Genomic DNA, 57,671 nt, shown 5'->3' with positions numbered 1-57,671 from the left:
GAGAATGCACGCAGCGCCATCCTGGCCGGACTCGGGGTGTCCGCGGGGGTGCTGGCCTGGGGCGTGCTCGCCGCCGTGGGACTGGGGGCCGTCCTTGCGGTCTCGGAAACGGCCTACAATCTGGTGCGGATCGCCGGAGCACTCTATCTGCTCTACCTCGGCGCCCTGCTGATCCGCACTGCCCTTCGGAAAGACTCACCGCGCTCGACGTTCCAGGACCAGACCTCCCCGTCAGCCGTCAGTGGGCGGCGATGGTTTATGCGCGGGGCCCTCACCAACCTGCTCAATCCCAAGGTCGGTGTCTTCTATGTCAGCTTCCTGCCACAGTTCCTCCCTGCCGACAGCAACGTGCTACTGTTCAGTGTGCTGCTGGCGGCCATCCATGCCGGCCTTGGAGTTCTCTGGTTTGCCTTCATCACGCTGGCAACCCGGCCGGCCGCCGGGTTCCTGCGCCGCGCGGTCGTGGCCCGAACCCTGGACGGCATCACCGGATCCGTGTTGATCGCCTTCGGGCTTCGGATCGCCTTTACAGCGCAGGGATAACCGGCGTATTCGTCCGGAAGATCAATTCGATCGCTTTCCAAGATCAATTGTCATGAGGGCATTATGTTCGGATTTCGCGATGTGGAAATTGTCCGCGAAGTGGTCCGCGCCGGCGGCTTTCGCGCCGCGGCCCAGCGCAGCGGCCTTTCCCAGTCCGCCATATCAGCCCGCGTTGCCGCACTGGAAAAACGTCTCGGCTTGACCCTCTTCGATCGGGTCGGACGACAGGTTCGGCTGTCCATGGCCGGACGGCGCTTCCTGGAAGAGGCCGAACGCCTGATCCAGAGCCGCGATCGCATTGTCCAGGAGCTGACCCAGAGCAGCGGCCTGAACGGCACAATCCGCATTGGTGTGGCCGAGACCATCGTCCACACCATCCTGATCTCTATGCTCAACAGCCTGCGCCGCGATCACGGGAATGTGCGCTTCGAACTCTCGGTGGACACTTCGGAGCAGCTGGCGCGCAAGCTGGTCGACGATGAACTGGACATCGCGATCCTCATGCCGGAGTACCAGCCGAGAGACTCCCTGGCGACCCCCCTCAAGCCGATCACACTCGACTGGTATGCCCGAGAAGGCATGGTCCCCACAGCACGGCCGCTCGCGATCTCGGAGTTGGCCGCCTATCCCGTGGTCACCTTTCCCAAAAGAACCACACCCTATCGACAACTGGAACAGCTCTTTGCCTCCTCGCAGGTCGCTGCACCCGTCCTGCATGGCTCCGCCTCGCTGTTCACCGTCCTGCACCTTGTGGGGGACGGTTTCGGTATCGGCCTGCTGCCCACCCGCATGGCCGAAGCGGTCGGACGGGCACGCGAACAGGAAAAACAGCTGGTTCGCCTGCCGGTGCAGGATGAAGCACGCGTTCCCGACCTCAATTTCGTGGTCTGCCACCTGCCGGCCCGCAACCGCGAGGCCGGAGAACTGATCACGGCCGCCGCTTGCGAGGCTGATCAGAATGATCCTATAATCAGATCATGATTCTTGCTTATCGATCGATTGACAGGATCGAATGGCTCTGGAATTCTTCTCACAATAAATTCCTGAGAATAATGGAAGGCTGAGCGGCAAGATGGATATGCCAAGCCAGCAGGAAGGCACCGTGGAAGACTTGGCTGCGTCGCTGGAAGGCTTGACACCGCAGGCCTTGCGCCAGCGCATTCGCACCCAGCAGCACACCACCCCGACAACAGGGCTGGCGCCGGGATACCTTCAAGGGAACCTTGCAATCCTGCCCAAGGCCCAGGCTTTCGACTTCCTGCTGTTCTGTCAGCGCAATCCAAAACCCTGCCCAATCATCGGCCTGGCCGAGTCCGGTTCTCCAAAAGTACCCGAATTGGGCAATGACATCGATATTCGCAGTGACCTGCCCGCCTATCGGGTCTTTCGTGAAGGCGTGCCCCAGGAAACGGTGAATGACCTGAGCTCTCTCTGGCGAGACGATATGGTCAGCTTTGTCATCGGATGCTCCTTCTCGTTCGAAGAAGCCCTCAAGGCCACCGGGATTCCCCTGCGTCATATCCAGGCTGGCCGTAACGTACCCATGTACCGCACCTCCATATCCACTGTGCCGGCCGGCGTCTTTTCCGGCCCGCTGGTGGTCTCCATGCGTGCCTTCCCGTCATGGGATGCCATAAATGCCATTGTCTTGTCGGACCGTTTTCGTCTGGCCCATGGGGCTCCGGTTCACATAGGCGACCCCTCCCAGATCGGCATAGAGAACATCGACAAGCCTGATTTCGGAGACCCGCCCTATATGGAAGAAGGCGACATTCCAGTCTTCTGGGCCTGCGGCGTCACGCCCCAACTGGCCCTGCGCAATTGCGGCGCGGATATCGCCTTCACCCACGCGCCGGGTCATATGCTGGTGACCGATATTCCCTCTTCGGCAGCGGAAAGCCGGCTATCGGGTCTTGGTCCCTTCCACCAGACAGCTTCATCCACCCCGTAGAACAATGAACAGTGAGGACAGACCCATGAAAAGATATCTTCGCACAAGCCTTTTGGCTGGATCGGCCTTCATGCTGGCCGGAACCCCGGCCCTGGCCGAAACGCTCTCCGTGGTCGGAAGCTGGAGCAGCCTCCCGCTCCATCAGGACTATGAGGAAAAGTACTGGACGGAGACCCTGCCCGAGGCCTCCGACGGTGAAATCCAGGTCGAAATGACCACCTTCGACCAGATGGGCATCGCCGGTTCGGACGTCTATCGCATGCTGGGAGACGGTGTTTTCGATGTGGGCATGACCATTGCCGACTATACCGTTGGCGATGCGCCGGAACTCGAGGGCCTGGACGTGCCGCTGGTCGCCACCACGGCCAGCGAAGCCAAGACCATGGTCGACGCCGCGCGCCCGATGGTCGAGGACATCATGCGCGAGCGCTTCAATTCCAAGGCATTGGCCATTGCCGCCTACCCGCCGCAGGTTGTGTTCTGTGACGCCGAAATCGCGTCCCTTGAAGACCTTGAAGGTCTTAAGATCCGTGGCTCGGGCCGCATGACCACCAAGTTCCTGGAGGCCCTTGGGGCCGAGGGTGTCAACGTTGATTTCGCCGAGGTGCCGGGCGCGCTCGAACGCGGCGTGATCGACTGCGGCGTCACCGGCGCCGGCTCGGGTTACAATGCGGGCTGGTGGGAAGTCACCACCCACTTCATGACCCTGCCACTGGGCGGTTGGGATTCCGTGGTGACGGCGATGAACCTGGACAAGTGGAACAGCCTGTCCGAGGAGCATCAGGAGCTGATCCAGACCACCATCAAGGAAGATTTCGAAGACAGGGCCTGGGCCGATGCCGAAGGCGCCTTCGAGGAGGACATCGCCTGCCTGACGGGCAACGGCGAATGCACCAGGGGTGATACGCGCGATTTGGTCCTGGTCGAGCCGACAGAGGAAGACAGCGAGACGGCCCATCGGGTTCTGACCGAAACGGTGCTGCCGGAATGGGTTGACCGCGCCGGCGAGGACTGGGCCAAGCGCTGGAACGAATCCGTTGGCAAGGCTGTCGGCGTCCAGATCCCGCTCTGAGACAAGAGTTGATTGAACGTCGGAGGAATGGCGGGTGATGCGATGATCTTCGAGCGGATCCTGACGCTCCTCCGGCGCATCAATCATGGAATAGCCTTGGCGGTCGGCGTCCTTCTGGCGCTGACCGTCGCCTTTATCCTGCTGGACATCACCCTGCGCCAACTGGGCGGATCCCTGGGTGGCTCCAGCGAGATTTCCGGATACGTGATGGCAGCCACGGCCAGCTGGGGGCTATCCTTCGCCCTGATCGAGCTGGCGCATGTTCGCATCGACTTCCTGCGGCTGCGTCTGCACACTTGGGGCCGGATCGTTATGGACCTGCTGGCGATCGGCAGTCTGGCCGCGACCACGGTTGTGGTTGCCGTGCAGACCTGGCCCGTGCTGGGCAAGAGCCTGGAAAGCAATGCGCGCGCCAATACCCCCCTGGAAACACCGCTTTGGATTCCCCAGACCATCTGGTTTTCCGGTTGGGTCTGGTTCGCCCTGACCGCAAGCCTGATGCTGCTCTGTGCTATCGGTCTGCTGGCCAGCGGACGGTTGCAAGCCTTCGATGACCAGTACGGCACGGTTTCCGAAGCCGGCGCAAAAGACAGCGAGCAAGAGGCGGCACAATGATCTGGTTCGTCAGCCTGGCGCTGCTGGCTCTGCTTGCGCTCTCGATACCCGTCGGCATCGTGCTCTTCCTGCTGGGCTTCGGCATTGACCAGTTCTTCTCGGGCTTTCCCCTCATGCGCGGCCTGGGCCAGGTGGTCTGGTCCTCGTCCAACAGCTCGACGCTGATTGCCATTCCCTTCTTCGTCTTGCTGGGCGAAATCCTGGTACGCGGCGGCATCGCCGAACGCACCTACGCCGCGCTCGACAAGTGGTTCTCCTGGCTGCCGGGTGGCCTGGTCCATGCCAATATCGGCACGGCCACCATGTTCTCGGCAACCTCGGGATCGTCTGTGGCCACAGCCGCCACCGTGGCCACCGTGGCCATGCCCCAGGCTGAGAAGCTGGGCTATGACCCGCGGCTCTTTTCCGGTGCGATTGCCGCCGGCGGCACCCTGGGCATCCTGATTCCGCCCTCGATCAACCTGATCGTCTACGGCTTCCTGACCGAGACCTCTATCCCGCAGCTTTTCGTGGCAGGGCTGGTCCCCGGCCTGCTGATGGCCGCCATCTTCGTGCTGGTGACAGCCGTCATCTGCTGGTTCCGGCCGGCCCTGGGCGGCCCTAGCCGCAGCTTTTCCTGGCACGACAAGCTGACCAGCCTGACTCAGTTGCTGCCCGTCCTGCTGCTGTTCGTCGTTGTCGTCGGCTCGATCTACGCCGGGTGGGCCACACCCACCGAATCGGCCGCCGTCGGCGTCGCCATGGCCCTGCTGATCGCCACCGGAAACCGTGGTGTGAGCCTGCAGATGCTGCGGTACTGCCTGCTGGGAACCGTGCGCATCACGGCCATGATCATGCTGGTGATCATCGGTGCCTATTTCCTGAACTTCACCCTGGCCTCGGCCGGCCTGGGCCGCGAACTCACCAGCCTGATCAATTCCTACAATCTCAGCCCCATGGGCACGCTGCTGCTGGTCATCTGCATCTACATCGTCCTCGGTTTCTTCATCGAGACGCTTTCGCTGATGGTTGCCACCATTCCCATCATCGTGCCGATCATGGCCCAGATGGGCTTCGACAAGCTGTGGCTGGGCATCCTGTTGATCGTGCTGATCGAGATGGCCCTGATCACGCCGCCGGTGGGCCTCAATCTCTACGTGGTCCAGGGCGCGCGGCAGAAGGGCAACCTCAGTGAGGTCATGGTCGGCGCCATACCCTATGTCCTGGTCATGCTGCTGATGGTGGCCCTGCTGGTCCTGATACCGGACCTGGCCCTCTGGCTGCCCTCCATCATCTGACACCGAAGAGGAACATCATGCACTTCACCTGCAACGGCACGGACCTGAATTTCGATATCGCGCATTGCACGGTTGCCGGTTGGACCGGGCGTGACCGCACGGCTATCGACCATCACATCAAGGAACTGGCCGCACTCGGTGTCACGCCGCCCTCGAGCGTGCCGCTGTACTACCGCGTCTCACCGGAGTTGCTGACCCAGCAGTCCGAAATCCAAGTGGTGGGCGACAATACCTCCGGCGAGGTGGAGCCGCTGCTGCTGTGTGCAGGCGGGCAGACCTATCTGGGTCTCGCCTCCGACCACACCGACCGCGATCTGGAAGCCCACTCCGTGGCACACTCCAAGCAGGTCTGCCCCAAACCCTGCGCCGGCGAGCTCTGGGAGTTCGCCCCCCTGGCAGCACGCCTGGACGAACTGCAGCTGCGCTCATGGATTCAGGAAAACGGCGAGAAGACGCTGTACCAGGAGGGCAGCCTGGCCTCGATCCGACCTCTGGACGAGCTGATGGATGGCGCAGGCTTTCTGGAAGCCGCCGCGGACGGGGCGGCCGCCATGCTCTGCGGCACCCTGGGCGTCCGGGGCGACGTGCGCCCGGCCGGGGAATTCTTCATGGAACTGCACGACCCGGTGGAGAACCGCAGCATCCGCCACAGCTATCGCATCAAGCCGCTGCCGGTCGTCGCCTGACAGCTAGCAAAATGTTGGTTTCCAGCGAGCCGAAGCTCTGGCTGACATTCGGTCTCATGTTATAGGAGATCGAACGTATTCTTGTGGACAAATTCTGGAAGTTCTTGGTCAAGTGGCTTGCTCTCGATCGATTACGACTACACGATACTCACCGCTAACCAACTCAGTGCCGGACACAGTAATGCGGCTGATGGACCGTGAGCGGCGATTACGCTTGCCAACACGGGTTGTAAATTACCCACACGCACGGTTCTTGAAGTCTTACCGCGCACATCTTAAAGAAATAATACACTCACAGTAACCCCAATTGGCTCAAAAGTCAGCGCCGTAACTGTCATCTGAGCGCATGGCATTCCGCCTCTTGGCAATTTCGACTTTGGGGTCAAGTAGGATCCATTGTCCCGCACTCACCGAATATTCCACATACAATGCTCCGCCCAGACCACTTGAAGGCGCAACTATCTGGGATAACCTGTCATAGCCATCACCAACATCATGATGCTCGGCGAGAAGAACCAATAACTCCTCCAAAATTGTAGCGTAGGTCTCGTGAGAAACCCCTTCCGGAAAAATGAACTTTATTGGCCGACCGTCTCGCGTACCTGATTGAATAGAGAAAATATGTGAACGATCGCTTGGCCTATCTTCAGGCTTCTTGCCGTAGATCTTCGCAAAAAGCCGTAGAAAGGCGCGCTTCAACACCACATAGTGCTCCTTTCCAGCCTCACCCAGAAATGCCTCAAAGTAGGGGCGCAAAATATAAACCACAATGATGGTTGGAACGGCCCATTCAACGTTTGCATAATAGCCAGGGGGTCGGCTCTCGCTCCGCACAATCACACTATCCCCACTAACTTCGTCTATGAACTCCTGGACGATCTGCTTAGGCAAACCTTCTTGGTAAGAGAAACCGATGTGAACATTTTCGCTCATGCTCCCACCTATTGTTCAATGGAGACTCGGAGAAGTGCGGCTAATATAGCATCCGAGAATTTGGCCGTGCCAAATGCTACTTAATATAGTTTCCAGAGATAGTAATGCAGCTCATTCCAGAAGGCCCGAACATACCTGAAGCGTTACTGAACGCCCATGCAGACGGCACCGTGGTGTTCTTCTGTGGAGCCGGTGTGTCATTGGATGCAGGGTATCCACTTTTTGGGGGATTGGTTAAGGAACTCGCGAAGAGGAATCCGATCACATGCACGCCAGAATTAAATGAAGCCATAACTCGGGAAGACTATGATTTTGCGTTGTCCATCATTCAAAAGAGACTTGCCAAGAATGCCATCAAGCTCAGGCACGACACGGCCAGCATCCTGTCCCGAAGACCTAAGACGCTAAAAAACCACACAGCGATTCTTCGCCTCTCTCATTTGAGGGATGATACATGCCGTCTTATTACAACCAACTTTGACAGGCTTTTCCTCAAAGCCGCAAAGAAGCAGTCATCGATTAATATTGACAGTGCACCTAAGCTCCCCATCCCGAAATCGGATCGCTGGAGTAGCGTTTTGCATCTGCACGGGCTGTTGCCTGCTAAGCCCAATGACTTAGAATTGGGCAATTTAATCCTCACGTCCGCCGACTTCGGCGAGGCTTACGTCACCGACGGCTATTGCAGTCGCTTCGTTGTGGAACTTCTAAGAAATTTCACAGTTGTTTTTATTGGATACAGCTTAAATGATCGCATTATGCGATATTTGCTTGATGCAATCTCATATTCAGAGAAATTTTTTGATGATTCAGAGAAGAATGGAAAATTCAATAAACCATATGCCTTTGTCGAGCATAACGAGAATAATAAAGAACAAGTAATAGGACGTTGGGAACTCAAGGAAGTTATTCCAATACCCTATTTTGTCGAAGAAAAACGCCTAAGTAATCGAGGAAGTCATTTCAGATTATATGAGACATTGAATTCTTGGGCAGACCTTGCGTCAGGCGGGCAAAATGCCCGTGTTACACTCGCGCTCAATGAAGCCACGAAGCCTTTCTTAGCAGAAGACACCTTCGGTCAAGAGCGCCTGCTGTGGGCGCTTCGTGATGGGGACGGCAAAGCCGCTAAAGCACTAGCGACCGTAGAAAAAAAAGAACAAACCGCCTCAATCGACTGGCTGCCTTTTTTTGCCCAGCACGGCTTACTCGATCAAATTTACTCGCCAACAGAACTTCGCGATCTTAGAGCCCAACAACAACGTGATACGGTTAAGGTTGAACCAGGGTATTTGGGATCAGTGACCAATGGGAGCGGGGTTTCTCGGCTGAAGCCTGTAACCGCGAATCTGATCCGATGGATGCAATGGCATCTGGATACCGTCGACTTAGTGAATTGGGTGCTTGAAAATGGTGCTGTGACACATCCTGAGTTTTCGCTGGAATATAACCGGCCCCAGAGGGCACCAAAACAAACTAGCCTTTCCAAAGACCAAACAAGGCTTTGGAACATTCTCACCAGTGATGCCTATGCCCGTTCCCACTTGCCGGCTAGCCATTGGTTTGATTCGCGCGAGAACCTGGATTTTAGAGACCCATTTGATGCCCTAGAGTTTCTGGCTCATATTGAGCAGAAATTGATCATACGCCCCTCGATTTTCAGAGACTCTCAGGGGCATAGCGAGACATATTTTGAGCAGTTCGAATTCGAACTCAAGTTTCGCAATCATGAAATGGATTACCAAGTAGGGCAGATTGTCAATAACCCCACACTTCATAAAGGTCTTGAAAGCCTGTGCGAACAACTAGGTCAAGTGGTTCTGTCGGGACTGGATTGGCTATCTCTCGTGGACAAAGCATCCAACGAACAAGACCTAACTGGCTATTCAATACCTTCTATTTCACCCCATACCCAGAACGATTTTGTTAATGACTTTGGGCAACTAGTTTTTCTGTTGCGAGTAGCATTTGATAGACGACTTTCCGCTGAGACCGAAGGAGCCATTAAGATCGCGCACCATTGGGCTCAGCAGGATTACCCTTTGTTCAAAAGATTATTCCTTTATGCCTCCAATCAAGTTGGCGCTGCTCTTGATCACGCCGTGCTTGACCTTCTGGTAAACGACGATGGTCGTTGGCTATGGGCAATGGACACTACTCACGAAGTCAACGTCTATCTTCGCGAACAAGTAAAACACTGGAAGCAAAGCGAAATTTCACGCCTCTGTCGGACTATTTTGAAAGGACCAAATCGTAGCAGCTATCGCGAAATGCCCAACAAAGAATGGCGCAACATTCGGGATCAAACTATCGCTCATTATCTCAAGAAGTTGGAGCAGGGCGGAGTGCAGCTACCACGCCGTACATCCAGCTCGCTTGCCAAACTCAAGACCAAGTTCCCGCATACACTCCCTGAAGATGGAAGCGACGAATTTATGATCTTCATCGGTACTGACAGGGAAATGGGGCGGGATGAGGGGATGGAGTCAGCTGCCCTTCATGAGTTTATGCAGATGACGGTTACTAAAAGGGTTGCTCAATGGAAACCGGATCAATCACGTATCCTGCAAAAACTAGCTTTTAGTAATCCTAGCGCTGCGTTGGATACTCTCGAAGAGGGCCTCACAAAAAATTTGGGGGATGAATGCTTCTGGAGCGAAGGCATTTCGGGTTTAGCTCGTGCCATAGAAGTTGAGGAACCAAACGCAAACGCGGCCGCGTCAGAAGTTGACGGAGAAGCACCAAACACCAGGATTCCGCTGGAGCATTTGGAACGAATGCTCCCTATTCTAGCGAAACTGCCAGAAGAAAGCCTTCAGAGCCGCAAGGTAGCCAATGCAATTGTCGAGTTTTGGCGAAAATCTCCAGTTATTTCCCTTACCAAAGATCGATACCTTAAGATTTGGGATCGTATCTGGGCAGCTTCCGCGAAAGATCCTTCCCAGGAACGTGATATAAACGATCCAGTCGGCTATGCCATCAATGACCCAGCTGGCAAACTTACAGAGGAGCTTTTAAAATACCTGTGGCCTAAAGACGCCAAAGTAGGTGGCGGCATACCGCAGGAGTTGGCCGACCGCCTCAAGAAGATCGTCGAACGGACCAACCATAGCGCAATCGATGCATCTTCAATAATTGTAGTATCGAGGACGGAAATTCTACATGCCGTTGCACCAGAATTTGCAAAGCAGAATATATTGCCTCTCTTAAAGTGGGAGAGCAATTCAAATGCCGCCTCGTACTGGAGTGCGTTCCTTTGGCCTGCTCGCATTAGCCCAGATCTGTTCAAACTGATTGAAACAGACTGCCTTACTGCGTTGAGTAAACCCGATCGGTTCGAAGCACGCGCCTATAAGACGCTATGTCAGATGTTTTTGCTTGCATCTATGGAGCTCAATGCGACTTCAAAGGAAACTATAAAAACTACCCTCGCCGAGATTGGCACTAAAGGACTGGAAAATATATCGAGCTTCATTCGAGATAGAGTTAGAAATGCCAAAGAGGACGCGCCAACCTATTGGAAAAAAACTGTGCTTCCTTGGCTAAGCGAATACTGGCCGCGCGATTATATGGCCCAAACCAAAAAAACCATGGAAGATTTTGCAATGGTTGCTGTGTACAGCGGCACAAGCTTCCCAAATACATTAAGTTGGCTGGAGGACAATGGGTTAATTGGCGAGATACCCACAGCTTCTACCATCTTGTTCTCGCTAAAAAAGCGAACTGAGCACACACACGAAGACTTCAAAGACAGTTCGACGCTACCAGAACAATTCCCATCAGAGGTCTTGCATCTGCTATGGCTCACACGGCCCTTCCAATGGGATCATGGATACGCCAAGCAAATCCTTGCCCGATTAACAGAAGCCAACCCAGCTCTTTTTCAAACTGAGGAATACCTGAGCATCTCTGAGAATCTGTCGTAGCGAACAAACCGATCCTATCGCATCCCAATACGGGAGCACTGTTTAATCTGCAAACTCCGGCCGCGCACGTCGGATTTCCCGGTTCAACAGAGCGGCCAGGACCGCCTTTAGGATGTCGCCGGGAATGAAGATCAGGACCACGCCGGCGGCCTGGAGCAGCGGCATCTGCGTGACCAGCGCCAAGCCGACAATCCCGCAGACGTACAACACCACAATGCCGCCCAGGACGGAGGCCAGCAGGCCGGCCAGGAAGACCCCCCGGCTGGCCATCACCTGATAGGCCCAGCCAATCACCAGTGTGGCAACGGCCCAGCCCAAGAGGAACCCAACCGTCGGGCCGACGAAGACCCCCAGGCCGCCGCGGCCGCCAGCCAGCACCGGTGCGCCCAGAGCCACCACGACAATCAGCAACAACACTGCCAGTGTCCCCCGCCAGGGGCCCAGGACCAAGCCGGCCAGCATGACACCCAAGGTCTGGGCCGTGATCGGCACACCGCCGGCAAAGGGCAGCATGATCTGGGGCACCAGCCCCAGAGCGGCGATCAGCGCCGCAAAGAGGGCGACACGGGCGACCGTTCTTTCCATGATCCATTCTCCAGTCTGAAAGCGCCCCGGGCGGCCAAAGCCGTGGCGGCATGATCGGCATCATCCAGGGCAGTAAGTATGAAGGGTGTCACCAGGCGCCAGGTTGGACGCCTTGGTGAGCGGGCATGCCAGGCACGTGAAAGCTCCTGCCAGCGTGCCGCCAGCAAGGGGATGAAACGCAGGGTCATGACGATGGCCACGGATACGGGCCGTGTCGACAGGCCCATCCAGCGCAAGGGCGCGAGCAGCCGGTCCAGGACAGTCAGCATCTCCGACAGGGCTGTCGAGGCCGTAACGATCGTTGCCAACAGCACAAGGCTTGCAATTCTCAGAACGACGACAAGACCGACGAGCCAGTCCCCCAGCAGCAGGTGCGCACCGAAGGCCAGCAGCAGCATGAATCCCACCGGGCGCAGGGTCCGTAGAAGGGACAGCGCGCGCAGCTCGGCAAGCAGCACCAGGGTGGCCAACAGGACGACGGCAAGTATCACAGGATCCTGAATCAGGAAAAGGGCGACGCTGATCAGCGCAAGCGCCGCCAACTTCACGCCGGCCGGGACGGCCCGGATCCAGGGACGATGGATCGACAGGCTTACCAAGCGTCCATTCCTTCTGCTTCCGAATTCATGGCTTCCAGGAAGCCGGGCAGCACCTGGTCCGGCGTGCCGTCGGCGTACAGCCGGCCCTCTTCCAGCCAGATCACCCGATCATACTGCCAGAGTGCATCGGGTTCGTGCGAGATTGTCACGACCTGCTGCGGCAGCCTCCCTATGAAGCTCTCCAGGCGACGGCGAGTGGGAATGTCCAGTCCCGTGAAGGGTTCATCCAGGATCAGGGCACGGGGTGTCATGACCAGGATGGCCAGCAGGCAAACCAGTCGGCGTTGCCCTTCGGACAGGCTGGCCACGGCACGCTCGCCCCAATCCCCGATGCCGTGGCGCCGCATCAGGTCCAGGCTTTCCTTTTCGGCCGCCGCACGCGACCAGCCGTTCTCACGCAGGCCGAAAGAGATTTCCTCGAGCACCGAAGGACAGAGGATCTGGTGATCGGAGTTCTGGAACAGGTAGCCGGCCACCGAAAGGGCCTCGAAACTGCGCGCGGCCGGATCCAGGCCATGGACGGACACCTGCCCGTTCTCTGGCCGGATCAGGCCCTTCATGACGCGGCCGAGCGTCGATTTGCCCGAACCGTTGCGCCCAACCAGGGCAACCCGAACCTGGGGAATCGACAGGTCGATCTCCTGAAGCACAACGCGCCCGCCAAGCTGAACGGATACGCCCTGCAGTTCTATGGCACCCTTTGCAGTCACCTGGCCTTCCATCCTGCCACCTTCAGCACTCGGTCCTTGTCGCCGACCTGGTGGCTCCCTAAGCTTGGAGGTCTGGATAGCGCAAAGGCGCCAGCAGGACAAAGAGGAAAGGCAAGGACGTGTCAGAAACTGCAAGGCCGCAGGCCGTACCGACGAAACTAATCGACAATGAACGCACCATTGTCACCGAATGGCACTTTGCCGAGGGCGCAGAGACCGGCTGGCACCGCCACGAACACGACTACGTCGTCCTGCCCATGGACGACGGGGCCCTGCAGTTGGAAAGCAGTGACGGCACGCACAAGTCCGAGCTGAAGAAGGGGCAGCCCTACTACAAGCAGGCCGGCGTCGAGCACAACGTCATCAACGCCAGCGGAAAGGAATTCAGCTTCATCGAGGTTGAGTACCGCTAAGCGGTCGAGACGGGTACAAGGCCTGCGAGTTCCAGCAGCGGCCCACGTCGTCACCCACGCGCCCCGGAATGCCGCCGCCGATTGAACCCCTCTGCCGGCAATGCTACGTTGTGAGCTTAGCGTGCCGATCAAGCGCGTTGCAATTTATGCGGGAGGCATGATGACCGAGAAAAAGCAATTGCGGTCGCGCGAATGGTTCGACAATCCAGCGAACCCGGACATGACGGCTCTCTACCTGGAGCGCTACCTGAATTACGGTTTGAGCCAGGAGGAACTGCAGTCGGGCAAGCCCATCATTGCCATCGCCCAAACCGGCTCGGATCTCAGCCCCTGCAATCGGCATCACATCGAGCTGGCCAAGCGCGTGCGCGACGGCATTCGTGAAACCGGCGGCATCCCGCTGGAGGTGCCGGTCCACCCGATCCAGGAAACCGGCAAGCGTCCCACCGCGGCCCTCGACCGCAACCTGGCCTATCTGGGACTGGTCGAGCTGCTCTACGGCTATCCCATCGACGGTGTGGTGCTGACCATCGGCTGCGACAAGACCACGCCCGCCTGCCTGATGGCGGCGGCCACGGTGAACATTCCCGCCATCGCGCTGTCGGTCGGTCCCATGCTGAACGGCTGGTTTCGTGGCGAACGGACGGGGTCGGGCACGATCGTCTGGAAGGCCCGCGAACTGATGGCCGCGGGCGAGATCGACTATGAGGGCTTCATCAAGCTGGTCGCTTCCTCGGCACCGTCGACCGGCTACTGCAACACCATGGGCACGGCCACCACCATGAACTCGCTCGCCGAGGCTCTGGGCATGCAACTGCCTGGCTCCGCGGCCATCCCGGCCCCCTATCGTGACCGGCAGGAAATTTCCTACTTCACCGGCCGGCGCATCGTCGAAATGGTGCACGAAGACCTGAAGCCCTCCGACATCATGACCCGCGAGGCCTTCCTGAACGCGATCCGGGTGAACTCGGCCATCGGCGGTTCGACCAACGCACCGATTCACCTCAATGGCATTGCCCGGCACATGGGCGTCGACCTGTCGCTCGACGAGTGGCAGGACTACGGCGAACACATCCCGCTGCTGGTCAACCTGCAGCCCGCCGGCGAATACCTGGGCGAGGACTACTATCATGCCGGCGGAGTTCCGGCCGTGGTCAACCAGCTGATCGGCCAGGGCCTGATCCACGAGGATGCACTGACGGTCAACGGCCGCACCCTGGGCGAGAACTGCCGCAAAGCCGAGATCGCCGACGAGAACGTGATCTATCCCTATGATCAACCCTTCCGTCGCGATGCCGGTTTCCGTGTACTCAGGGGCAATCTGTTCGACAGTGCGATCATGAAGATGTCGGTGATCTCCGACGATTTCCGCAAACGCTATCTATCGGCACCCGACGACCCCATGGCCTTGGAGGGCAAGGCCGTCGTCTTCGACGGCCCCGAGGATTACCACGCACGCATCGACGACCCGACACTGGAAATCGATGAGACCTCAATCCTCTTCATGCGTGGCGCCGGTCCTGTCGGCTATCCCGGTGGGGCCGAGGTGGTGAACATGCGTGCCCCGGACTACCTGATCCGCAAGGGAATCACCGAACTGCCCTGCGTCGGCGACGGCCGCCAGTCGGGCACTTCGGGTTCACCGTCCATTCTCAATGCCGCACCGGAGGCCGCCGTTGGCGGTGGACTGGCGCTGCTCCGCACGGGCGACCGTGTTCGGATCGACCTGGGCCAGGGCCGCGCCGACATGCTGGTGTCCGACGAGGAGTTGGCGGCGCGGCGACAGGCACTGGAGGCGGAAGGCGGCTATCCCTACCCGCCGCACCAGACCCCCTGGCAGGAGATGCAACGCGGCGTCGTCTCGCAATTCGACAGCGGCATGGTGCTGAAGCCGGCCACCTCCTACCAACGTCTCGCCCAGGGTGGTGCCGACGGCACGGCGCCGCGGGTGCCACGCGACAATCATTGACCGGACAACCATGAGAGAGGCGACATGCGACTGAAGGGCAAGACAGCGGTCTGTACGGCCGCCGGACAGGGTATTGGCCGCGCGGTGGCCGAAACGTTTCTGCGCGAAGGCGCCACGGTTCATGCATCGGACCTGGATGCCGGCAAGCTGACGGGACTGGAGGAGTTGGGTGAGGTGCATACGACGGCCCTGGATGTCACCGACGCCGACGCGGTTGCCTCCTATACCGAGTCCCTGCCCGCACCTCAGATCCTGTTCAACTGCGCCGGCTATGTGCACCACGGCACGGTCCTGGATTGCGATGATGACTCCTGGAACTTCTCGTTCGACCTGAACGTCAATGCCATGCACCACATGATCCGCGGCCTGCTGCCGAAGATGCGTGAGGCGGGCGGCGGCTCCATCATAAACATGTCCTCGGCCGCCTCCTCGATAAAGGCGGCGCCCAACCGCTACGTCTACATGGCAACCAAGGCCGCCGTGATCGGCATGACGCGCTCGGTGGCCATCGACTTCATCCGGGACGGCATCCGCTGCAACGCAATCTGCCCCGGGACCGTGGAATCGCCCTCGCTCGAGGGCCGGATCGCCGAACTTGGAAAGAGCGTCGGCGGCGCCGAAAAGGCGCGCGAAATGTTCATCGAACGCCAGCCGATGGGCCGTCTCGGCCGAGCCGACGAAGTCGCAGAGCTGGCGCTCTGGCTGGCTGCGGACGAAAGCGCGTTCGTCACCGGCACCACACAGCTGATTGATGGCGGCTGGTCGCTGTAGGGGCACGGCCGTGTCATCCCGGCTATCTGCATCACTCGAGGGAAGTGGCGCAGAGTTGAGACACAAATCCCTGCGAACGCTTTAGGACGGGAAAGGACAACATGAACACCATCGACCTGCAGGGCCGCACGGCGATTGTCACCGGCGGCGCACAAGGCATTGGTCTGGCTACGGCCGAACGCCTCGTCTCCAGCGGCGCCCGCGTCATCGTCTGGGACATCAACGCCGATGGGGTGGACGCGGCCGTGAAACAACTCGGTCACGGAACCTCCGGCCAGGCCCTGGACCTAACCGACGAGAAGGCCGTCATCAGGGCCGCAGAGGCGGCCATTGCCAATGGCCCGATTGATATCCTGGTCAACAATGCCGGCATCACCGGCGGCAATGCCAAGACCTGGGAACTGGACACGGCCGTCTGGCGCCAGACCGTCGAAGTCAACCTGATTGCCCCTTTCCTGACCAGCAAGGCTCTGGTGCCGCACATGATGGGCAACGGATACGGGCGTATCATCAACGTGGCCTCCATCGCGGGCAAGGAAGGAAATCCCAACGCGTCGCACTACTCGGCCTCCAAGGCCGGCCTGATCGGCCTGACCAAGTCCCTGGGCAAGGAATTGGCGCAAACGGGCGTCCTGGTGAATTGCCTGACGCCCGCCGCAGCGCGCACCCCGATCTTTGATCAGATGAGCCAGGAGCATATCGATTTCATGCTCTCCAAGATCCCGATGGGCCGTTTCCTCGAACCACACGAAGTGGCGGCCATGATTGCCTGGCTGGCTTCGGAGGAATGCTCGTTCACCACAGGCGGCGTCTTCGACATATCCGGCGGACGCGCCGTCTACTGAGAGGAAGAAAGGACCAAGCGAATGAAACTGTTGCGCTACGGCGATAAGGGCCGGGAAAAACCCGGACTGCTGGACGACAAGGGAACAATCCGGGACCTGAGCGGTCAGATTGACGACATAGCAGGGGAAGTCCTGTCGGATGCCGGGCTGGAACGCCTGCGCAGTCTCGATCCGGCCAATCTGCCGGCTGTCGAAGGCGATCCCCGCCTGGGGCCTTGCGTGGGCCGGGTCAGCAAGATCCCGGCGATCGGCCTGAACTACTCCGACCATGCGGCTGAAAGCAACCTGCCGGTCCCGAGCGAACCGATCATCTTCACGAAGGCGGTCTCCTCGCTGAACGGTCCCTACGACGACGTGGAGAAGCCGCGCAATTCCCAGTCGCTCGACTGGGAGGTCGAGCTGGCCATCGTGATCGGCAAACGCACGAAGTACGTCAGCGAAGAGGCCGCGATGGATCACATCGCCGGCTTCGCGGTCATGAACGACGTCTCGGAACGCGAGTTCCAGGCCAAGCGCCAGGGACAGTGGACCAAAGGCAAGAGCCACGACACCTTCGCCCCACTTGGTCCCTGGCTGGTCACGCGTGACGAGGTGGGGGACCCGCATGTCCTGGACCTCTGGCTGGACGTCAACGGCGAACGCCGCCAGACCGGCAACACGCGCACGCTGATCTTCAACGTGCCCTTCATCGTCTCCTACGTCTCGCAGTTCATGACCCTGCAGCCGGGCGACGTGATCCCCACCGGCACGCCGCCGGGTGTCGGCATGGGCATGAACCCGCAGCAGTTCCTGAATGTCGGCGACGTGATGGAACTGGGCATCACAGGACTGGGCAGCCAGCGCCAGACGGTCATCGCTGCCTGAAATTGACGGCATTGCCCCGACCGGGCCGCACCTCCGGTCGGGGCGCCGTTCCTCTGTGATCCACGGCGCTGTGACCAAGTCTTAGGCACTTGCTTGTCCCAACGCCGGGGCATTCCTCCCTGCAACCCTGCGCTTGTCCGAAGCCGTTCCCGGCGGCTGGTTCACATGGACCAGAGCGCGATCTCCGGGAAGATGATCACGAGCGCAAGTGCTATGATCTGCAGTCCAATGAACGGCAGCAGCGAGACGAAGATCGTGCCCAGGGAAATGCTGGGCGGTGCCACGCTCTTTAGGTAGAACGCGGCTGGCCCGAAGGGCGGCGACAGGAACGAGATCTGCATGTTCATGGCGAACAGCACGCCGAACCAGATGGGATCGTAACCCAGCTCCACCACGATCGGCGCAAAGATCGGGATGGTCAGCAGCGCGATACCGACCCAGTCGAGGAACATCCCCAAAATCGCCAGGATCAGCATCATCACCAGCAGCACCACGATCGGTATATCCGAGACTCCCAGCAGCATCTGCTTGATGAAGTCGATGCCGCCCATCAGATTGTAGACGCCGATCAGAGCCGTGGCACCGACACCGATCCAGACGATCATGCCGCAGGTCCGCAGTGTCTGCATTGCGGCATCGGACAGCATCTTCATGTTGAACTCGCCGCGAAGGACCGTCGAGAGCACCACGCCGACCACGCCGATCGCCGAGGCCTCGGTGACCGAGGCGATGCCGCCGTAAATCGAGCCGAGGACAAACACCACCACCATCAGCGGCAGGATCAGGCCCTTGAGCAGGGCGAGCTTGCGCGACCAGGGGATGTCCCCCTCACCATCATCCACCGGCACCGGTGCCTTGTGCGGTTGGAGATAGCCGATCAGCAGCACATAGCAGGCGTAAAGCGTGGCCAGCATGACCCCTGGCACGAAGGAGGCGGTAAACAGATCTCCGATGGAGACATTGGCCGAGAGACCGAAAATGATCAGCACGATGGAGGGTGGAATCATCGTACCCAGTGCGCCGCCGGCGCAGATGATGCCGATCGCGAGCCTGCGGTCGTAGCCCAGCCGCAGCATCTGCGGCAGCGCAAGCAGTCCCAGCAGCACGATCTCGCCGCCGATGATCCCCGACATGGCCGCCAGCACCACGGCGACCAGCAGGGTCTGCACGCCGACACCGCCGCGCAGGCGGCCGGCGACCAGTCGCATGGCGTCGAACAGGTCGCGGGCAATGCCGGATCGGTCCAGGATCGAGGCCATCAGCACGAACATCGGCACCGCGACGAAGACATACTGGGTAATGAAGGAATAGATACGGGTGGTCACGATCGGCACCGCGTTGGGGCCGAACCAGCCCAGCGCGAAGAACAGGGCCACCAGGATTGTGACGAAGGCCAGCGGCAATCCGGTGATCAGCAGCGCCAGCAGCATGCCGAACATCAGCAGGCTGCCGTTGGCGATTCCGAGAGCGGACAGATCAAACATCGACGGGAGGGCTCTTGTCCGGCATTGCGGAACGTGGATCATCCAGGGGATCGCGGCGCAGGTGCCGCACGATCTGCAGCGCGAACTGGACCGTCATGAGGCACAGTGTGACGAACAGCACCGCCTTGACGATGGCGGGCGTTGGCGGGTTCCATGCGCTGCCGCTGGTTTCGAGCCGGAAATCGCCCGTGGGCGTCCAGAATGCCTTGGAGGCCAGGCCCCAGGCGGCCCAGGACATCAGCATGCAGGACAGGCAGCCCACCACCGAGATGCATACGTCCATCCAGCGTCGAACCCTGGGGCCGACACTGTCATAGACCACCACCATTCGGATGTGCTTGTCGACGGCCAGGCAATAGGCGCCGCCGAAGGCAAAACAGATTGCACTCAGGGCAATGGTGGTCTCGTGCACCCAGCGGGTCGGCATGCCGAAGACATAGCGCATCACCACTTCGAAGAAGGTAAAGGCGGTAATCAGCAGGAACGCGACCGAGAATGGTCGCGCAAGTGGCAACAGCAGGCGCGAAAGCGGGTCCTGCGATTGGAACGAAACCTCGCGGCCGGTGTGCTCAGAATCCATGACTCCCTCTCCAGATGGAACCGGGCGAGACGCTGCTGCGCTCGCCCGGTAATCCGATCAGGCGGGATGTACCCGCCGCACGAAAGGCTTAGAGGAGCCCCTCGTTACTCAGGTGCTCGGTGAGGGCATCAAAGACCTTCTGGGCGTTCTCCGAACGCTCGGCATACCCCTGCCAATGCTCCTGGGCGATCTGGCGGAACTTCTTCTTTTCCTCTTCCGACCAGGTATGGATGGTGACGTCGTCGCGTTGGCGCAGTTCCTCGGCGACTTCCTCGTCACGCGCACGGATACGCTCGGCCAGGTCGTTGGCGTAGAACTCCACGGCCTCGTCCAGCAGCTCGCGATCCTCCTCGGACATCGAATCCCAGGTCTCCTTGTTGATCGAGACCTCGTTGAGGGGCAGCGAGTGGAAGCCCGGCCAGATTGGATGCTTGGCGATGTCGTGCAAGCCCATGGAGTGGTTGGTGGCCAGGGTCGTCGCATCGGCAGCACTGATCACGCCCTTGTCGAGCGAGGTGAAGACCTCCGACTGGGGCAGGTTCACCGGCGAGGCTCCGGCCGACTCGAACACCGACTGGACCATGCCCTCGGGCGCACGCATCTTCACACCTTCAAGATCCGCCACCGAATCGATGGGCACCTTGGAAGGAACGGCCTCGGCGGTCTGTGCGGCCGGGCCGATGAAATGAACGCCATAGGGAGCCAGAATCTCGTTGTAGAGCTCGGTTCCGCCGCCATCGTCGAAGAAGGAGCGCAGCTCCTCCGGGCTCGAATAGGCACCAACCGGATTTCCGATCAGCGCGAAGGCGGCATCCTTGCCGGTGAAATACGAGCTGTCGGTGATATGCCCGTCGAGAATGCCGGAGCCAACGGCGTCGAGCGTCTCGTTGTATTCAACGATCGAGCCGACCGGGACCATCTCGATATTGATCCGGCCATCCGACATCTCGCCGACCTTCTCGGCCCAGTCCTGCTGGATTTCGAAGGCGGCCGTGCCGGAGTTATCGCTGCTCTGGAACTGGAGATCATAGCTCTCCTGCGCCTGCGCCGAAGCGCCCGAGGCAAGCAGCCCGGCGACAGCAACTGTACTTAAAAGGCGTCTCATCATGCCTGTATCCTCCCAGTGGATCCATGATTGGAATAGTGAAGCGTTGGCCCTGGCAATTCTTGGCTCTTGGGGGCGCAACAACCTGTGTGTATCTTGATTTTCCAGGAAATTGGTTTGGGAATCAAGAGAGGACACAACCATAACACACGCCGCATGATTGCAACAGAGTGAAGATGAACGACAACTCCGGGATGCACACATGGCATTCACGGGGGTATTCTGCTGCGCTTTCCCGATTTGTGAGAATGAAGGGTTCACTTCCACCCCGCTCCGGCCAGGGACAGCCAGCTCTGCCCCCTGAGGGGCCTTGTCTTACCGGCAAGCGCTGCGCACACTCCGGGTCTTGCAAGAATACTGGAGGACAGCATGCCGGAATCACAGCAGTTCGCGCTGACACCTGAACAGCAGGCGCTTTCCCAGAGGGCGCGCGAGTTGGCCCGTGATGTCATTGCCACCCGGGCCGCCGAGGTGGATCGCAGCGAAGCCTACCCATGGGAGAATGTCCAGGCCCTCAGCGAAGCCGGCTTCATGGGCATGACCATACCCCGTGCCTACGGAGGCCAGGGAGCAAGCTTCCTGGAGGCAAGCCTGGTCATCGAGCAGATGGCCCAGGTTTGCGGTGTGACCGGCCGCATCGCGGTCGAGGCCAACATGGGTGCCATTTCCGCCGTCATGCTCTATGGCAACGAAGAGCAGAAGAAGCTGGCCGCCGGCCTGGTGCTTGAGGGAGACAAGCCGGCCATCTGCATCACCGAGCCAGAGGCCGGCTCGGCCGCGACCGAAATGACGACGCGCGCGGACAAGCGCGGTGACCGCTATGTCATCAATGGCAAGAAGCACTGGATTACCGGCGGCGGCGTTTCGCGCCTGCACATGATCTTTGCACGGGTTTTCGATGAAAAGGGCGAGGAACAGGGCATTGGCGGCTTCCTGGCCCTGCGCGGCGAGGCCGAGGGCCTGCGCATCGGCCAGCGCGAGCCAACGATGGGCCTGCGTGGAATCCCCGAGACCGAGGTCATCTTCGAGGATCTGGAGGTACCGGAGTCCATGGTCGTCCTGCCGCCCACAGGCTTCAAGCGTGGTTTTGCCGAGTTGATGAACGCCTACAATGCCCAGCGCGTGGGCGCGGCCACCGTGGCCCTCGGCCTGGCGCAGGGCGCGTACGGGCTGGGTCGAGACTGGCTGGGCCAGCGCGAGCAGTTCGGCCGCCCTCTGGCAGAATTCCAGGGGCTTCAATGGATGCTGGCGGACATGTCAACCCAACTGACGGCGGCGCGCTTGATGATCCACCACGCCGCGGCCAGCGCCGATCCTTTCCCGAACCAGTTGCTGGCCGCCCAGGCCAAGGTCTTCGCCTCGGAAACGGCCATCAAGGTGACCAACGATTCCCTGCAGTTCTTCGGGGCCCGCGGCTATTCACGCAACCTGCCACTGGAGCGCATCTGTCGCGATGCCCGCATGTTCACCATCGGCGGCGGCACGGCCCAGATCCTGCGCACCGTCATCGCCAGCCAGGTCCTGGAGCGCAAGCTACCTCAGACCCGCGAGGGACATGCCAGGCTGGCGGAAAAGCAGGCACGGGAAGCCGCCGAGTAGAGCCTGCGACTGCCTTCGCCCGCAACTTCACGGAAGCGTCATCGGACTGAAACGCCTCTGTCATGCGGGACTGCCAGAAAGGCGCCGTTACATCATCGTTCCGGCGCCTTTCCTCCATGTCCTTTCAGACCCTGACCAGCCCGCTCTCCCGTTCGTTCGCATGCAAGCGACAGCATCTTGACGATATGATGCGGCTCGTGGAGAATCCGCGCGCTCGGGGGATTCGGTCCTCAGGACTGAGTGGGCAGCCTCCGCGGCAAGATAATGACAAGGCCCGGGGAGACAGCATCCGAATGAACACGGACGCCTTCCTCCGCCTGGAGGGACTGGCCAAACGCTGGGGTGACCACGTTGGCCTCAGGCAACTCGATCTCAACATACAACGCGGCGAGTTCATTGTCCTGCTGGGCCCCTCGGGCTGCGGCAAATCAACCACGCTGCGCTTGATCGCGGGACTGGAGATGCCCAGTGAGGGACGCCTGTGGATCGACGGGCGCGACGTCACCTCCATGCCGCCGGCCAAGCGCGGCCTGTCCATGGTGTTCCAGTCCTATGCCCTCTTTCCGCATCTTTCCGTTGCCGAGAACATCCAGTTCGGCCTGAAAGTTCGCCGCATGCCGGCGGCCCAGCGTGCCGAGCGTCTTGCCCGCGCCCTGCGCATGACCGGACTGGAAGGCTTCGAGGACCGCAAACCGGCGCAGCTCTCAGGCGGGCAGCGTCAGCGCGTGGCCCTCGCCCGCACCGTGGTTGCCGACCATCCGCTCTGCCTGATGGACGAACCGCTGTCCAACCTGGATGCCAAGCTGCGCCATTCCGTGCGCCAGGACATCCGCGCACTGCAGCAGGACCTGGGCATGACCGTCATCTACGTCACCCACGACCAGACCGAGGCCATGGGCATGGCCGACCGGATCGTCCTGCTGAACGAGGGACGTGTGGAACAGATCGGCACACCGGAAGAACTCTACGAGCAGCCGGCAACGCTGTTTGCCGCCGGTTTCCTGGGCAGCCCGCCCATGACCTTCTTCCCCGTAACGATCCTGCCCGAGGCGCTGAAGCCGGCAGATGCGAACCTGCCGGACAGTTGCGTGGTTGGGGTACGCCCCGAGAACCTGGACATCGGCGCGGACAGCCCCGAAGGCCTGAGCGCCCAGGTCGAGAACAGCGAGTTCCTGGGGGCCGAGACCCTGGTCTATCTCAACTGCGCAGGCCGCAGCATGGTGGCCCGTATCCCCGGGCGTGCCGGTTTCGATGAAAAGCAGAACGTCGGCCTGACCTGGGACACGGACAACGTACATCTGTTCGACGAAACCACCGGACAACGCCTGGACAGCCGCGGCCCGGGCGCCGCTGGCTCTCATGACCGTCGGGACGAAAGCAATCCCGTCGGTCAACTGGCCTCGCAGTGAGGCCTATCACACAGTCTGCAAGAGTGAGGGAAGGAACGAGATCATGAACAGGCAGCTTACAGGCCTTCTGGGCGCCAGCGTCCTGGCCGCCGGACTGGCCGCGCCGGCCGCGGCTGAGGACATCGAACTGACCATGTATTACCCCATTGCCGTCGGTGGACCGCTGACCGAGGTGGTGGACGGCATGATCGCGGGCTTCGAGGAAGAAAACCCCGACATCTCCGTCAACGCCATCTATGCCGGCAACTACGACGACACACGGGTGCGCGCCATCTCGGCACTGGAATCCGGTGAACCGGCCCAGCTGTCGGTCATGTTCTCCATCGACGTCTACGAGTTGCTGGAGCAGGACCTGATCGTCCCCTTCGACGACCTGGTCGAGACCGAAGAGGAGAAGGAATGGCTGGACAGCTTCTATCCGGCCCTGATGTCCAACGGCACCGTGGACGACAAGGTCTGGGGCGTACCCTTCCAGCGCTCGACCATCGTGCTCTACTACAACAAGGACATGTTCGAGGAAGCTGGCCTGGATCCCGAAGATCCGCCCGAGACCTGGGACGAGATGGTCGAGGCCGGCAAGGCCCTGCGCGGTGAGGACCGCTGGGGTGTCATGGTGCCCTCCACGGGCTACCCCTACTGGATGTTCCAGGCCTTCGCCATCCAGAACGGCATCGAGCTGATGAACGAGAACGGCACCGAGGTCTACTTTGACTCGCCGGAAGCCATCGAGGCTCTGGCCTACTGGCGCGACCTCTCGGCCGAGCACGACGTGATGCCCGACGGCACCGTCGAATGGGGTACACTGCGCCAGGCCTTCCTGGAAGGCCAGACCGGCATGATGTGGCACACCACAGGCAATCTGACCGCCGTGCGCAACGAAGCCGAATTCGACTTCGGCGTGGCCATGCTGCCGGCCAACGAACGCCAGGGCTCGCCCACCGGCGGTGGCAACTTCTACGTCTTCAAGAACTCGACCGAGGAAGAGCAACGCGCGTCCATGGAGCTGATCAAGTACATGACGGCCCCTGAGCGTGCCGCCGAATGGTCCATCGAAACCGGCTATGTCGGCATCTCGCCGGCCGCCTACGAGACCGAGGCCCTGCAGGACTACGTCGACGATTTCCCGCAGGCCCTGGTCGCCCGTGACCAGCTCGAAGTGGCCGTGGCCGAACTGTCCACCTACGAGACCGGCCGAGTCCGCGAGGCACTGAACAATGCCGTGCAGTCGGTCCTGACCGGCAGCGCCGAGCCCGAGGAGGCGCTGTCCCAGGCGCAATCCAAGGCGGAACGCCTTCTGCGCGCCTATCGCTAAGGCCCTTGCCTGACTCCGGCGGCTTCCCGTAAAGGGAGCCGCCGGTTTTTCCTATTCCGAGACGGGGGGCTGCATGGCCACGAGCGACAGTCACGAACGCCGCCGCATGGCGCTGTACGGCTGGATGCTGCTGGCGCCAGCGCTGATCATGCTGACCACCTTCGCCTTCCTGCCGACGGTCAGCGCACTCTGGCGCAGCTTCTTCTCGCGCGAGACCAGCCGCAATCCCTCGGAATTCATCGGCCTGGAGAACTACGAATACCTCTTTCAGGACCCGGTCTTCTGGCAGGTGGCCACCAACAACCTGATCTATGCCGGCGTCACCATTCCGGTTTCCATCGTCATCGCGCTGGGCATGGCGCTTTGGGCCAACTCGAAGATGCAGGGACGCACCTTCCTGCGCATCGCCTACTTCACGCCCACGATGCTGCCCATGATCGCGGCGGCCAATCTCTGGCTGTTCTTCTACACGCCGGACATCGGCCTGATCGACAGCATCACGGCCCTCTTCGGTGCCGAACCTGTCAACTGGCTGGGCCAGCCGGAAACGGCGCTCTGGGCCGTCATCGTGGTGACCATCTGGAAGGAAGCCGGCTTCTACATGATCTTCTACCTGGCCGCGCTGCAGACCATCCCGCCGGACCTGCGCGAGGCCGCCATCATCGAGGGCGCCAGCCGCTGGACCTACCTGCGCCGCATCCTGCTGCCCCTGCTGATGCCGACGACATTGTTCGTCATGATCAATGCCATGATCAACTCGGTGAAGTTGATCGACCACCTCTTCATCCTGACCAAGGGCGGCCCCAACAACGCTTCGAAACTGCTGCTCTACTGGATCTGGGAAACCGCCTTCTCGTACTTCGATCGCCCCATGGCGGCGGCACTGACCGTCCTGGTCCTGGCCGTGCTCGGTCTGGTCGCCATCCTCCAGTTCCGCGGTCTTGAAGGAAGGATCCACTACAGATGAGCGTGGGGACCGCAAGCGCCACCCAAAATGCCCTTCGGCGTAGTCTGTCCGGATTCTTCGAGGAAGACGGCGGCCTGGAGACAATCGCCGCCTGGCTGCTGGCCATCGTCTGGATCTCGCCCCTGGTCTTTGCGGCCTGGGCCTCGTTCCACACCGCAAGCGACGCCCTCAGTTTCGACCTGACCGCACCGCTCACCCTGGTGAACTACATCGAGGCCTGGTTCGACGCGCCCTGGCTGCGCTACTTCTTCAACACCATGGCCCTTGTGACCCTGATCCTGCTGGGCCAATTCTTCTTCTGCACGCTTGCCGGCTATGCCTTTGCCCGCTTCGAGTTCCGCGGACGCGAGGTGCTTTTCATCCTGGTGCTGATGCAGCTCTTCATCCTGCCGGAAGTCCTGATCGTCGAGAACTACGTGATCGTCTCGAACCTGGGGCTGTTTGACAGCATCCTGGGTATCGGCGTCCCTTATATGGCCAGCGCCTTCGGCATCTTCCTGCTGCGCCAGGCCTTCAAGCAGGTGCCCAAGGAACTGGAAGAGGCCGCGCGCATAGAGGGCTGCGGCTGGATGGGCATCCTCTGGCGTGTCTACATGCCGGTGGCAAAGCCAACCTACCTGGCCTATGCCATGGTCTCCATCGCCACCCACTGGAACAATTTCCTCTGGCCACTGGTGGTGACCAACTCCTCGGACACCCGCCCCCTGACCGTCGGCCTGTCGCTCTTTGCTGCGCCGGAAAGCGGGGTCAGCATCGTGGTGATCTCGGCGGCCACGCTGATGTCCATTGCCCCGCTGCTGATCGCCTTCCTGCTGTTCCAGCGCCAGTTCATGCAGGCCTTCCTGCGCGCCGGCATTCGTTAAGACTCTTCCGCCCCAGGATCATTGGAGCTGAACAATCAGCCTTCCAATGGGACTCTTTCGCTCATAGCTGGCGCACGCAGCGAACGAGAACATCGGCATGCATTTCATGTTGATGGACGGCAGGGACTTTTCCTGGACAGCAACCCGCTACCTGAAGCCGCCCCCCAGTGAAACCTGTTTGGCTGCATCGAGTTGCCCGCATCCGGATGCTCACGTGACCGCTGAGCACCGGACCCGCCACAAAACACTTGATCAGCGCTCGAGATCACCCGATCTTGCGCAAAAATGGCAGGTCACTTGGGGAATGTCGGCTCGAACTCCTCTTTCCCGGACGAGCTTTGCCCAGGACAACCACCCCGGCGATGCTGCCCCTATGGAAGAGGACGAATGTGAAGCGGGAAGAGGCGGTACGTTCACCAAACTGTGCAGGCGAGAACCTCTGCGATGCCGCGGCAACATGCCCGCTGAGAAGCTGGCAATGGTGGCCTGGCCTGTGTCTGGCGCTGGCTCTCCTGTACGTCGCCCTCCCCTATGGGCAGCTGGCCGGTATCATCTACCCGGTTGCCACCGTCATTGCCGCCGCGGGCATCGCGGCTGCGGCGTACCACCGGCAACGGCTTTTCCGACCGGCCGCCTGGATGCTGGTCGCCGCAGCGCTGGCCCTGGCCGCCATCGGCCACGGCATATGGTACTGGCTCGACCTGCGCGGACTGGAGCCGTTTCCGTCATCCGCCGATATGTTCTACCTGGCCGTCTACCCCCTGTTCATGGCCGCGCTCTGGGTCCTGCGCTGCCAGAGCGACCGCGACGACGGCGCCCTGAGCGACGCCCTCATCGTCGGCACGTCGGCGGCCGTCATCGCCTGGGCGCTGCTGATCGCGCCCTACATTAACGACCCGAACCTCAGTCTGAGCCAGTTGCTCGTCTCGGCAGCCTATCCGGTCGCCGACCTGGTCCTGCTCCCGCTGGTCCTGCGCCTGGTGTTCCTGCAACAGACCCGCATCCTTGCCCACCTTTTCCTGCTGCTCGGCATGCTGGCCTATCTGACGGCGGACCTACTGTACGCCCACGGCAATCTGGTCGGTTGGTACACGCCCGGCGGCTTCACGGACGGGCTTTGGCTGGTGGCCTACGCCCTTTTCGCCGCGGCGGCGTGGCATCCCTCTGCCGCGCTGGAGCCATTCGTCCATGCCTCCAATGCCGAGCTGTCGCGGCGCCGTCTGTTTGTCCTCGGGGTGGCCTCCGTTCTGGTTCCGGCTATAATCCTGCTGACGGCAGAGCGGGACACGGAAATCGTGCGGGTCGGCGCCATCGCCACGATCGTGCTGCTCCTGCTTGTGATGCACCGCATGGATGGGCTGCTGAAGGAAACCCACCGCCAGTCGGAAGCACTGGAGAGGCTCTCACGGCTCGACCCGCTGACCGGCGCGGCCAACCGCCGCCAGTTGAGCAATGACCTGGCTCGTGAGATGGCCCGCGCCGAACGTACCGGAGCCCCATTGGGCCTGGCCTTCCTCGACCTCGACCACTTCAAGGAATTCAACGACACCTACAGCCACTCAGCCGGCGACGCCCTGCTGCAGGACCTGGTCACCGCTTGGCGGGAGAGAATGCGCCCGAACGACGTGCTCTCCCGGTTCGGCGGGGAGGAATTCGTCGTCGTCCTTCCCGATGCCGACATGGAGGGGGCCAGCCAGGTGGTCGAACGTCTGCGGCAGAGTGTGCCCCAGAATCGGACCTGCTCCGCCGGTCTCGCGGTCTTTCAGCCGGGTGAGAGCGCCGACGCCCTCATCCACCGCGCCGACCAGGCTCTTTACGCCGCCAAGGACGCCGGCCGCAACCGCCTCGTCTGCGCCTGAGGGAACCAGTATCTTTGCGGTGTTGATCGTGTCCTGAACCAGGTTATCCGTTCTTGAACGCGGATGGGTCATGGAACACCCCGAACTGCCCGCAATCCTTTCCCGTTATGACAGGAAGCTGATAGCCAGTTGAACTTTCATTCCGGACCTTTGCTGAAATAAGACCACCTTCTCCTTTTTAACCCCTTGATGGAAAAGAAGATCGGAATACTCTTGTTCAGAGCATGCCTGCCGTCGGGACAGTCGTGCACCGTCCAAGTGTCCACTGCCCGCGCCACCCCTGGCCAGCAGACCGGGAAGGAGAAGTTCCATGGATGCACTTGCCGCCGAATACGGCCCCTGGGCCGTTCTTGCCCTGAATGCCCTGAAGGCCCTGGTCTTCCTGGTCATCGGATTTTTGATCGCCGGGTTCGCCGCGCGCTTCGTGAAGAACAGCCCGAAGCGCAACAAGCGGATCGAGCCCATGCTGGCCGGTTTCCTGGCCGCCATTGTCTATTACCTGATTCTCGTGGTCGTGGTGATCGCGGTCCTGCAGATCTTTGGCTTCCAGGCCACCAGTCTTGTTGCCGTTCTCGGTGCCGCCACACTGGCCATCGGCTTTGCGCTTCAGGGCAGCCTGGCAAACCTGGCCGCCGGTGTGATGCTGATCCTCATCCGCCCCTTCAGGATCGGGGACTTCGTCGACTTGTCCGGCCACCTGGGCACGGCCACGGATCTGAACCTCTTCATGACCGAGCTGACCACCGTCGACAACGTGAAGATCGTGGTGCCCAACGGCCAGGTCTGGAACTCGGCCATCACCAACTACTCGGCCTATCCCACACGGCGGTGCGACATCACCTTCGAAATCGACTATGAAGCCGACGTGGACCGGGCCATGGAGATCATCCTGGAACTGACGCACCAGGACAGCCGTTTCCTGAAGGAGCCCGAGCCCATGGTGCGTGTTGCCACTCTGGGGGAATCCGGCATCCAGCTGACCTTCCGCGGCTGGACCAACGCGGAGGACCTCTGGGAAGCCCGCTGGGCGTTGTTGAAGAACGTCAAGCAGGCCTTCGACCAGTCGGGCATCTCCATCCCCTACCCGCACCGGGTCATGATCGAGAAGAAGGTGTAGGTTCTGCGCTCGGATGCCCGGCGCTGAAGATGCAAGGATGAATCTGGCGGACTGGCGGGCGGAAACGGCCGCCTACCCTTCCAATTCTGGGGCGTAGCTCTCGGCGCTGAGCTTCATCATTTCCATCAGCGAGGCAGTGTCGCGCACATCGGCGAAAAGCTGGGCCAGGCTGACCAGCGAAGCCTGATGCTGCGCCTCGCTGCGCGAGGCGTTGGCGTCGCTTACGAAGACCACATCGTAGTCCATCATCATCGCATCCCGGGCCGTGGACTCGCAGCAACAGTTGGTCAGCCCGCCGGTGATGATCAGCGTGTCGACCCGCCGCGCCAGCAGCTGCAGATCCAGGTCCGAGGAATTGTGCAGCATGGCACTGTAGCGCGTCTTGAGAACGCGCTGGTCGCCGGGCTGCACATCCATGCTATCGTGAATCTCGAAACCGCGGGAGCCGGGGGTCGTGTTCTCGATCAGCGCCCGGGCCACCTCGCCCTTCGTCGTTTTCTCGTACCAGCTCGTCCAGCCCTCGGTGAACATGTGCTGGATCCAGAAAACGGGCACGGACAACTGCCGGCAGAGAGCGGCGATCGCGTTCACCTTGTCGACGATGTTCGCCATGTCCGGGGCATAGGCAACCGGCAGATCCTTGTTCCAGTAGAAGTTCTGGACATCCATGACCAGCAGCGCCGTGCGTGCCAGGTCCAGCCGCTCCATCGTCGCCAGGGAGCCGCGCCGGTATTCCACGCTCTTGCGAACCTCATCGGGGATCACCGTATCATCCATAACTGCCTCACCGTTCCAGGTTGGGTGGATACCGGGTTGCGCGCTGCCCCGACCGGCTCCCCTTCTCAGCCCCCCAATCAGCGCGTCGGCGGGTGTGCCGCCGACGCCGAAGGGATGCCGTGTATTCCGGTTAGATGATCATGATGTGCGTGCAGTAGCAATCATTTAATGGATGCCAGATCCTTCTTGTCGCATCCCCATGCCTCGGTATCGACAGTCTGCGCGCTTATCCGTCCAACGACTTGGAGGCGATCTCGTAGACGTCACGGGACAGGTCGGGGGCGGCCAGAATACGCTCCAGCTCGGCCTTCATCAGACGCTGGCGCTCCTCTCCCATGCTGGCCCAGCGCCCCAGGGGCGTCAGCAGGCGCGCGGCGATCTGGGCATTGATTCCGTCCAGGGTCAGCACGCGATCCGCATGGAAGCGATAGCCCGAGCCATCGGCGGCGTGATAGCGCAGCGGATTGCCCGAGACGAAGGTACCGATCAGGGCCCGCACCTTGTTGGGCCGGTTCAGCGAGAAGACAGGATGCTCCTCCAGTGCCCGGACCCTTTCCAGGGTGTCGGGTCGGGCTGAAACGGCCTGAAGGGCCAGCCACTTGTCCATCACCAGGGCGTCTTCGCGGTAACGGTCGTGGAAGTCCTGCAGGGCCGTGTCACAGACCTCGCCGCCGATATCCACCAGCAGCCGCAGGGCCGCCATGCGGTCAGTCATGTTGTCGGCATCGTGATAATGCGCGGCCAGGCGCGACAGGGCCGCCTCGTCCTCCTGTGCCAGGGACGACAGGTAGGACAGGGCCGTATTGCGCAGGGCGCGCTGTCCGGCCTGTTCAGCTTCGGGACTATAGGCCTCGCTCACCTGATTGGCGGCATAGACCTGCTGCAGGTCCTCGGCCAGCGCCTCCGCCAGGTGGCGGCGCAGGGCTTCGCGCGCCTGGTGGATGGCCTCCACATCCAGCGGGCGCAGCTGTTCACCGATATAGCTTTCGCCGGGCAGGGCCAGGGCTTCCGCCGCGAAGGCCTTGTCCAGCTGCGGGTCCCGCAGGATTTCCCGGAAAGCCTCGACAAAGCCCGCATCGAAGCTGGGCGTACCGCCATTCTGAATCTGCTCCACGGCCTGCAGAAGCAGGTTCAGGGCATAGCGTTGCCCGGCTTCCCAGCGCGCGAAGGGATCGGAATCCTGCGCCATCAGGAAGGCCAGTTCCTCGGGCGACTGCTCGCTTTTCAGGTTCACCGGCGCCGAGAAGCCGCGGTTCAGCGAGACGGCCCGCGGTTCCGGCACACCCGGGAAACGGAATCGTTGCTCGGCCTGCCGCAGGTCCAGAACGCGTGTCGGCGCCGCGGCGTCCTCCTCATCTTCCAGCTTCAGGGGGATATCCTGTCCCTGTGCATCCAGCAGGCCCACGGCGAAGGGAATCTGCATCGGCTTCTTCTCGGGCTGGCCGGGCGTCGGCGGGCAGTGCTGGCGCACCGTCATCTCATAGGCGCCGGCTGCGCTGTCATAGTGCCCCTCGACCTGCAGTTCCGGCGTCCCTGCCTGGGCATACCACAGCTTGAACTGCTCCAGGTCCACGTCATTGGCATCGGCCATGGCGGCCACGAAGTCATCGCAGGTGGCCGCCTGCCCGTCATGGCGCTCGATGTAGAGGCGCATGCCCTTCTGGAAGCCCTCTTCGCCCAGCAGGCTGTGCTGCATGCGGATGACCTCGGCGCCCTTCTCGTAGACCGTGGGGGTGTAGAAGTTGTTGATCTCGATATAGGAATCCGGGCGCACCGGATGCGCCAGCGGGCCGGCATCCTCAGGGAACTGCCGCGCGCGCAGGGCGCGCACCGTCTGGATGCGCTCCACCGGACGCGAGCGCACGTCCGAGGAGAACTCCTGGTCGCGGAAGACCGTCAGGCCTTCCTTCAGGCTCAGCTGGAACCAGTCGCGGCAGGTCACGCGATTGCCGGTCCAGTTATGAAAGTATTCGTGCGCCACCACGGACTCGATGCCGGCATAGTCCGTGTCGGTGGCCGTGTCCGGATCGGCCAGGATGTACTTGTCGTTGAAGACGTTCAGCGACTTGTTCTCCATGGCCCCCATGTTGAAGTCGCTGACCGCCACGATGTTGAACAGGTCCAGATCGTATTCCAGGCCAAAGCGCGTCTCGTCCCAGCGCATGGAGCGCTTCAGGGAGTCCATGGCCCAGCCGGTACGGCTTTCCTTGCCGTGCTCCACATGGATGCGCAGTGCGACCTCGCGCCCCGAACGCGTGGTGAAACTGTCCTCGTGACAGGCCAGGTCCCCGGCCACCAGCGCGAAGAGATAGCTGGGCTTGGGGAAGGGATCGTCCCAGACGGCATAGTGGCGCCCGTCCGGCAGGTCGCCACTGTCCGCCAGGTTGCCGTTGGACAGCAGTACGGGACAGCTCTCCTTGGGTCCCCGGATCGTCACATGATAGCGCGTCAGCACGTCCGGCCGGTCAGGAAAATAGGTGATGCGGCGAAAGCCCTCGGCCTCGCACTGGGTGCAGAAAACACCGTTGGACAGATAAAGCCCCGACAGCTCGCTGTTGCCCTTGGGATCGATCTCGGTCTCGACCTCCAACGTGAAGGGCCTCTGCGGCGGCGCCGTCACCGTCAGGCCGCTGCCGTCCACCTGGTAGTCCCGGCCCTCGGCGAGCGGTTCCCCGTCGAGTTCGATGGACAGCAGCTTCATTGCCTCGCCATCCAGCCTCAGGGGCGGCACATCCGCAGCCGAGCCCAGTGCCTGTACAGGCGCCACGGCCAACCGGGATTTCACGCGAGTGGCTTCCGGCTCCAGGTCGAACGCCAGCGCCAGGCTCTCGATGGCATAAGCCGGCGCGCTGTACTCCTCACGGCGAATGACGGTAGGTGTCTCGGCGGGCGCGGCTGTGGCTGTATCGGGCATGGGACTCTCTCGGAAATGACGGCCCCGACACGGCGAAAGCCGGTCCTGGGAAGCCGCTACGTTTGGATAGGATCGGAATGAAAGCTGTCAGGTTTGTAAGTGGCAATTGCGGCCGCAGCCGTCAAGCTGGACAGATTGTTTCATCGAGCAAGGATAAAAGCCGCCATTTTATGTGGAGAGTGTTGTCCGATCTGCTTATCGAATTCACCGATCATGCAATCCCTTTCCCTCGAGAATTCTCGGCACGCACTTTTCAATCCTCGAGATTCGTGTCTTGGATTGCTTGGGTTGAGAAAAATGCAGAACGTATCCCCTTTGCCGTCCCGGCGTCAGTGCTTCGAAAGCCGTCTTCAAGTCTGGATTTTGCTCAAGCTTTCCTGTGAGTTCCTTGGGAAATACGAGATCGTCTTTGGGGAAGTCCACTTTCAGGCCGGCCTTCTCCACCTCAATGGCTTCATGGATGTAGTCTTTCAGAATGGCTTCCATCTCGACTATTTCCGAGACGCTCGTGAACTTCACCATGCGCACTGACCGCGAATTCTCTCCGGGCGCAACAAGGATCCCCTCCTCATCTTTCAGCAGGACACCCTTAAAGAAGGAGAGCGCACAATTTTCCTTCAAGCCCCATACGGTGGCCACGTTGCCATCCTGAAAAGTGTAGCAGGGAGAACGCCACTTGAACTCTTCGCTCACTGGACAGTCGAGAAGGATCGTTCTTAGCGCCTTCAGTTCTTCCCGCCATTTGCCTGCCTTGGTGAAAAATGCCCCGACCCTGGAATTCACTTCAGCCATCGCCGTCTCCCTTGACGTGGTTCCCCAAATATTGCTGCCCTTGGTTATCGCCTGAAGAGCCGGGGACTGAATATATACGAGACTCGATATGCCTCTTAGTGCTTGAAGCAGTTTTCACGATGCCACTTCAAGAAACGGGCGTGTGGGCGGTCTGAGGAACGAAGTGGCAGAGCGGCGCGGCCACTCTTTCTGATGAAAGAGCGCACACTGTCGATATCATTGACTTGGCGAGAAATGAGTATGTCAAAATCGTCTGATAAGCTGATCAGCCCTCGGTCAAACATCCAGTGCGCGGTTCCCGAAAGCGCAATGCCGTTATTCACAATGTCTGGGCCGTTGTGCTGGACGGGTTGAATGTGCGCGGCATCGACCTCGGCCCTTCCACCGCCGTTTATGAACTTCAGGTCGGTAATTGCGCACCTTTCGTCGTATGCCCGAATTACGATCTTGCGGAAGACACGGTCCCGGACAGCTCGATTTGTAAACTGCTGCACACGCTCACGTGCTGCGAATTCAGAAGGCGCCTGCCCTTCTCCCAACCAAAATGGGATGGAATGCGCATCGATGCGCGGTAACGTTGGCACTGCGTCCTTGAGCCCATGTTCCAGGATACGAAGAAAATCCTCGGGAGAAATTGGCCGAACGGCGGATTGCGCGCGACCCGACAGCCGTCCGTGTTCGTTCAGAAGCCCTCGTTCTACGGGACCGTCCTGATCACTGAATTCAACTCCATTTGCAAATTCCAAATAGGAACCTGGCTCAATCAGCGCCAGATACATATTTGGCGCCTTGGGGTCCTCTATGATCTCTTGAACCCGGGCTATGGCAAAGTAACCACGGGTTCCTGGGACTTTCGATGGCTCTAGATAAACAATCCAGTCATTAATACTCTCTTTTGCCCTCCCAAGATACTGCCTTGGAAACTGGTATCGCTCATCTGGCCTGTCATCATAAATCGAATCTGCGCGATGGATGAAAACGCTATAGCCCATACTTTCACTTCATTGAGTTTAACCTGGGCACACAGATAGCCTAGCCCTGAATCAAGCTGATTCAGTTTGTTTCCGCCATAGTTCAATGGCAATGGAAAATCTGGCCTATGCTGAATTCAACGTTGATCTGCACAACCCAATCCCGCCTGATCTACAGCTCAAATCCTCTCAGCTTGGCTGATGCAATTCGAATCCCGCCATATAGACGGGTATTTCCGATGTTAGCCGCAGTCAGATCTCTAATTGCTTATGCCACCATTTATTAAGGGCCGACTGTATTCTTGTAATTCAACCAAATATTGCACCTACACCACATTGGCCTTCACCCTCACGCCATCTCCTTCTCCGCTTCCACAGGCGCGTCCTGATCAGGATGGTCCCCGTGCAGTCTGTCGATGATGCGGCGGACCAGGGCGATGTCGTCGAACACGCGGTGCAGGTCGTCCTCGATCTGGTCGATGGGTGTGGTGAGCGCGCCCATCTTCAGGAAATCGTCGTCGCGGCGCAGGGCCATGAAGAAGTATTCGTCGTGGAATCCGGCTTCCAGCCCTTTTGCCCCGTGGCGTCCGCCTTCGGCCTCTGCGATCTTCATCAGGTTCTCCAGGAAGGCCGGCGACAGGACCTGACGCGCCACCTCCGGGTCTGCCGAATAGACCTCGAAGTGCTCTTCGAATGCAGGGTGTCCCGTATCGACCTTGGGCATGCCGCGTCCAGAACTGCCGCCCAGCAGTTCCCCCAGCTTGTTTCCGAAACCGTAATCCCGGGCAATCAGGATGCGTGTGGGAATGGGTTCGGGGACGGACACGCGCATTAGGAGCCCCTTGAACAGGGTCCGGCTTGAGCGGTCGCTGCTGTCATTGTCGCTGTTGGAACTGCTCTTGTTCTTTTCGCTGATCAGGCGGGCCTCGACAATCTCGAACCCGGTGTTGCGATAGGTCCCATCCAGGCGATCACTGATCTTGGAACGCGTATGGGCGGGGATGACCCCCAGTTTGCGCGTGCGCTCCAGGGGAAACCCCTTGTGCGCTTCGCGGTCATAGCTCATGTCGCCCAGGAAGTCGCAGACCGCCGGCATCACGCTTTCCGCCGCAGAACCGCTCCATTTCCCGGCCTGCCGTTTCCAAAGCAGGAACGCGCCCACCGCACCGAACAGAAGAGGAATGCCGAAGCTGGCCAGAGTCCCGCCCACACCCGACGATGAAGTGCCGAAAAACAGGAACAGCAGACCAAGCGCACCACCTGCGGCCAGTGCAAGGAGTGCATGCCGCCGCGCCTGCGCCAGGTGCGCAAGGCGTTGTTGTTCCAGCTGTTCCAGCTTGGGTGCAAGCTGTTCCTGAAAGACGTCGGAAAACCCGCTTTCGATCGGACTCCGTTCGTTGAAGACAATGCTCATCTGTTCCCCCTGTGCACGTCAGACTGGCCAAGCCCCCGGCCGCTCGTTCCATGGATCAACAGGATAATTCCCCCCGGCCGGCCTCGCCCCGTTCGTTTGGACAGGCAAGCGGAAATGCCTGTTGCATGACTCCTTGTGCCGGCAGGCGCGCCCCTCCGCTTCCCGGGCCCTCGAGAACGGGCCGACGCCAAGGCGGACGCCAATGTGGACGCATGCCTACTGTGTTCCGACCATCACGTCCTGCGCCAAGGCCTCTATCGCATCGAAGCCTGTTTTCTGCGGCGCTTTTGCGTCGACAACCAGATGCGCGATCTCCGGGATCGGGCAAAAGGAAATCCGGCTGACGATGCCGATCTTGGAATGGTCGGCCAGAATGGCGGTGCGCGTTGCATTGGCACTCATGCTTCGGGCCACTTCGGCTTCATGCGGATCGTAACTCGTCGCCCCCTTGCCGGCATCCAGACCGAATGGGGAAAGCAGGGCCAGGTCCGCGTGATAGCGCCCGATTTCGTTGATGGTGACATCTCCGAACGTACAGGGAGGATCGGAATTGAACTCCCCCCCGACGAGCACGATACGGTTGGACTCTGCCGCAGCGCTCTCGTGTTCCGTCATGTTGCTGGCCACCTTCAGGGAATTGGTGATGATGGTCAGCCCGCTCAGGCCGGAAAGGCGTTCCGACAGGATCTCCGTGGTGCTTCCGGCATCCAGGAAAAGGGTTTGTCCGCTCTCGACCAGGCGCGCGGCACAGGCCGCGATCGAACGCTTCTCCTTCACCCTTACGGAACTGCGTATGGTGTAGGGCGCTTCCCTTTCCTCCGCCACCGGGATCGCACCGCCCCGCATGCGCCGCAGCTCTCCATGCGCCTCCATTTCCAGAAGGTCGCGCCTGATGGTCTCGCGGGACACGCCGAACTCGCTCGTGACCTGGTCCACGGAAACATGCCCGAAGGTCGCAAGACGCGATCTTATCCTCTGGCGCCGTTCTTCCTGCCACACGGATCACCTCCCTTCTGCTTCCCTTTCGGTCGCCTGAAGCGCTTGCCAGGCGTCAGGCCGACAGCATCTTCAGCGCGGTTTCATGCAGTTCGGGCGTCGCGGCCGCAACGACCCGTCCATCAGACTCCACGTCGAGGGCCCGGCCCGACCAATCCGTGATGATACCGCCGGCCTCTTCCACCACGGGAACCGTGGCCAGGAAGTCATATGGCATCAACCTGTTCTCGATGACCAGGTCAACATGCCCGCTGGCCAAGAGTCCGTAGATATAGCAATCCCCTCCGAAGCGGGCCGTGTGTGCGGCCTGGGCGATCTTCTCCACGCGCTGGCGGCTCTCGCCTTCGAAGAACAGGAGCGAGGTGGTATAGAAGCGGGCTTCGGCCATGGTCCTGGCCCCGCTGGTGACGGCACGAGAGGTGTCGCCCGAAACATCCTCGAAGCGTGTCCCCCTCGTGCGGGCTGCAATCCAGCGCTCGGAGAGCGCCGGCATTTCGATGATTCCCACCTCCGGCCGGCCGTTGTGCAGCAAGGCCACCAGGGTTCCCCAGATCGGCCAGCCCGTGATGAAGCTGCGCGTGCCGTCTATGGGATCCAGGACCCAGGTGAAAGCCTCGTTCGTGCCCGTGTGCCCGTATTCCTCGCCAAGAATGGCATGCCCGGGAAAGCGTTCACGGATGTCTGTCCGCAACAGGCGTTCGACAGCTCTGTCGGCAATCGTGACGGGGCTTTCATCCCCCTTGAGTTCGATGTCCAGCCGCTGGCGAAAGTACTGCAAGGCCAGCTGTCCGGCCCGTCGCGCAAGCTCTGCAGCGAAATCCGTCGTCCCGGCCAGACACTCCAATTCAGCCTGCGGCGTGTTCGGGGGCATCGATTCTTCCTCCGGTAATTCATTGCCAGTCATATGACCACTTTTTGCATATTTCCACATCTTGCCACAATCACGAGGATGCGCTACCGTTTTCGGAAAAGATCAATAACCCACCAACAAGGAGGCTATCTTCATGACAATGCGATACCTGAAATGGATTGCGGGCGCTGCTACGGGGCTTGCCATGATCGGCACGGCCCATGCAGGCACAATCACCGTCTACACGGCTTTGGAAGAAGAGGAAGTCGCTGCCTATCTGGAAGCGGCCAAGGAAGCCCTGCCCGACATCGAGGTGGAAGCACTCCGCCTGTCGACAGGCGACCTGGGGGCCCGGCTGATTGCCGAGGCCGACAATCCCCAGGCCGACGTGCTTTGGGGCTTCGCCGTGACGAACATTCTCGACCCACAAATCGGCGACCAGCTGGAACCCTACGAAGCTGCCGGTCTCGATCAACTGGCCGATCAGTACAAGGCCGATGACAATCGCTGGTTCGCGCCGGTCGGCTACATGGGCGCCTTCTGCGTGAACAAGCCGCGCCTTGAGGAAATCGGCGCCGAGATGCCGCGGAAATGGACGGACCTGCTGGATCCGGCCTTCGAGGGCGAAGTCGTCATGCCGGACCCGGGCTCGTCAGGTACGGGATACCTGATGGTGGCCGCGATCCTGCAGGGGCTGGGCGAAGAAGAGGGCTGGCAGCTGATCGAGGACCTCGATGCAAGCATGGCCCAATACACCACCTCAGGATCCCGTCCCTGCCGCATGGCCCAGGTCGGAGAGTACACTGTGGGCGCATCCCTTTCCTTCGTGGCCATGCAGGGCATCTCCCAGGGCTATCCCCTGGAGATGGTGATTCCCGAGGATTACGCCGGCTATGAACTCGAGGCGAATGGCCTCATGGCGGGAACGGACAACCCCGAGGATGCCAAGCGCTTCCTGGACTGGACGCTTTCCGACAGCGCGACCTCCGTCTATTCCGAGTACAAGGCCGTGGTGACGATCCCGGACGTGGCCCGCTCTCCGCTGGCGGATGATGCCAACCTGCCAGAGAATCTGGATGAGGTGCTGTTCCCCATGGATTTCGCAGCATCCGGCAAGGAGCGCGAGGGAATTATCAGCAAATGGCGTGATACCGTAGGCCGGTAATTCCTGTATGGACGATGCCCTCCGCGGCTTGGCCGCGGGGGGCTTTTTTCAGGACCCTTTTCCCAATGCATCTTTTCATTCAGGACGTCTCGAAATTCTTCGGTCAATTTCAGGCGCTGCACAACGTCAGCCTGGAAGTCGGCAGCGAGGAATTCGTCTGCCTTCTGGGACCCAGTGGCTGCGGCAAGACAACCCTGTTGCGCATCATCGCCGGGCTTGAGCCCTTTGATTCAGGAACCTTGAAAATAGGGGAAAGGGATCTGCGCGAGATCGATGCACAGCACCGGGGCTTCGGCATCGTCTTCCAGTCCTACTCCCTCTTTCCGAACATGACCGTGGCCGAGAATATCGGCTACGGATTGAAGATCCGGAAATGGCCCCGCGACAAGGTCGACGCCAAGGTGCGTGATCTCATGGAACTGGTGCGCTTTCCCGAACTTGCGGAGCGCTACCCCCATGAACTGTCCGGCGGCCAGCAGCAACGTGTCGCCATTGCCCGGGCGCTGGCTGTGGATCCCGCCCTTCTTCTGCTCGACGAACCGCTTTCCGCGCTTGATGCCCGTGTGCGTGCGGAAATGCGCACTGAAATCCGCGACGTGCAACGCCGCCTCGGTATTCCGACCATCATGGTCACTCATGACCAGGAAGAGGCTCTGACGATGGCGGACAGGATCGTCTGCATGAAGGACGGGCGGATCGAACAGGTGGGCACACCACAGGACCTCTACGCCAGGCCGCAAACGCGTTTCGTCGCCGATTTCGTGGGTATCAGCAATCTGCTGGACGAACAGACGGCCGCCCAGCTGTCATCGGACTTGCTGGATCACAAGCCTGAGGACGCGGCGACACAGCTTCTGGCACTGCGCCCGGAACAGCTTGGACTTCGCCCCGACGGCGATGGGGACGCCAGAGTCACCCATGTCACCTTTCTTGGAAACATCAGCCGGATCACGGTGGAATGGCACGGCCAGAACCTGGTTTCCGAGGTCCATAGCGATGACCCGTTTCAGCCTGGAGACCGCGTGGCCTTCGAGGTAAGGCCCGCTGCGGGGACATGGGTTCGCGCATGAAACCGGTGACACAGCCCCGTCAGCCGCAGCTCCCTCAGCCGGGGGAGGCCTCCAGCCAGCGCGGCTCTGCACGCCAGGCCAGGCTTCTTCATCTGGTGTCCTTCTTCGTGCCGATGCTGGGGCTCGCACTTTTCTTCCTCTACCCCCTGGCCCTGGTGGTGCATCGCAGCTTTCTGCAGGACGACGCCTCTCTCGGCCTTGGCAATTACGCCAGCGTCCTCGCCATGTCGCATATACCCGGCGTTGTCGGGAACAGCCTGGTGATGAGCTCGATCACCACCGTTGTCTGCATCCTGCTGGGGTTTGCGATTGCCTACATGCTCCAGCGCACGACGATCATCGGCCGGTCGATCATCATGCTCGCGCTGCTCCTGCCGCTCCTGGCTCCGTCGCTGGTGCAGGCCCTGGGCCTGCTGTTCCTGTTCGGACGCAATGGCCTGGTGAACCAGGCGACCGGCTGGGACATGCAGATCTACGGTCTCTGGGGCCTCGTGATCGCGAACAGCATGTATGCCCTGCCCCAGGCCGTGATGATCATCCAGGCCTCGCTCCGGCATTCCGACGTCCGCTATTACGATGCCGCCATGGTGATGGGCGCCTCCAACTGGCGCCGCTTTGTCGACATCACGCTGCCCAATGCCAAGTTCGGCCTGCTGAGCGCGGCTTTCGTGGTCTTCACCGTGACCATCACCGACTTCGGCAACGCCGCGGTCATAGGCGGGGACTATCGCGTGCTGGCAACCGAGATCTATTCCCAGGTCGTGGGGCAGATGAATTTCAACATGGGTGCGGTGATCGGAATCTTCCTGCTGATCCCGACGGGGGTCGCCTTCTATATCGAGAAGGTGGCCTCGCAGCGCCAGTTCGGTGGTGGTTCGGAAAGCGCCATTCCCGTGCCTCGCAACTTCCTGCCCGCCCGCGACATTCCGCTGGGAATCGTCAGCCATTTCACCGGCTTCTTCCTGATCGCGGTCGTCGTGACGGTCGTCTATGCCAGTTTCGTCCAACTCTGGCCCTACCGCATGACCTTGACCCTGGACAACTACAACATCACAACCCAGGGGGGCTACACGCCGCTCTGGACCTCCCTGCTGGTGTCCACGCAGGCGGCAGTGATCGGCGTCGTGCTGCTGTTTGCCCTGGTCTTGGCGCAACGCGGGCTGCCGCGCGCGGCGGCCAAGGCTGTCTACCTGCTGGCCATCGTGCCGGTGGGCGTGCCGGGCCTGGTGCTCGGCCTGTCCTACGTCCTGTCATTCAATGTCGGCGGGACGATCATGGGCGCGCTCTATGGCTCGGCCCTGCTGATCGCCTTCTGCAACTTCTACCACTACCACTCACAGGGATTCCTGACGATGGTGGCCGGAATCAGGACCGTGCCCAAGTCGCTGGAAGAATCCGTCACCTGCCTTGGCGGCAGCCCCCTGCAGGGTTTGCGCGATGCCATCCTGCCGATCATGCTGCCGACCCTCGTGGCCGTGTTCTTCTTCCTGTTCATGCGCTCGATGGTGACGCTGTCAGCCGTGATCTTCCTGATCACACCATCGCTCAGTGTGGGCGCCGTGTCCGTGTTGCGGCTCGACCAGGCCGGTTTCACGACCCAGGCCGCAGCCTTCTCGGTCTGCATCATGCTGTTGGTGCTGTTCGCCATGGGCGCGATGAAACTGACCCTGATGTGGCTCGAAAGCCGTGGGCGCTACAGCGTGGCCGAAGCCAAGGCAGCATGACGCAGCATCACGCCTGATCTGACGAAGCGGACCGGCGGGCCGCGCCTCCCTCGCTCAACACTCCGCCAGGTTCACGGCGATACCGCCGGTCGAGGTTTCCTTGTACTTCTCGTTCATGTCCTGGCCGGTCTGCATCATCACCTTGATGCAGTTGTCCAGCGGCATGAAGTGACGCCCGTCACCGCGCAGGGACAGGCTGGCCGCGGAAACGGCCTTGATCGCGCCCAGGGCATTGCGCTCGATGCAGGGCACCTGGACCAGGCCGGCGGCCGGGTCGCAGGTCATGCCAAGATGATGCTCCAGCGCGATCTCCGCGGCATTCTCGATCTGCTCGTTGGTGCCGCCCAGCGCGGCGCAGAGACCGGCCGCCGCCATGGCCGAGGCGGAGCCCACTTCGCCCTGGCACCCCACTTCGGCGCCCGAGATCGAGGCATTGTGCTTGATCAGGCCGCCGATGGCTGCAGCGGTCAGCAGGAAGTCCCGGATGCCCTGGTGATTGCCGCCGATGCAGTGATCCCTGTAATAGCGGACCACGGCCGGCACCACCCCGGCCGCCCCGTTGGTGGGAGAGGTCACCACGCGCGCGCCGGCGGCGTTCTCCTCGTTGACTGCCATCGCATAGACACTCAGCCAGTCGTTGACCACATGCGGCTGGTCGATGTTGCGCCCGCGCTCGGCCGTCAACTGGCCGTATATGGCCTTGGCCCGCCGGCGCACTTTCAGGCCACCCGGCAGGATACCATCCATCCGCAGACCCCGTTCGATGCAGCTGTCCATGGCCTGCCAGATGGCATCCAGCTTCTCGTCCAGGCGGTCATGGTGACAGGCCAGCTCGTTGACACGCTTCATCTCGGCAATGGTCAGCCCGGCGTCGGCAGCCATCTGCAGCATCTGCTGTGCGGTCTCGAAGGGGTAGGGATAACCCGGCTGGTTCTCCTCCTCTCCGCTCGCCATTTCCTCGCCATTGCCCAGCGCCTGCAGTTCCTCTTCGGTCAGGACAAAGCCGCCGCCCACCGAGTAGTAAGTCCGCTCCAGCCGCAGGGTTCCGGCGTCATCCAGGGCCTGCATGACCAGGCCATTGGCATGCCCCGGCAAGGGTGGTCCGTAATCGAAGACCAGGTCGGTCTGCGGATCGAAATGCAGGGGGGCGAAACCGGGCGGCACCACGGTCGCACTTTCATAGACCCGCGCCTCCAGGGCTTCCGCTTCGTCAGGGTTCAGGCTGTCTGGGATCAGGCCGCAGAGCCCAAGGATCACCGCCCTGTCGGTCGCATGCCCCTTGCCGGTAAAGGCCAGCGAGCCGTGCAGGCGGACCTTCAGGTGGAGCGCCGCACCATCCTGCAGTCCCGCTTCCTTCAGGCTGTCCAGAAAGCAGGCGGCCGCCGTCATCGGTCCCATGGTATGGGACGAGGAGGGACCGATGCCGATCTTGAAGATATCGCAGACCGACAGGAACATGGCTTTAACCTCCCGAAGGGGCGTAGATGGGATGGGCGCGGCAGAGCGTCTGGACCTCGGCGCGCACGGCGGCTTCCTGCTCGCCCGCCTGCGTCTCATCCCCATTCTGGGCGTCCAGGACCTTCAGGATCAACGCGCCCACCTTGCGGAATTCCGCTTCCCCGAAGCCCCGGGTCGTCCCGGCCGAACTGCCCAGGCGAATGCCCGAGGTCACGAAAGGCTTTTCCGGATCGAAGGGAATGGCGTTCTTGTTGCAAGTCAGGCCGGCCCGCTCCAGTGCGATCTCGGCAAGCTTGCCGGTCACACCCTTCGGGCGCAGGTCCACCAGCACCATGTGCGAGTCCGTACCGCCCGAGATGATGCCCAGACCGCCCTCCTGCAGCACATCGGCCAGGGCGCGTGCGTTGTCGATCACCTGGCGGGCATAGTCGCGGAACCCGGGCTGCAGCGCCTCGCCGAAGGCCACGGCCTTGGCGGCGATCACATGCATCAACGGCCCGCCCTGGTTCCCCGGGAAGACCGCCGAGTTGAACTTCTTGCCCAGCTCCAATTCGTTGCTGAGGATCAGCCCGCCGCGCGGACCACGCAAGGTCTTGTGCGTGGTCGAGGTCACCACGTGTGCATGGGGCAGCGGGTCGGGATAGTGCCCGGCGGCGACAAGCCCGGCGTAGTGTGCCATGTCCACCATCAGCCAGGCCCCCACCTCGTCTGCAATCCGGCGGAAAGCGGCGAAGTCGATGGCCCGCGGATAGGCCGAGGCCCCGGCCACGATCATCTTCGGCCGGGTTTCCAGGGCCTGGCGGCGCACCTCCTCCATGTCGATCAGGTGGCTGTCCGGCTGCACTTCATAGGACACCACATCGAACCATTTTCCGGACATCGTCACCGGCGAGCCATGGGTCAGGTGCCCGCCGTGGGCCAGCGACAGGCCCATGATTCGATCACCCGGCTGCAGCAGAGCCAGGAAGACCGCCTGGTTGGCCTGGGCGCCCGAATGCGGCTGCACATTCGCATAGGCCGCCCCGAACAGACGGCGCGCCCGCTCCAGGGCGATGGTTTCGACCTCGTCCACGTACTCGCAGCCCCCGTAGTAGCGCCGGCCGGGATAGCCCTCGGCATACTTGTTGGTCAGCACGGATCCCTGGGCTTTCAAAACGTCCGGAGACACGATGTTCTCGGACGCGATCAGCTCGATCTGGTCCTGCTGCCGCCCGAGTTCCCGATCGATGGCCGCCGCTATGGCCTGGTCCGTCAGCCCTGGCTGACCTGTCATCTCGAACATCTCATGTCTCCTGCATCAGGCGTATACTGGCCTGCTGTTCTGCCTCAGGCACTCTGGCTTTCCAGTTGGGCTTCCGCGGCGAATTCACGGTTCCCGGTTTCCAGAAGCGAGTGGATGTAATCGAAGAAGGAGCGCCAGACATCCAGGCGGTAGGCATCCTGGCCGTCGCGCCAGAGCACGACCTGGATGCCGCCCATGACGGTTCGCCGGCCGCTTCCTGGCGGCATCAGCTCCAGATTGCGCGGACAGGCAATGGTCAGAAGGTCCGTCGCCCGTTCTCCCTCGAGGCGCAGGGTGATTTCGCGGTCGCTGATCTCCGCCAGGCTGTGCGGAACCTCGGCATAGGCCTCGAGCGCAGCGGTGAAAAGTGTCTCACGCTCGGCCTCGGGCGCCAGAACCACCCACTCGTCCGGACCCAGGCAGAGCGCCTCGCGGCCCCCCTGGCTGCTGCGCATACCGATGCGCTCCGGCAGCTCCAGGCCCAGGGCCTGTCCCAGTTGTTGCCTGCCCTGCTTGCCCACGCGCAGGGAGAAGCGCGCCACCGGCTCCATGACCTCCAGCTGGACCGGCCCTCGCACCGGGTTGATCTTGCTTGCTTTGCTCATCTGCCGTCTCCTTCGCCTCAGACCTTCAGGCGCTCGCCTTCGGGATCATAGAATACCGTGTCGGTCACACGGGCCTTGTGCAGGCCGCTGGGCAGCGGAACATAGACCTCCTGCCCCTTCAGGTTCCGGCCATCCTTCAGAAGGGCCAGTGCAATGGAACGGCCTAGCGTGGCGCTGTGATAGGACGAACTGACGTGCCCGATCATCGCCATGGGCACCGACTGGTTCGGATCGGCCACAACCTGTGCCCCCTCGTCCAGGCGCACCGAGCCGTCCTCGGTCAGCAGGCCCACCAGCTGCTTGCGGCCCGGTGCCACCAGGTCAGGACGGCTGAGCGAACGCATGCCCACGAAGTCGGTCTTCTTCTTGCCCACGGCCCAGCTCATGCCGGCATCGTCCGGCGTCACCGTCCCGTCGGTGTCCTGACCGACGATGATGAAGCCCTTCTCGGCGCGCAGGACGTGCATGGTCTCCGTGCCGTAGGGGCAGACGTCGTACTGCTGCCCGGCCTCGTAGAGCTTTTCCCAGAGGGCACGCCCGTAGCGCGCCGGCACGTTGATCTCGAAGCTCAACTCGCCGGTAAAGCTCAGGCGGAACAGGCGCGCCGGGAAACCGGCCACCCTGCACTCGGCCACGGACATGTGGACGAAGGCCTCCGGCGACAGGTCCTGGCCCTCGACGAAGGGCTCCAGCACGCGCCGCGCATTGGGACCATTGAGCGCGATGGTGGCCCACTGCTCGGTGGTCGAGGTCAGCCAGACATTCAGGTCCGGCCACTCGGTCTGCAGGTAGTCCTCCATCATGGTGAGCACACGTGCGGCACCGCCCGTGGTGGTGGTCACGTGGAACAGGTCGTCCGACAGACGCCCGATCACACCATCATCGCGAATGAAACCGTCCTCGCCCAGCAGCAGGCCATAGCGGCAGCGGCCGGGGGCCAGCTTGGTCCAGGGGTTGGTGTACATGCGGTTCATGAACTCCACCGCATCCGGGCCGGCAATCTCGATCTTGCCCAGGGTCGAGGCATCGAAGATGCCCAGCGACTTGCGCGTGGCCAGACATTCGCGGGCCACGGCCGCTTCCATGTCCTCGCCTTGCCGGGGGAAGTACCAGGCACGTCGCCATTGCGAGACCGGCTCGAAGACGGCCCCGTTCTCCTCGGCCCAGCTGTCGATGGGCGTCTTGCGCACCACCTCGAAGTGATCGCCCCGGTGATAGCCGGCAAAGGCGCCGAAAGTGGTCGGCGTATAGGGCGGCCGGAAGGTCGTCAGGCCCACCTGCGGCGGCGCCTTGCCCACTGCGTCCGCGGCGATCATCAGGCCGTTCATGTTGGACAGCTTGCCCTGGTCGGTCGCCATGCCGTTGGTGGTATAGCGCTTCACATGCTCGATGGACTTCATGCCCTCACGCACCGCCAGGCGGATGTCCTTGGCCGTCACGTCGTTCTGATAGTCCACGAAGGCGCGCGCACGCCCCGGCTTGCGGTCGCTGGGCAGCTCGCGGTGGGTTTCACCACTGCCGGTCCGGTCGTTCTCGACCTGGAAAGCCCCGCTTTCCGGCTTGTGGCCAGCGGCCTCGGCCGCCTCTGCCCCACGCAGGTCACCATCCTGCAGCACGGCTTCCACACCCCAGAGCCCGCGCCCTGCACCGGCAATGTGACAGGCCTCGGCCTGCTGGTCCGGCAGGAAGGCGTCGCTCTCGTCGTCCCAGCGCAGGGTCCCCTTGGTGTGCGAGAAGAGATGCAGAGACGGCGTCCAGCCACCGGACATCAGCAGGCTGTCGCACCCCAGTGTTTCGGCGGGCCCGACACTGCCGTCGTGCACCGGGTTCACCCGCACCGCATTGACGCGCAGGCGTCCGCTGGTGCCGGTCACCGTATGTCCCGACAGTACCCGGATGCCACGGTCGCGCGCGGCCTCCCGCAACGCATCCGAGGGGTTTGCACGCGTATCGACGATGGCCTCCACGCGGCTGCCGGCATCGGACAGGTCGAAGGCGGCATGCCAGGCCGAATCGTGCGAGGTCGCGACCACATGCCGGTCGCCAGCGCGCACGCCATAGCGATGCAAATAGGTCTGGGCGGCCCCGGCCAGCATCACCCCCGGACGGTCGTTGCCATCGAACACCAGGGGCTTCTCCAGTGCACCCTGGGCCAGCACCACCTGTCCGGCCCGGACCTGCCACAGGCGCTCGCGCGGAAGGTCGGCGGGCGCCTCCTTCAGGTGGTCGCTCAAACGCTCGCAGAGCGCCAAGAAGTTCTGGTGATAGTAGCCAATGGCCGTGGTCCGCGACATGACGCGCACGCCCAGCTCGCGCAGTTCCTCCAGCATGCCGGCCAGCCAGTCCCAGGCAGGCTGCCCATCGATGACCAGTCCGGGTTCCGACAGCAGGTGTCCCCCCATCTCGGCGGATTCATCGACCAGGACCACGCGAGCGCCCGACTTGGCCGCACTGCGCGCAGCCGACAGGCCGGCCGGACCGCCGCCCACCACCAGGATATCGGTGTGCAGATGGCGTTCGGCATAGTGGTCCGGGTCGGGTTCCTGGGGCGCCTTGCCCAAGCCGGCGGCCCGGCGGATCAGGGGCTCGTAGACCCGCTCCCAGAAACTGCGCGGCCACATGAAGGTCTTGTAGTAGAAGCCGGCCGAGAAAAGCATGTAGAGCCGGTCGTTGATCGCGCCCAGGTCGAAGGACAGCTTCGGGTAGCGGTTCTGGCTCTCTGCCTGAAGGCCATCCCAGATCTCCTGCACCGTCGCACGGGTATTGGGCTCGTAGCGGCCGGGGCCGCGCCGTGTGCCGACCAGGGCATTGGGTTCCTCGGACCCGGCGGTCAGGATGCCGCGCGGACGATGGTACTTGAAGGAACGTCCCAGCAGGTGGACCCCATTGGCCAGCAGCGCCGAGGCCAGGGTATCCCCCTCCAGTCCCTGATAGCTGCGTCCATCGAACTGGAATTCAACGGGACGGTCGTGACGGACACGTCCGGACTCTGCAACACGAAAGGCCGTCATTCCCTGCCCTCCTTGCCGATCAGGCTTTCCAGATCCGGGCGCGGCTCACCGACCCGGTAGGTGGTCAGGAAACGATCGCTGACGGTATCCCGCACGGCATTGAAGAAGCGGGCACAACCGTGGTTGTGACGCCAGCGCTCGTAGTGCGGCCCCTTTACGTTCGAGCGAATGAAGAGGTAATTCCGCCAGGCCTCGTCATCCAGGCTTGCCGGGTCCGCTGGGCGGTCGATATGGGCCTCGCCGGCATAGGTGAATTCCAGTTCCGGCAGGTCTTCATCGCAGTAGGGACAGTGAATCAGCAGCATCGGTTCTCTCCTTCGCGCGACGTCATCAATGGGCCACGGCCGCAGCCGCGGCCTCGTCGATCAGGCGCCCTGTGCGGAAGCGGTCCAGGTGGAAGGGGGCATTGATCGGGTGCGGTTCGTCCCTGGCCACGGTCCAGGCCAGGACATTGGCCGCGCCCGGCGTGGCCTTGAAGCCGCCGGTTCCCCAGCCGCAGTTGACGTAAAGCCCCTGGACCGGGGTCTTGTTCAGGATGGGCGAGCGGTCGGGCGTGACATCGACGATGCCGCCCCATTTGCGCAGCATCCGCATGCGCGTGAAGATCGGGAAGACCTCGCAGACGGCCGCCACGGTGTGCTGTATGTGGGGCAGTCCCCCACGCTGGGAATAGCTGGTGTACTGGTCGGTGCCCGCGCCGACCACCAGTTCGCCCTTGTCGGACTGGCTGACGTAGGCATGAACCGTGTTGGACATGACCACACAGGGGAAGATCGGCTTGACCGGCTCGCTGACCAGGGCCTGCAGGGGGTAGCTTTCCAGCGGCAGGCGCACGCCCGCCGTATCCATCAGGACGCTGGTGTGGCCGGCTGCGGAAACCGCCACCTTCTTGGCGCGGATGAAGCCGCGCGCGGTTTCCACCCCCTCGACGGCACCGTTGGAATCACGGCGAATGGCGGTGACGGGACAGTTCTGCACGATATCGACCCCACGGGCCGCAGCCGCCCGGGCATAGCCCCAGGCCACGGCGTCATGGCGCGCCGTCCCGGCCCGTCTTTGCAGGGCCGCGCCCATAACGGGATAGCGCGCGGATTTCGAGATGTTGAGGGGCGGGCAATAGGCCTTGGCCTCCTCCGGTGTCAGCCACTGATTGTCTACCCCGTTCAGGCGGTTGGAATGCAGGTGGCGATGGAAGCTCTGCACGTCGTGGACATTGTGCGCCAGCATCATCACGCCACGCTGGGAGAACATGACGTTGTAGTTCAGCTCCTGGCTCAGCCCCTCCCAGAGGTCCAGCGCGTGATCGTACATCCGCGCGCTTTCGTCATAGAGGTAGTTGGAGCGGATGATCGTGGTGTTGCGGCCCGTATTGCCGCCGCCCAGCCAGCCCTTGTCGATCACGGCCACATTGGTGATGCCGTGTTCCTTGGCCAGGTAATAGGCAGCCCCCAGGCCATGCCCGCCGGCGCCTACGATGACGACATCGTACTCCTGCTTCGGCTCGGAATCCGGCCACTGAGGCTCCCAGTCCTTGTGACCGGTCATGGCATTCTTCAGTAGTGACAGCGCCGAAAATCGCGTCATGGCAGGGTCCTCGTGCGTAGAGCGAAACTGCAGTAATTCTTGAAGAGAAACGTCTTTCTAGGGCTGGATGAATGCGTCATCATGACGTTACATTTGCGTCATGCATGTCGGAGGTCACAGCTTTGCAGAATGGTTCGACACCGCGCCTGCGCATCGGCTTCGTGCTGGCCCGGCGCTTTACCCTGTCCGCCTTCGCCAACTTCGTGGATGTGCTGCGCCTGGCGGCCGACGAGGGCGACCGCTCCCGTCCCATTCACTGCAGCTGGAAAGTGCTGTCGGCCTCGATGAACCCGGTGCGCTCCAGCTGCGGGGTCACCATCCAGCCGGATGAGCGCCTGGAGGATCCCCGGCGTTTCGACTACATCGTCGTGGTAGGCGGCCTGATCGACGAGATCGAGAAGCTGAACCCCGAATACGTCACCTACCTGAGGCGCGCCGCCGAGCTGGGAGTTCCTCTGGTGGGCGTGTGCACCGGCGCCTTCATCCTGTACCGGTCCGGCTTGATGCAGGGCTATCGCTGTTGCGTCAGCTGGTTCCACCACGCAGATTTCCTGGAGCAGTTCGACGGACTGGTTCCCATTTCGGACCAGATCTTCATCGTCGACCGGGACCGCCTGACCTGTTCGGGCGGGGCCAGCTCTGCCCACTTGGCCGCCTTCCTGGTGGACCGGCACATCGGCCGATCCGCGGCGCGCAAGAGCCTGCACATCATGATCATCGACGAGGCCATGACCGGCGACAATCCGCAGCCCGGCCTGCCCATGGAACTGACCACACGGGACCCGTTGGTGCGCAAGGCGCTCATCCGCATGCAGCAGGCCATGGACGACCCCCTGACCATAGCGGAATTGGCCAAGGGCCTGCAGGTCAGCCGCCGCAAGCTGGAACGCCACTTCCACAAGGCCCTGGGCCTGACGCCGGCCGAAGCAGGCACCCGCATGCGCCTGGCTCAGGCCAAGTTCATGCTGCGTCAGCCCGAAATGACGATCACCGACATCGCCACTTCCACCGGCTTCTGCGATCTCTCCCACTTCATCCGCGTCTTCCACGACCGCGAGGGCCTGACACCTGAAGTCTTCCGCAGACAGGCCCCCTCACCGGAGGCCCTGCGATAGAAAAAACCCCGCGCAAGGAACTTGCGCGGGGTTTCGGAGGTGTCCTGAACGGTAGCGGGAAGATACGCCCGCGGCTCAGCAGGCGCTCTTGTCCATCACTCCGCAGCAGTGCTCATGGAATTGACGCTGTTCAGGTAGTCGACACACTCATCAACGGAGTGAACGTCGCCGAACTTGGCATCGATGTCGAAGAGGTTCCAGGCAACAGCCCCCGGGACACGGTCGCCAATGCATTCGCGCACAGCGATCGGGCGAAAGCCGTCGGCAATGCCGTCACAGATCGTCTGGCGCACACAGGCACAGGCCGTGACGCCCGTGACAAGGATCGTGTCCACGTTGTTGGCGCGCAGGATACCGGCCAGCTCCGTCCCATGGAATGAGCTCGCCCGCTTCTTCAGCAGTGTGTATTCGCCCTCGATCGGCGCAATGCGGCTGTCGATGGCCCAGAGGTCCTCGTCCTTCAGGTTGACGGCCTCCACGGGGATCTTGTTGTGCCACAGGCCCATATCCGTGAAATCGGCATTGCGATCAGTGATTTCATAGGCCGTGGTGACATGGATGACCGGCAAACCGTTCGCGCGGAAGGCTTCCAGAAGTCGTTGCATGCCGGGAATGATCTCGTTGTCCATCTTCTCCTGGTCGCAGGTGAAGGGATTGCCCGGACGCGTCCAGGCATTTGCCAGGTCCACGCTCACAAGAGCCGGCTTGCGCCCGAAACCCACACGGCGCTGAAAGCCACGCTTTTTATACAGTTCGGTTGATGCGTCAAACGCAGACTGCAGCATACGCTCAAGTTCTCGGCTGTCGACTTCACTCATGGTGTTCTCCTGGTTCCCTCCGCCTTTGAAACCAGAGGTTTGCGGGCATACGAACAAAGTGGAATAATTCTTCCTCTGGCAGGATGTGATGTTGAAACAGATTGATCGCATATGGGAATTGACAGTTTGGCATTTATAAATGCGTAATATGCATTAATCGAAAGGCAGGCACATGGTATCGAGAACCAGCGACCTGACACCGGACGCCACGTTGCTGAAATCATTTCTGATTCTGGCCGAGGAGTTGAATTTCCGCCGCACGGCTGAGCGGCTGGCCATCGACCAATCGGCCTTGAGTCGCAGGATCAAGAAACTTGAGAGCCTGCTGGATTACAAGCTGCTTGAACGAACCACACGGGACGTAGCCTTGACAGCCGCTGGACAGGAATTATGCAAAGGCCTGACTCCGGTTCTCACCGACTATGCGCATTCCGTGGAAGCCGCCAGGCGGGTTGCCGAAGGAAAGACAGGCCGGGTTCGTGTGGCCTACATGGCATTTGCGGCAACGGAAATGGTCCCGCAGACAGTCGCCCGATTCCAGCAGCAGTACCCCGACATCGATCTCGAGCTTCGCTATATACGCACCCAGGGCCAGAAGATGGCCCTGGCCAACGACGAGATCGATCTCGGCTACATGATTGGTCCTTTCGACAACGCCGAATACCATAGCCTTCAACTCGCCGATGAACGGCTGTATGTCGTCACACCCAAGAATCACGCTCTCCTGCGCAAGCACACACTGTCCCCCAGAGACTTGAAGGATGAGAAACTCGTTCTAGGTGACATGGAGGAGTGGGGCGAATATCGCTGGAAACTGGAGGATGTTTTCAGTCAGCATGGCATGCGCCTGAGCCCGGCACTCGAAGCCACAAACACACTCGCCCTGATTGGGCTGGTTGCAGCTGGCCTGGGAATCACCATCTATCCGGAAAGCCTGCTCAACTTCCTGGGCCGCCGTGTGGAAGCCCGCCCGGTCGTTCACCCCGATTTCAGGAGCAAGACAGTCCTGGTCTGGAAGCGCTCAAACAGATCGCGCGCTGTCCTGAATTTCGTGGAGGTTTCGAGACATCTACAGGTACGGGGTTGACCTGCATGACCGCGGGTCGGGCTCACGCCCGTAGGGCTGCACAAATCGCCCCGAAAGCCTTTCAGTGAAACTAGGGCTGGATTTTCACGCAGAAAGGGGGTTCAAGGTGGCAGGGCCTGTTGAGAGACTCGCCCTTCTAAAAGACGCAAGATGAAGGTCGAGATGAACGATAGCGATACATCCACAGAAGCAGAGATCCTCCCCTGGCAGAAGAGCGGACGGCTGGTCGCCATCGGTGGTGCCGAGGACAAGGAATCGGACTTGGAAATCCTGCGCCGCGTTCTGGACTTGGCTCCGGTAGACAATCGGGAGGTCGCCGTGATCGCAACGGCGAGCAGCATCCCCGACGAAATCTATCCCATCTATGAAGACGTCTTCAGTCGCATTGGAGCGGAACGCATGCATCGCATTGATGTGCGCACACGCGAGGATGCAAGCAAGAGCCATCATATCGAAACGGTAAAGCGCTGCGGCATCATCTTCTTCACCGGCGGGGACCAGCTGCGCCTGACCAACGTTCTGGGCGGCTCTCCCCTGCTGGACGCCATACGTGAATGCCACGAGTACGGAGCTGTTCTGGCCGGGACCAGCGCCGGGGCCGCAGCCATGTCGGCAACCATGATCTACAACGGCCTGGCAGCAGACGCCCTGCGCAAGGGGGCCGTTCGCATGAGCAGTGGGCTGGCCTTCGTCGAAGGCATCGTTATCGACAGCCACTTCCTGGAACGCGGACGCTTTACCCGGCTGATGGAAGTCGGCGCCACCAACCCCGAATATATCGGAGTTGGCCTGGGCGAGGACTCGGCCGTAATCTTCCATCCCGGGGGCGTCATGGAGGCCATCGGCTCAGGCCATGTCATCATCGTCGACTCCCGAAAGATACGCAGCTCGAACGTAGCGGAATTGAACGATGGGGAGCCAGTGGCGCTGGAGAATGTTATCATGCATGCCCTGATCAGCGGCTATGGTTACGATGTGCCAAACCAGCGCTATATCACGGCCGCGGAACTAACAGAGATGGCCGGGACGAACTCATGAAGATACTGGAACACCGCGCACTCAGGGGTCCCAACTACTACAGCCGTTACCTCACCATATTCATGCGCCTGGATATCGAGGAACTGGAGCAACGGCCCAGCGACCAGGTGTCGGGCATTACCAAGCGCCTGCAGGCCCTGATGCCCGGCATCTACGATCACCGCTGCTCCGTGGGCGAGCCCGGCGGCTTCCTGCAGCGCGTGGAACGCGGCACCTATGCCGGCCACATGGTCGAGCACGTGGCCATTGAGCTCCAAAATCTGATCGGCTTTTCCGTGGGTTACGGCAAGACCGTCGACAGCTATGATACCGGCATCTACAACGTCTGTTATCGCTATCGTGACGAAGCCTGCGGTCTGGCGGCTGGCCGCGAGGCCGTGGAGATCGTCGAACGTCTCTACAACAACCAAGAAGTTGACCTGGAGCCGATCATAGCGCGCCTGAAAAAGGTGCGCGATGCCCACATGCTGGGCCCCTCCACTGCTGCCATCGTCGAAGCCGCCCGGCGCCGCAACATCCCCTATTTCCGCCTGACCCAGGACACCAGCTACATCCAGCTGGGCCAGGGTCACAAGCAGAAGCGCTTCCAGGCCACGGTCACCGAGAAAACCGGGATCATCGGACACGCCATTGCCGACGACAAGGACTGGACCAAGCAGATCCTGGGCGACGCCGGCATCCCGGTCCCGGCCGGTCGTATCTGCTACTCCATCGAGGAAGCCCTGGAAGCGGCCAACGACATCGGATATCCTCTGGCGGTAAAGCCCCTCGTGGGCAATCACGGACGCGGCGTAACCACGAACATCAATGATGAGGACGAACTGCGCGAGGCCTATCAGGCTGCAACCCTGCGGCACGACAGCGTGGTGGTTGAACAGTTCATCCGCGGCGAGGATCATCGCATCCTGGTCATCGACGGCAAGCTGATTGCCGCCGCCCGCCGCCGTCCGGCTCACGTGACCGGTGACGGCGAGAGCACCCTCAAGGAACTGGTTGATACCGAGAACCAGGATCCCAGGCGGGGTGTGGGCCACGAAAACCTTCTGACCCGGATCGAGATCGATGTGCAGACCGAACGCCTGATTGGTCAGGCCGGACTCAGTCTGGACAGCATCATCCCCGAAGGCGAGGTCGTCTTTCTCAAGTCCACGGCCAATCTCTCCACCGGGGGAACTGCCACCGACCTGACCGATGACGTCCACCCGGAAGTGGCCTATGCCGCCGAGCGCATAAGTCGCCTGATCGGCCTGGACATCATCGGCATCGACCTGCTGGCCGAAACCCTCACCCGTCCGCTCGAGGAGCAGTCCGCCGGCGTGGTCGAGGTCAATGCGGGGCCGGGATTCCGCATGCACATCTCGCCCACTCATGGCCAGGGACGTGATGTGGGCCAGCATGTGGTCGACATGCTGTTTCCCGAAGAGAACGAAGACGCCCGTATCCCCATCACGGCCATTACAGGTACGAACGGCAAGACCACCACCACGCGCCTGGTCTCCCATCTTCTGCGCCAGGCAGGACGACGCGTCGGCATGGCCTGCACCGGCACCATCGAGATCGACAACCACGTGGTGATGCGCGGCGATTACAGTGGTCCCCAGGCGGCCTCCATCGTCCTCAAGGAACCGGGTGTCGAAAATGCCGTCCTGGAAGTCGCGCGCGGCGGCATCCTGCGCCGCGGCCTGGGCTTCGACAGCTGCGATGTGGGCATCCTGCTCAACATCGCCAGCGACCATCTTGGCGAAGGCGACATTCACACCCTGGACGAGTTGGCCCGCTGCAAGACCGTGGTGGTCGATGCCGTATCGCCGGAGGGCACCTGCGTCCTCAATGCAGACGATCCCCGGGTCCTCGAGCAGGGCACCTACTGGTCCCGCGGCAAGATTGTCTATTTCACCCTGGATCCGGACTTCGAACCGGTGCGCGCGCATGTCGCCGATCACGGCGTGGCCTTTACCGTTGCCGACGGCATGATCGTCATGCGCCAGGGCCAGGTCGAGGCCGAGGTCATTCATGTCAATGACGTGCCCATCACCTTTGAAGGACACGCCCCCTTCAACATCCAGAATGCCCTGGCCGCAGCAGCCGCGGGTCATGCTTTAGGCCTGAACATCGGCGACATCCGGATGGGCCTGCAGACCTTCCACCCAACGCCGGGACAGCTTCCTGGACGCGTCAACCTGGTGGAAGCCGACGGCGTCAAGTGCCTGATCGACTATGGACACAACGTACCGGCGTTGAAGGCCCTGGAACCTCTGGTCTTCAGCCTGGGACCGAAACAGCGCATCTCCGTTGCCAGCGCGCCGGGCAATCGGCGCGACGAGGATCTGGAGGCCCTGGGGGCCCAGTTGGCCCGCATGCATTCCCAACTCTTCATCTGCGAGACCGATCCGCGAGGCCGGCCCGTGGGTGAGGCAGCCAGCCTGATGAAACGCGGTGCGGAAAACAGTGGAGAAGACTGCCGGGTTGAAGTGGTGATGGAAGAACACGCCGCTATCGAGCGTGCTGTAGACGCGGCAACCGAAGGGGACCTTCTGGTCCTCCTGGTCGACGACATCGACTATGCCATCGAACGCCTCAAGGGCCGCAGCTTCCAGGATCCACCACCGCAGTCCTGAGAAAAGGAACTAGAGCGTGTCGGCGTAGATCAGATTCGGGATTCCCCTGAGAATTGATCTGTGATTCCCTCTGCGTATGGCAGATATAGGGGGTTACAGATGGGTAAGCCACATCCCTTTGAGCTTCGCCGCCGTGTTGTCGAGTTTGTCGAGGAGGGTCATACCCACCGTGGGGCGGCGGCGCATTTCCGGGTTTCGATCAAGTTCGTCAACGACATGGTCAAGCTCAAGCGCGAGACGGGCGGGCTGGCGCCAAAGCGCCAGGGCAATCCCGGGCGGGGTAAACTCAGCGAGGTATCTGACTGGTTGCGTGCCAGAATGTGCGAGA

Annotated in this window: 49 protein-coding genes (1 of these 49 running past the window's edge); 28 read left to right on the top strand and 21 right to left on the bottom strand. The window is 61.4% G+C overall.

Translation table 11 applies throughout. From position 1 onward, the window contains the following. The 7 genes from BP38_RS0109095 to BP38_RS0109065 all read left to right on the top strand — a co-directional run. Positions 1-543, top strand: partial view of a LysE family translocator gene (locus BP38_RS0109095; protein ID WP_026987476.1) — the 3' portion only. Its footprint begins 102 nt before the window's first position; 543 of the gene's 645 nt are visible here — the last part of the coding sequence; its start codon lies off the left edge, out of view; its stop codon occupies positions 541-543. Positions 544-606: 63 nt separating this feature from the next. After that, positions 607-1,524, top strand: a complete 918-nt coding sequence (locus tag BP38_RS0109090) for a LysR family transcriptional regulator (protein WP_026987475.1) — start codon at positions 607-609, stop codon at positions 1,522-1,524. A 91-nt stretch (positions 1,525-1,615) separates the two neighbouring features. Continuing rightward, positions 1,616-2,494, top strand: coding sequence for a putative hydro-lyase (locus tag BP38_RS0109085; RefSeq protein ID WP_211250281.1), 879 nt, complete (start codon positions 1,616-1,618; stop codon positions 2,492-2,494). A gap of 25 nt (positions 2,495-2,519) precedes the next feature. Then, the gene (locus tag BP38_RS0109080; RefSeq protein ID WP_026987473.1) at positions 2,520-3,566 is read left to right on the top strand and encodes a TRAP transporter substrate-binding protein; all 1,047 of its coding nucleotides are present in this window, start codon (positions 2,520-2,522) and stop codon (positions 3,564-3,566) included. Positions 3,567-3,593: 27 nt separating this feature from the next. Then, positions 3,594-4,181 carry a TRAP transporter small permease subunit gene (locus BP38_RS19855; protein ID WP_245602372.1) on the top strand — a complete coding sequence of 196 codons (588 nt, stop codon included), beginning with the start codon at positions 3,594-3,596 and terminating at the stop codon, positions 4,179-4,181. After that, entirely contained in the window at positions 4,178-5,458 is a 1,281-nt protein-coding gene (locus tag BP38_RS0109070) for a TRAP transporter large permease (protein ID WP_026987472.1), read from the top strand. The genes BP38_RS19855 and BP38_RS0109070 overlap by 4 nt, the downstream gene beginning before the upstream one ends. Positions 5,459-5,475: 17 nt before the next feature. Continuing rightward, positions 5,476-6,144 (top strand): DUF2848 domain-containing protein, encoded by a 669-nt coding sequence (locus BP38_RS0109065; protein ID WP_026987471.1) that lies wholly within the window; start codon positions 5,476-5,478, stop codon positions 6,142-6,144. Positions 6,145-6,456: 312 nt separating this feature from the next. Here the strand turns inward: BP38_RS0109065 and BP38_RS0109060 are convergent, their stop codons facing one another. Further along, positions 6,457-7,077, bottom strand: a complete 621-nt coding sequence (locus BP38_RS0109060; protein WP_026987470.1) for a hypothetical protein — start codon at positions 7,075-7,077, stop codon at positions 6,457-6,459. Between the two features lie 104 nt (positions 7,078-7,181). Here BP38_RS0109060 and BP38_RS0109055 point away from each other — a divergent pair, with 104 nt between their 5' ends. Continuing rightward, positions 7,182-11,003 (top strand): SIR2 family protein, encoded by a 3,822-nt coding sequence (locus BP38_RS0109055; protein WP_026987469.1) that lies wholly within the window; start codon positions 7,182-7,184, stop codon positions 11,001-11,003. Between the two features lie 42 nt (positions 11,004-11,045). Here BP38_RS0109055 and BP38_RS0109050 read toward each other — a convergent pair whose 3' ends face one another. Genes BP38_RS0109050 through BP38_RS19845 form a run of 3 tightly spaced genes read right to left on the bottom strand, consistent with a single transcriptional unit; the run spans position 11,046 to position 12,897 of the window. Then, complete coding sequence (locus tag BP38_RS0109050; RefSeq protein WP_026987468.1) at positions 11,046-11,588, bottom strand: biotin transporter BioY; 543 nt, start codon at positions 11,586-11,588, stop codon at positions 11,046-11,048. Then, the gene (locus BP38_RS19850) at positions 11,546-12,187 is read right to left on the bottom strand and encodes a CbiQ family ECF transporter T component (RefSeq protein WP_051609160.1); all 642 of its coding nucleotides are present in this window, start codon (positions 12,185-12,187) and stop codon (positions 11,546-11,548) included. Before BP38_RS19850 ends, BP38_RS0109050 begins: the two co-directional genes overlap by 43 nt. Then, positions 12,181-12,897, bottom strand: coding sequence for an energy-coupling factor ABC transporter ATP-binding protein (locus BP38_RS19845; protein WP_245602371.1), 717 nt, complete (start codon positions 12,895-12,897; stop codon positions 12,181-12,183). The genes BP38_RS19850 and BP38_RS19845 overlap by 7 nt, the downstream gene beginning before the upstream one ends. Positions 12,898-13,016: 119 nt before the next feature. Here BP38_RS19845 and BP38_RS0109035 point away from each other — a divergent pair, with 119 nt between their 5' ends. From BP38_RS0109035 to BP38_RS0109015, 5 genes are all read left to right on the top strand, one after another. Further along, positions 13,017-13,310, top strand: coding sequence for a cupin domain-containing protein (locus BP38_RS0109035; RefSeq protein WP_026987467.1), 294 nt, complete (start codon positions 13,017-13,019; stop codon positions 13,308-13,310). Positions 13,311-13,470: 160 nt separating this feature from the next. After that, positions 13,471-15,279, top strand: a complete 1,809-nt coding sequence (locus BP38_RS0109030; protein WP_026987466.1) for an IlvD/Edd family dehydratase — start codon at positions 13,471-13,473, stop codon at positions 15,277-15,279. Between the two features lie 24 nt (positions 15,280-15,303). Further along, positions 15,304-16,050, top strand: coding sequence for an SDR family oxidoreductase (locus BP38_RS0109025; protein ID WP_026987465.1), 747 nt, complete (start codon positions 15,304-15,306; stop codon positions 16,048-16,050). A 101-nt stretch (positions 16,051-16,151) separates the two neighbouring features. Then, complete coding sequence (locus BP38_RS0109020) at positions 16,152-16,895, top strand: SDR family NAD(P)-dependent oxidoreductase (protein WP_026987464.1); 744 nt, start codon at positions 16,152-16,154, stop codon at positions 16,893-16,895. 21 nt (positions 16,896-16,916) lie between these two features. Beyond that, positions 16,917-17,759 (top strand): fumarylacetoacetate hydrolase family protein, encoded by an 843-nt coding sequence (locus tag BP38_RS0109015; RefSeq protein ID WP_026987463.1) that lies wholly within the window; start codon positions 16,917-16,919, stop codon positions 17,757-17,759. A gap of 161 nt (positions 17,760-17,920) precedes the next feature. Here BP38_RS0109015 and BP38_RS0109010 read toward each other — a convergent pair whose 3' ends face one another. From BP38_RS0109010 to BP38_RS0109000, 3 genes are all read right to left on the bottom strand, one after another. Next, positions 17,921-19,243 (bottom strand): TRAP transporter large permease, encoded by a 1,323-nt coding sequence (locus BP38_RS0109010; protein ID WP_026987462.1) that lies wholly within the window; start codon positions 19,241-19,243, stop codon positions 17,921-17,923. Then, the gene (locus tag BP38_RS19840) at positions 19,236-19,823 is read right to left on the bottom strand and encodes a TRAP transporter small permease subunit (protein ID WP_035724446.1); all 588 of its coding nucleotides are present in this window, start codon (positions 19,821-19,823) and stop codon (positions 19,236-19,238) included. The genes BP38_RS0109010 and BP38_RS19840 overlap by 8 nt, the downstream gene beginning before the upstream one ends. Positions 19,824-19,911: 88 nt before the next feature. Beyond that, the gene (locus BP38_RS0109000) at positions 19,912-20,931 is read right to left on the bottom strand and encodes a TRAP transporter substrate-binding protein (protein WP_245602370.1); all 1,020 of its coding nucleotides are present in this window, start codon (positions 20,929-20,931) and stop codon (positions 19,912-19,914) included. A gap of 366 nt (positions 20,932-21,297) precedes the next feature. On the opposite strand from BP38_RS0109000, the gene acdA reads away from it, so the two are divergent. From acdA to BP38_RS0108960, 7 genes are all read left to right on the top strand, one after another. Continuing rightward, positions 21,298-22,527: a 3-sulfinopropanoyl-CoA desulfinase gene (gene acdA / locus BP38_RS0108995; RefSeq protein WP_026987460.1), complete on the top strand. Its 1,230-nt coding sequence runs from the start codon at positions 21,298-21,300 to the stop codon at positions 22,525-22,527. A 293-nt stretch (positions 22,528-22,820) separates the two neighbouring features. Then, complete coding sequence (locus BP38_RS0108990) at positions 22,821-23,936, top strand: ABC transporter ATP-binding protein (protein WP_026987459.1); 1,116 nt, start codon at positions 22,821-22,823, stop codon at positions 23,934-23,936. A 43-nt stretch (positions 23,937-23,979) separates the two neighbouring features. Further along, positions 23,980-25,248: an ABC transporter substrate-binding protein gene (locus BP38_RS0108985; protein ID WP_026987458.1), complete on the top strand. Its 1,269-nt coding sequence runs from the start codon at positions 23,980-23,982 to the stop codon at positions 25,246-25,248. A 73-nt stretch (positions 25,249-25,321) separates the two neighbouring features. Continuing rightward, on the top strand, positions 25,322-26,215 hold the full coding sequence (locus tag BP38_RS0108980; protein WP_026987457.1) for a carbohydrate ABC transporter permease: 894 nt from the start codon (positions 25,322-25,324) through the stop codon (positions 26,213-26,215). Beyond that, a complete protein-coding gene (locus BP38_RS0108975) occupies positions 26,212-27,078 on the top strand; it encodes a carbohydrate ABC transporter permease (protein ID WP_051609159.1) in 867 nt (288 codons plus the stop codon). Before BP38_RS0108980 ends, BP38_RS0108975 begins: the two co-directional genes overlap by 4 nt. 389 nt (positions 27,079-27,467) lie before the next feature. Then, positions 27,468-28,937, top strand: a complete 1,470-nt coding sequence (locus tag BP38_RS19835; protein ID WP_211250280.1) for a GGDEF domain-containing protein — start codon at positions 27,468-27,470, stop codon at positions 28,935-28,937. Between the two features lie 310 nt (positions 28,938-29,247). After that, positions 29,248-30,054, top strand: coding sequence for a mechanosensitive ion channel family protein (locus tag BP38_RS0108960; protein ID WP_026987454.1), 807 nt, complete (start codon positions 29,248-29,250; stop codon positions 30,052-30,054). Positions 30,055-30,126: 72 nt separating this feature from the next. Here BP38_RS0108960 and BP38_RS19830 read toward each other — a convergent pair whose 3' ends face one another. From BP38_RS19830 to hisN, 7 genes are all read right to left on the bottom strand, one after another. Then, on the bottom strand, positions 30,127-30,831 hold the full coding sequence (locus BP38_RS19830; protein ID WP_051609158.1) for a cysteine hydrolase family protein: 705 nt from the start codon (positions 30,829-30,831) through the stop codon (positions 30,127-30,129). Between the two features lie 226 nt (positions 30,832-31,057). After that, on the bottom strand, positions 31,058-33,745 hold the full coding sequence (pepN, locus tag BP38_RS0108950; protein WP_051609157.1) for an aminopeptidase N: 2,688 nt from the start codon (positions 33,743-33,745) through the stop codon (positions 31,058-31,060). A gap of 204 nt (positions 33,746-33,949) precedes the next feature. Beyond that, a complete protein-coding gene (locus BP38_RS0108945; protein WP_026987452.1) occupies positions 33,950-34,537 on the bottom strand; it encodes a YdeI/OmpD-associated family protein in 588 nt (195 codons plus the stop codon). Positions 34,538-34,632: 95 nt separating this feature from the next. Further along, positions 34,633-35,529 carry an HNH endonuclease gene (locus tag BP38_RS0108940; protein WP_026987451.1) on the bottom strand — a complete coding sequence of 299 codons (897 nt, stop codon included), beginning with the start codon at positions 35,527-35,529 and terminating at the stop codon, positions 34,633-34,635. A gap of 328 nt (positions 35,530-35,857) precedes the next feature. After that, entirely contained in the window at positions 35,858-36,922 is a 1,065-nt protein-coding gene (locus tag BP38_RS0108935; protein ID WP_026987450.1) for a DUF3137 domain-containing protein, read from the bottom strand. A gap of 216 nt (positions 36,923-37,138) precedes the next feature. After that, positions 37,139-37,921: a DeoR/GlpR family DNA-binding transcription regulator gene (locus BP38_RS0108930; RefSeq protein WP_026987449.1), complete on the bottom strand. Its 783-nt coding sequence runs from the start codon at positions 37,919-37,921 to the stop codon at positions 37,139-37,141. 52 nt (positions 37,922-37,973) lie between these two features. Further along, on the bottom strand, positions 37,974-38,789 hold the full coding sequence (hisN, locus tag BP38_RS0108925) for a histidinol-phosphatase (protein ID WP_051609156.1): 816 nt from the start codon (positions 38,787-38,789) through the stop codon (positions 37,974-37,976). Positions 38,790-38,922: 133 nt separating this feature from the next. Here hisN and BP38_RS0108920 point away from each other — a divergent pair, with 133 nt between their 5' ends. From BP38_RS0108920 to BP38_RS0108910, 3 genes are all read left to right on the top strand, one after another. Next, a complete protein-coding gene (locus tag BP38_RS0108920; protein ID WP_211250279.1) occupies positions 38,923-39,933 on the top strand; it encodes an ABC transporter substrate-binding protein in 1,011 nt (336 codons plus the stop codon). Between the two features lie 65 nt (positions 39,934-39,998). Continuing rightward, positions 39,999-41,003 carry an ABC transporter ATP-binding protein gene (locus tag BP38_RS19825; RefSeq protein ID WP_035724443.1) on the top strand — a complete coding sequence of 335 codons (1,005 nt, stop codon included), beginning with the start codon at positions 39,999-40,001 and terminating at the stop codon, positions 41,001-41,003. Continuing rightward, complete coding sequence (locus BP38_RS0108910) at positions 41,000-42,727, top strand: ABC transporter permease subunit (RefSeq protein ID WP_051609155.1); 1,728 nt, start codon at positions 41,000-41,002, stop codon at positions 42,725-42,727. The genes BP38_RS19825 and BP38_RS0108910 overlap by 4 nt, the downstream gene beginning before the upstream one ends. 54 nt (positions 42,728-42,781) lie before the next feature. On the opposite strand, the gene BP38_RS0108905 is transcribed toward BP38_RS0108910, so the two are convergent. From BP38_RS0108905 to BP38_RS0108880, 6 genes are read right to left on the bottom strand one after another with little or no spacing between them, the layout of a single operon-like run. Continuing rightward, entirely contained in the window at positions 42,782-44,185 is a 1,404-nt protein-coding gene (locus BP38_RS0108905; protein WP_026987445.1) for an L-serine ammonia-lyase, read from the bottom strand. Between the two features lie 4 nt (positions 44,186-44,189). Next, positions 44,190-45,467 carry a serine hydroxymethyltransferase gene (gene glyA / locus BP38_RS0108900; RefSeq protein WP_026987444.1) on the bottom strand — a complete coding sequence of 426 codons (1,278 nt, stop codon included), beginning with the start codon at positions 45,465-45,467 and terminating at the stop codon, positions 44,190-44,192. A gap of 44 nt (positions 45,468-45,511) precedes the next feature. After that, positions 45,512-46,072: a sarcosine oxidase subunit gamma gene (locus tag BP38_RS0108895; protein WP_026987443.1), complete on the bottom strand. Its 561-nt coding sequence runs from the start codon at positions 46,070-46,072 to the stop codon at positions 45,512-45,514. 17 nt (positions 46,073-46,089) lie between these two features. Next, a complete protein-coding gene (locus BP38_RS0108890) occupies positions 46,090-49,083 on the bottom strand; it encodes a sarcosine oxidase subunit alpha (RefSeq protein WP_026987442.1) in 2,994 nt (997 codons plus the stop codon). Then, on the bottom strand, positions 49,080-49,388 hold the full coding sequence (locus tag BP38_RS0108885; protein ID WP_026987441.1) for a sarcosine oxidase subunit delta: 309 nt from the start codon (positions 49,386-49,388) through the stop codon (positions 49,080-49,082). The genes BP38_RS0108890 and BP38_RS0108885 overlap by 4 nt, the downstream gene beginning before the upstream one ends. A gap of 25 nt (positions 49,389-49,413) precedes the next feature. Beyond that, complete coding sequence (locus tag BP38_RS0108880) at positions 49,414-50,667, bottom strand: sarcosine oxidase subunit beta family protein (protein ID WP_026987440.1); 1,254 nt, start codon at positions 50,665-50,667, stop codon at positions 49,414-49,416. Between the two features lie 104 nt (positions 50,668-50,771). On the opposite strand from BP38_RS0108880, the gene BP38_RS0108875 reads away from it, so the two are divergent. After that, positions 50,772-51,782: a GlxA family transcriptional regulator gene (locus tag BP38_RS0108875; protein WP_035724440.1), complete on the top strand. Its 1,011-nt coding sequence runs from the start codon at positions 50,772-50,774 to the stop codon at positions 51,780-51,782. Positions 51,783-51,877: 95 nt separating this feature from the next. Here the strand turns inward: BP38_RS0108875 and BP38_RS0108870 are convergent, their stop codons facing one another. Then, entirely contained in the window at positions 51,878-52,600 is a 723-nt protein-coding gene (locus BP38_RS0108870; RefSeq protein ID WP_026987438.1) for an isochorismatase family protein, read from the bottom strand. A gap of 172 nt (positions 52,601-52,772) precedes the next feature. Here BP38_RS0108870 and BP38_RS0108865 point away from each other — a divergent pair, with 172 nt between their 5' ends. From BP38_RS0108865 to BP38_RS22570, 4 genes are all read left to right on the top strand, one after another. Further along, complete coding sequence (locus BP38_RS0108865; RefSeq protein WP_035724438.1) at positions 52,773-53,687, top strand: LysR family transcriptional regulator; 915 nt, start codon at positions 52,773-52,775, stop codon at positions 53,685-53,687. Between the two features lie 162 nt (positions 53,688-53,849). Next, positions 53,850-54,725 carry a cyanophycinase gene (locus tag BP38_RS0108860; protein ID WP_051609192.1) on the top strand — a complete coding sequence of 292 codons (876 nt, stop codon included), beginning with the start codon at positions 53,850-53,852 and terminating at the stop codon, positions 54,723-54,725. Beyond that, the gene (gene cphA / locus BP38_RS0108855) at positions 54,722-57,343 is read left to right on the top strand and encodes a cyanophycin synthetase (protein WP_035724436.1); all 2,622 of its coding nucleotides are present in this window, start codon (positions 54,722-54,724) and stop codon (positions 57,341-57,343) included. Before BP38_RS0108860 ends, cphA begins: the two co-directional genes overlap by 4 nt. 99 nt (positions 57,344-57,442) lie before the next feature. Next, positions 57,443-57,671 (top strand): COG3415 family protein (locus BP38_RS22570; protein WP_211250277.1); only part of this gene is annotated, 229 nt, incomplete at its 3' end.

The organism is Fodinicurvata fenggangensis DSM 21160 (assembly GCF_000686045.1).
GTDB lineage: Bacteria > Pseudomonadota > Alphaproteobacteria > Kiloniellales > DSM-21159 > Fodinicurvata > Fodinicurvata fenggangensis.
Note: the sequence above shows the minus strand (reverse complement) of the source record. Positions and strands in the feature narration are given on the sequence as shown.

Excerpts from the sequence above, each read along its gene's own strand:
- BP38_RS0109090 (WP_026987475.1), top strand. The coding sequence starts at position 607 with ATGTTCGGATTTCGCGATGTGGAAATTGTCCGCGAAGTGGTCCGCGCC.
- BP38_RS0109085 (WP_211250281.1), top strand. The coding sequence starts at position 1,616 with ATGGATATGCCAAGCCAGCAGGAAGGCACCGTGGAAGACTTGGCTGCG.
- BP38_RS0109080 (WP_026987473.1), top strand. The coding sequence starts at position 2,520 with ATGAAAAGATATCTTCGCACAAGCCTTTTGGCTGGATCGGCCTTCATG.
- BP38_RS19855 (WP_245602372.1), top strand. The coding sequence starts at position 3,594 with ATGGCGGGTGATGCGATGATCTTCGAGCGGATCCTGACGCTCCTCCGG.
- BP38_RS0109070 (WP_026987472.1), top strand. The coding sequence starts at position 4,178 with ATGATCTGGTTCGTCAGCCTGGCGCTGCTGGCTCTGCTTGCGCTCTCG.
- BP38_RS0109065 (WP_026987471.1), top strand. The coding sequence starts at position 5,476 with ATGCACTTCACCTGCAACGGCACGGACCTGAATTTCGATATCGCGCAT.
- BP38_RS0109060 (WP_026987470.1), bottom strand. The coding sequence starts at position 7,077 with ATGAGCGAAAATGTTCACATCGGTTTCTCTTACCAAGAAGGTTTGCCT.
- BP38_RS0109055 (WP_026987469.1), top strand. The coding sequence starts at position 7,182 with ATGCAGCTCATTCCAGAAGGCCCGAACATACCTGAAGCGTTACTGAAC.
- BP38_RS0109050 (WP_026987468.1), bottom strand. The coding sequence starts at position 11,588 with ATGGAAAGAACGGTCGCCCGTGTCGCCCTCTTTGCGGCGCTGATCGCC.
- BP38_RS0109030 (WP_026987466.1), top strand. The coding sequence starts at position 13,471 with ATGACCGAGAAAAAGCAATTGCGGTCGCGCGAATGGTTCGACAATCCA.
- BP38_RS0109025 (WP_026987465.1), top strand. The coding sequence starts at position 15,304 with ATGCGACTGAAGGGCAAGACAGCGGTCTGTACGGCCGCCGGACAGGGT.
- BP38_RS0109020 (WP_026987464.1), top strand. The coding sequence starts at position 16,152 with ATGAACACCATCGACCTGCAGGGCCGCACGGCGATTGTCACCGGCGGC.
- BP38_RS0109015 (WP_026987463.1), top strand. The coding sequence starts at position 16,917 with ATGAAACTGTTGCGCTACGGCGATAAGGGCCGGGAAAAACCCGGACTG.
- BP38_RS0109010 (WP_026987462.1), bottom strand. The coding sequence starts at position 19,243 with ATGTTTGATCTGTCCGCTCTCGGAATCGCCAACGGCAGCCTGCTGATG.
- BP38_RS19840 (WP_035724446.1), bottom strand. The coding sequence starts at position 19,823 with ATGGATTCTGAGCACACCGGCCGCGAGGTTTCGTTCCAATCGCAGGAC.
- BP38_RS0109000 (WP_245602370.1), bottom strand. The coding sequence starts at position 20,931 with ATGATGAGACGCCTTTTAAGTACAGTTGCTGTCGCCGGGCTGCTTGCC.
- acdA (WP_026987460.1), top strand. The coding sequence starts at position 21,298 with ATGCCGGAATCACAGCAGTTCGCGCTGACACCTGAACAGCAGGCGCTT.
- BP38_RS0108990 (WP_026987459.1), top strand. The coding sequence starts at position 22,821 with ATGAACACGGACGCCTTCCTCCGCCTGGAGGGACTGGCCAAACGCTGG.
- BP38_RS0108985 (WP_026987458.1), top strand. The coding sequence starts at position 23,980 with ATGAACAGGCAGCTTACAGGCCTTCTGGGCGCCAGCGTCCTGGCCGCC.
- BP38_RS0108980 (WP_026987457.1), top strand. The coding sequence starts at position 25,322 with ATGGCCACGAGCGACAGTCACGAACGCCGCCGCATGGCGCTGTACGGC.
- BP38_RS0108975 (WP_051609159.1), top strand. The coding sequence starts at position 26,212 with ATGAGCGTGGGGACCGCAAGCGCCACCCAAAATGCCCTTCGGCGTAGT.
- BP38_RS0108960 (WP_026987454.1), top strand. The coding sequence starts at position 29,248 with ATGGATGCACTTGCCGCCGAATACGGCCCCTGGGCCGTTCTTGCCCTG.
- BP38_RS19830 (WP_051609158.1), bottom strand. The coding sequence starts at position 30,831 with ATGGATGATACGGTGATCCCCGATGAGGTTCGCAAGAGCGTGGAATAC.
- pepN (WP_051609157.1), bottom strand. The coding sequence starts at position 33,745 with ATGCCCGATACAGCCACAGCCGCGCCCGCCGAGACACCTACCGTCATT.
- BP38_RS0108945 (WP_026987452.1), bottom strand. The coding sequence starts at position 34,537 with ATGGCTGAAGTGAATTCCAGGGTCGGGGCATTTTTCACCAAGGCAGGC.
- BP38_RS0108940 (WP_026987451.1), bottom strand. The coding sequence starts at position 35,529 with ATGGGCTATAGCGTTTTCATCCATCGCGCAGATTCGATTTATGATGAC.
- BP38_RS0108935 (WP_026987450.1), bottom strand. The coding sequence starts at position 36,922 with ATGAGCATTGTCTTCAACGAACGGAGTCCGATCGAAAGCGGGTTTTCC.
- hisN (WP_051609156.1), bottom strand. The coding sequence starts at position 38,789 with ATGCCCCCGAACACGCCGCAGGCTGAATTGGAGTGTCTGGCCGGGACG.
- BP38_RS0108920 (WP_211250279.1), top strand. The coding sequence starts at position 38,923 with ATGACAATGCGATACCTGAAATGGATTGCGGGCGCTGCTACGGGGCTT.
- BP38_RS19825 (WP_035724443.1), top strand. The coding sequence starts at position 39,999 with ATGCATCTTTTCATTCAGGACGTCTCGAAATTCTTCGGTCAATTTCAG.
- BP38_RS0108910 (WP_051609155.1), top strand. The coding sequence starts at position 41,000 with ATGAAACCGGTGACACAGCCCCGTCAGCCGCAGCTCCCTCAGCCGGGG.
- BP38_RS0108905 (WP_026987445.1), bottom strand. The coding sequence starts at position 44,185 with ATGTTCCTGTCGGTCTGCGATATCTTCAAGATCGGCATCGGTCCCTCC.
- glyA (WP_026987444.1), bottom strand. The coding sequence starts at position 45,467 with ATGTTCGAGATGACAGGTCAGCCAGGGCTGACGGACCAGGCCATAGCG.
- BP38_RS0108895 (WP_026987443.1), bottom strand. The coding sequence starts at position 46,072 with ATGAGCAAAGCAAGCAAGATCAACCCGGTGCGAGGGCCGGTCCAGCTG.
- BP38_RS0108890 (WP_026987442.1), bottom strand. The coding sequence starts at position 49,083 with ATGACGGCCTTTCGTGTTGCAGAGTCCGGACGTGTCCGTCACGACCGT.
- BP38_RS0108885 (WP_026987441.1), bottom strand. The coding sequence starts at position 49,388 with ATGCTGCTGATTCACTGTCCCTACTGCGATGAAGACCTGCCGGAACTG.
- BP38_RS0108880 (WP_026987440.1), bottom strand. The coding sequence starts at position 50,667 with ATGACGCGATTTTCGGCGCTGTCACTACTGAAGAATGCCATGACCGGT.
- BP38_RS0108875 (WP_035724440.1), top strand. The coding sequence starts at position 50,772 with ATGTCGGAGGTCACAGCTTTGCAGAATGGTTCGACACCGCGCCTGCGC.
- BP38_RS0108870 (WP_026987438.1), bottom strand. The coding sequence starts at position 52,600 with ATGAGTGAAGTCGACAGCCGAGAACTTGAGCGTATGCTGCAGTCTGCG.
- BP38_RS0108865 (WP_035724438.1), top strand. The coding sequence starts at position 52,773 with ATGGTATCGAGAACCAGCGACCTGACACCGGACGCCACGTTGCTGAAA.
- BP38_RS0108860 (WP_051609192.1), top strand. The coding sequence starts at position 53,850 with ATGAACGATAGCGATACATCCACAGAAGCAGAGATCCTCCCCTGGCAG.
- cphA (WP_035724436.1), top strand. The coding sequence starts at position 54,722 with ATGAAGATACTGGAACACCGCGCACTCAGGGGTCCCAACTACTACAGC.